The sequence below is a fragment of the Brevundimonas sp. KH_025 genome, assembly GCF_057839885.1.
This window is the reverse complement of sequence record NZ_CM174501.1, coordinates 1,160,570-1,215,360: the sequence shown is the minus strand read 5'-3', so window position 1 is coordinate 1,215,360 and position 54,791 is coordinate 1,160,570. Positions and strand designations below refer to the sequence as shown.

The following is a 54,791-nucleotide window of genomic DNA, read 5'->3' as shown; positions in this document are numbered from 1 at the left end:
GAGGTCCTGGGCGGCATCGCGCCGGGCACGACCTACGTCGTCGACGGCGCCTTCCTCATTCGCGCGGACATCGAGAAGTCCGGCGCGAGCCATGACCACTAGGGGGATGGGGCATCATGCTTGAACGCATCATCAGCCTGTCGATCCGGCATCGCTGGGTCGTGCTGGCCCTGGTCCTGGTGTCAGCGGTCATCGGCGTCTGGAGCTTCCAGAAGCTGCCGATCGACGCCACGCCCGACATCACCAACATCCAGATCCAGATCAATACGGAAGCGCCGGGCTATTCGCCGCTCGAAGCCGAGCAGCGCGTCACCTTCCCGGTCGAAACGGCCGTGGCCGGCGTGCCGGGTCTGGCCTACACCCGCTCGGTCTCGCGCTATGGCCTGAGCCAGGTCACGGTCGTGTTCGAGGACGGAACCGACATCTACCGGGCGCGCCAACTGGTCAACGAGCGGCTGCAGACCGCGCGCGACCAGATGCCGGCCGGGCTGTCGCCGGAACTGGGGCCGATCGCCACGGGCCTGGGCGAAATCTTCATGTACACGATCGAGGCCAGGCCGGGCGCCCGCAAGGCGGACGGCACGCCCTACACGCCTGAAGACCTTCGCACCCTGCAGGACTGGGTGATCCGCCCGCAGATGCGCAACACGCCCGGCGTCACCGAGGTCAACACCATCGGCGGCTTCGAGCGTCAGTATCACGTCACGCCCCGCCCCGAGCGTCTCGCCGCCTATAGCGTGACGATGGACGAGGTCGTGTCGGCGCTGGAGCGCAACAACGCCAATGTCGGCGCCGGCTATGTCGAACGCTACGGCGAGCAGTGGCTGATCCGCGTGCCGGGTCAGGCCGCCACGGCGCAGGACCTGTCCAACATCGTCATCACCACGCGCGGCGGCGTTCCCGTCCGTATCGCGGAGGTGGCCGAGGTCGGCCTGGGCGAAGAACTTCGCACCGGCGCCGCAACCGAGAACGGCAAGGAGACGGTGCTGGCGACCGTCCTGATGCTGGCCGGCGAGAACAGCCGCGTCGTCGCAAAAGCGGCGTCGGCCCGTCTTCAGGAAGCGGCGAAAGCCCTGCCCGCCGGCGTGATCGCCTCGCCCGTCTATGACCGCACCGACCTCGTCGAGCGCGCCATCAAGACGGTCGAGAAGAACCTGATCGAGGGCGCCCTGCTCGTGGTCGTGGTTCTGTTCCTGCTGCTGGGGAATTTCCGGGCGGCCCTGATCACGGCGGCGGTCATCCCCATCACCATGCTGATGACCATCACCGGCATGGTGCGCACGGGCGTCTCGGGCAATCTGATGAGCCTGGGCGCGCTGGACTTCGGCCTGATCGTCGACGGCGCGGTCATCATCGTCGAAAACTGCCTGCGTCGTTTCGCCGAGGCCCAGCATCAACAGGGCCGTCTGCTGACCCGCGAGGAGCGCTTCTCCCTGGCGGGGCAAGCCTCCAGCGAAGTGATCCGGCCGTCGCTGTTCGGCGTCCTGATCATCACCCTGGTCTATGTCCCGATCTTCGCCCTGGACGGCGTGGAGGGCAAAACCTTCCACCCCATGGCCATCACCGTGGTGATCGCCCTGACCGGCGCCCTGATCCTGTCGCTGACCTTCGTGCCGGCGGCCGTGGCGATGTTCGTCACGGGCAAGGTTCAGGAAAAGGACAGCTTCCTGATGCGCTGGGCGCGCACCGGCTATCAGCCGGCGCTCGACTTCGCCCTGAGGACCCGCGTGGCGATGGTGGCGATCGCCATCGCCCTGGTCGCGGGCGCCGCCCTGGTCGCTTCGCGCATGGGGTCGGAGTTCGTGCCGAACCTGGACGAAGGCGACATCGCCATGCACGCCCTGCGCATTCCGGGCACCAGCCTTAGCCAGGCCATCGAGATGCAGACCGTTCTCGAAGCCCGTCTGGCCAAGTTCCCGGAGGTCGAACGGGTCGTCGCCAAGATCGGCACGGCGGAGGTCGCCACCGACCCGATGCCGCCCTCGGTCTCGGACACCTTCATCCTGCTGAAGGACCGCAAGGCATGGCCCGATCCCCGCAAACCGAAACTCCAGCTCGTTCGCGAGATGGAAGAGGCGGTGAACGAGGTGCCCGGCAGCAAGTACGAGTTCACCCAGCCTATCCAGATGCGGTTCAACGAACTGCTGTCCGGGGTTCGCTCTGACGTAGCCGTCAAGGTCCACGGGGACGACCTGGACCAGTTGGTCGCGCTCGGCTCCCAGATCGAGGAGATCGTCGGCTCCGTTCGCGGCGCCGCCGACCCTCAGTCCGAGCAGGTCACCGGCCTGCCCATGTTGCAGATCACGCCCAACCGGGACGCCATCGCGCGCCTGGGCCTGAGCATCGATGACGTCCAGTCGGTGATCTCCACCTCCATGGGCGGGGCCACCGCGGGGCAGATTTTCGAAGGCGACCGACGTTTCGACATCGTCGTCCGCCTGCCCGAAGACCTGCGCCGCAACACCGACGCCATCGGCCGCATCCAGGTGCCGCTGCCTGGCGCCAATGGTCAGCCGCGCGGCTTCGTGCCGCTCAGCGAGATCGCCGTGATCGCGCTGGAGACCGGCCCGAACCAGATCAGTCGCGAAGACGGCAAGCGCCGGATCGTGGTCACCGCCAACGTCCGCAATCGCGACCTCGGCTCCTTCGTCGGCGAGGTCCGTGAGCGGGTGGACCAGGAGGTCGATCTGCCCGCCGGCTACTGGGTCTCCTACGGCGGCACGTTCGAACAACTGATCTCGGCCGCCAAGCGGTTGCAGCTGGTCGTGCCGGCGGTCCTGCTGCTGATCTTCGGTCTGCTGTTCGCCCTGTTCCGCTCCTGGCGGGACAGCGCCATCGTCTTCTCCGGCGTGCCCCTGGCCCTGACCGGCGGGGTGGCGGCGCTGGCGCTGCGGGGCCTGCCCCTGTCGATCTCGGCCGGCGTCGGCTTCATCGCCCTGTCGGGCGTGGCCGTGCTGAACGGGGTGGTGATGGTCAGCTTCATTCGAGGTCTGATCGAAGAGGGCAAGCCCGTCGGACAGGCCATTCGGGAGGGAGCGCTGACGCGTCTGCGCCCGGTGCTCATGACGGCCCTGGTCGCCAGCCTCGGCTTCGTGCCGATGGCGGTCAACGTCGGCGCGGGTGCAGAGGTCCAGCGTCCGCTGGCCACCGTGGTCATCGGCGGGATCGTCTCCTCGACGATCCTGACCCTGCTCGTGCTCCCGGCCCTCTACAGCCTGGTGCACGGGCGTGACGCCCCGAGCGACCGGCCCAAGCCTGCCTGGCTGGACCACCTGCCCTTCCGCCGTCGTCGCGCGCTCTGAGGCGACCGGCCGCCCCGCTCAGGGGCGGCCGGTCATCAGCGCCCCTCCCTCTTCGTCGACGGCCGCCGATGACGGCGACCGTCGTTTCTCCCCTTCAATCGCAAGGATGCACATGACTTCCGCACCCTGCCGCGACCGACTGTCGTGGCTTCGATCACCCTGGACCCTGGCGGTCCTTGTGGTCGGCCTTCTCTTCCTTGAAGGCCTGCTCAGCCAGGTCCTCGCCCACGGCGTCGCCGCGGGCGACAAGGGCTACATCCAGGAGACCTCCGGCTTCCTGTTCTGGCCCTTCGTCTATCTGGGGGCCAAGCACATGGTCACCGGCTACGACCACCTGCTGTTCCTCTTCGGCGTGATCTTCTTCCTCTACCGGATGAAGGACATCGGCATCTATGTGACGCTGTTCGCCATAGGCCACTCGTCGACCCTGCTGCTCGGGGTGCTGATGAACATCAACGTCTCCAGCTATCTGGTCGACGCCATCATCGGCCTGTCGGTCGTCTACAAGGCCCTGGACAATATGGGCGCCTATCAGAGGTGGTTCGGCTTCCAGCCCTCCACCAAGGCGGCCACGATGATCTTCGGCCTGTTCCACGGCTTCGGTCTCGCCACCAAGCTGCAGGACTTCCAGCTGTCGCCCGACGGCCTGCTGTGGAACCTCGTCGCCTTCAACATCGGCGTCGAGATCGGACAACTGCTCGCCCTGGGCGGCATCCTCATCCTGATGGGTTTCTGGCGCCGCACGGACGGCTTCTGGAAGCACGCCTACCTCACCAACGTCGTGCTGATGACGCTCGGCTTCATTCTGACGGGCTACCAGCTCGTCGGCTTCTTCGTCATGTGATCGGAGACACCTCATGTACAACGCAAACCGTCCCGCCAAAGCCGACCTGCCGTCCACGGCCCAACTGCTGAAGTCCACCGGCATCGCCGCCGTCGTCGCCTCCGTCCTTCTGGTCACCGTCGTCCTTCCCGCCGAATACGGCGTCGATCCCACCCGCATCGGTTCGGTGTTCGGCCTGACCGAAATGGGCCGCATCAAGCGCCAACTCGCCGGGGAAGCGGCGGCCGACGCCGCTGCCGACGCGGCCGCGGCGAAGGCCGCGGCTGTTTCTCAGGCCTCGTCTCCCGCAGCCGCAGCCCCGACCGCCCCGCCGGCCGAAGCGGCCCCTGTGCCGCAGACTCCGTCGGCGGTGTCCCCCAACGCCGCTTCAACGACGCCCTCGGCGTCATCCCCCGCAGCCCAACCCGCCGCAAAATCCGACCGCACCTCGATCACGCTTGAGCCGGACGAAGGCGCGGAGGTGAAGCTGGTCATGAAGAGCGGCGCACGGGCCAACTTCACCTGGGCGTCCGACGGCGGGGCCGTGAACTATGACACGCACGGCGACGGCGCCGGCATATCCTACCATGGCTACGGCAAGGGCACGGAGCAGCGCCTCAGCGGCGTGCTGACCGCCGCTTTCGACGGCAAGCACGGTTGGTTCTGGCGCAATCGCACGGATGAAGCGGTCACGATCACCCTGACCACCTCGGGCGATTATGAGAAGGTCGAGTTCATAGACTGAGGCTCGTCGCGCCGCCTTTCGCCTCAGCGTGCGGAAGGCGGCCACCTCCGGTGATCGTCGTCGATCACGACAGGGTGGGCGTGGGCGGTGGCCGCCGCGTCGGGGCGCATCCCTTCGTCAAGGTGTTCATGATCCGGCTCCAGATCGGCGTGATCATGCAGCAGATTCAGCGGATCATGCGCAGGCCAGATGACAAGCGCCAGGATCGCGCCGAGGCCGCTCAGCGCCGCCAGCACGATGAAGGCCGCCTGAGGATCCGCCTCGGCCGACACCAGGCCCGCAACGGGATAGGCGATCAGCCAGCAGGCGTGCGACAGGGCGAACTGGGCGGCGAACAGCGCAGGCCGTTCACCGGCCGTCGATGACCGCCGCAGGGCGCGGCCCGCCGGGGTGATGGTCAGGGAGTAGCCGAACCCCATGACGATCCAGAGTGCAATCAGCACCGGGTAGCTTCGGGCGAACAGCGCGCCGGCGATCAGCACCGCCGTCATCAGCAGGGCGCCTGACACCATGGCGCTGCGATCCGTCACGCGCTCCAGCACCTTCGGCAGGAATACGGCCGCCGTCATCGACCCGCCGCCGAACGCCGCCAAGGCCCATGCCGTCGCCTGCTGCGACAGGCCGAAGTTCGACTGCACCAGGACGACGCTATTGACGAAGACCATGGCGCCCCCCGCCGCCGTCGCCAGACTGACCGCCAGCAGTCCGCGCAGTCGGGGCGTCAGGACGAACAGCTTCACGCCGCCGGTGAGACGGCGCAGGAAAGGCAGGGTCTGAGCCGTCGACAGCCGAGGCAGAACCGCCGTCACCACGAACCCGGCGGAGAGGATGAAGCCGAGCGCCGTGCCGACGAACAGGTTGTGATAGCTGATGACGGACAGCAGCACGGCCGCGAGCACCGGGCTGGCGACGCTCTCCAGATCGGCGGCCAGTCGGGAAAGAGACAAAGCCTTGGTGTACTCGCCCTCATCCTCCAGCAGGTCAGGAATCATGGCCTGGAAGGCCGGCGTGAAGGCGGCGGAGGCGACATAGAGCACCGTCATCAGGCCATAGACCTGCCAGGCTTCGTTGACGAAGGGCAAGGAGGCCGCCACGGCGGCGCGCACCACATCCAGTGAAACCAGCAGGGTCTTGCGCGGCAGCCTGGAGGCCAGGGCGCTGGCGAAGGGCGCCACGCCGACATAGGCGATCATCTTGATCGCCAGGGCGATCCCCAGGACTTCGCCCGCTCCGGCGCCCGCCAGATCATGGGCCAACAGGCCCAGCGCCACGGTCGCCATGCCGGTCCCCAGCAGGGCCGCGACTTGGGCGATGAACAGGTGACGATAGGCGGCGTGCTTGAGCGGCGAGAACATCATGGGTCTTTCCAAGGCGGCGGCTTCACACGCCTCCTGCGGTCCTTCGTCATTTGACCTATCCCTACCGGGGGGATAGGTCAAACCCATGGCACACATCTCTCATGCGTCGCACCCCGACGTCATCAAGCGCCTCAAGCGGGCGGAAGGTCACATTCGGACCGTCATCCAGATGATGGAGGACAAGCGCGCCTGCCTTGATCTCGCCCAGCAGCTTCACGCTATTGAAAAGGCGGTTGCGGCCGCAAAGAAGACCCTGATCCACGACCACATCGATCATTGCCTGGCGCACGCCGCTGACGGCGATCCTGTCGAAGCGCGACAGGCGATGGCGGAATTCCGCGAGATCACGAAGTATCTTTGATCATGTCTGGACAGCCTGTCTGTTAGAGCGCTCGCCTCACCCTGCCCATGGTCCCGTTGTCATTCGATATGTAGGCATGCTTGAGATTCTCAGCCCTGCCGTCACCGACAAAAGTTTCATGGTCTCGCGAGGTTGGGCGAAGGTTCAGTGTCCTAGGGTTCCGGTGCGTCCATCAGGGACGCTGTGGAGAATGACGATGAAACGCAAGATCGTGACAGGCCTCTCGGCTGTGGCGCTGATCTCGTCTCTAGCCGTCGGCGGCGTCGCCCTCGCTGGAGCGAAGGGGAGTGACGACCAAGACGAACGTCGGGAAATCTCGGCGGTGAGCGCCGCTCGCGTATCCTTAGTGGACGCCGTGTCGATCGCGGAGCGACAAGGCGGCGGCAAGGCGCTCGAAGCGACCTTCGACGACGAAACCGGCAATCGGTGGGAGATCGAGATCGCCCGCGGCGGCCAAATCTTCGCCTATACCGTGGACATGACCACGGGCGCCGCTTCGCCTGCAGCCGCAGAAACTGAGGACGACGAAGGCCAGGAAGACCAAGATTAAGCCGAAGAGACCTCGTCCGGCTTGCCGGGCGAGGTCATTACGGAGATTGGACAGATGAAGATCCTTCTGATCGAAGATGACGCCGAAGCCGCCCATTTTGCGGCGCGCGGCCTGAAGGAAGCTGGCCACGTCGTCGACATCGTCGGCAGGGCAGACGACGGCGAACATCTTGCGATACAGGGGCACTACGACGTCTTCATCGTAGATCGCATGCTGCCAGGGGGAGACGGCCTTGAAGTCGTCCAGCGCGCCCGAGCGGCCGGGGTCGTCACACCGGTTCTCTTTCTCACAGCCATGAGCGGCGTGGGTGATCGAGTGGATGGACTGGAAGCGGGCGGCGACGACTATCTGGTCAAGCCCTATGCGTTCAGCGAATTGCTGGCGAGGGTCAACGCGCTCGGGCGTCGCAGGCCCGTCCTAGACCTGCGCGAGAAGCTGCAGGCCGGCGACATCGAATTGGACCTGGGGTCGCGCACCGCGCGCCGCGGCGATGTCGATCTCGACCTCACGCCGCAGGAGTTCCGCCTGCTGGAGTTCCTCGTGCGACACGCCGGCCTCGTGGTCACGCGGGAAATGCTGTTGCAGAGGGTTTGGGGTTTTGATTTCGAGCCCCGCGCCAATCTGATTGACGCCCACATGAGCCGATTGCGAGCCAAGGTGGACAAGCCCTTCGGCCAAGAGCGGATCCAGACCGCCAGAGGGACCGGTTACCGGCTGAGCGACCTTGACTAGGGCGTTCTGCTCGGTCGCCTTCCGGCTGGCAATTATCTATGCGTTCGTATTCGCGCTCGGCGGCGGCGCGCTCTGGGCGACATTTGACCTTGCCATTAGGCGCTATGCGGCCGACGCCCTCACAAGCGATCTGAGAACTGAGACCCAGGTCCTGCTCGCCGACAACGGCGGGGCCGATCAAGCGGCGCTGATCCGCAAGGTTGAGGCCCGAAGCCGTCTCGCCGGCCCCTTCGTCTACAGCTTGGCGGACAGGCAGGGCCGCCGCTTGGCCGGTCAACTGCCGGACGGCCTGGAGCCCCGGCTTGGTCTTGACGAAATTCAGCTCCCTCACCCCGAGGAAGGCGGCGGCGATGTCGAGGAAATCCCTGTACGGACCCTCACGACGGACTTTCCCGGCGGCGTACTCGTGGTCGGAAAATCGACCTATGCGCTCCACGAACTGGAAGAGCTGATCCACAGGCTCGGCCTCTGGGCTGTAGCTGGGCTCACCCTGGTCGCGGGCCTCGCCGGCGCCGCCGCCGGCGGCCTTCTCGCCTCGCGCCTCAATCGCATCAACCGGGCCGCAGCGCGCATAATGGACGGACGGCGCGGCGAACGGGTGCCCTCGGTCGGCCTGGGTCTCGAGTTGGAAACCATGCGCAACAATCTCAATGCCCTGCTGGAGTGGCAGGAAAAGGCGCTGGACGCCCTTCGGCACGTGTCGACGGATATCGCCCACGATCTGCGCACGCCTCTGAACCGGCTCCGCCAGCGCCTCGATCGCGCCGAGGCTGAGGCGACGGACGGTCGCGTAGCCCGATCTACCGTGTCGGCCGCTATCGCCGACCTGGACCAGGTTCTCGAGACCTTTTCCGCGCTGCTTCGGATCGGCCAACTCGAGGGCGGCGCCGGCCGCAGTCATTTTCGTCGGCTGAAGCTCGGCCCCGTCATCGACCGTGTCTTCGACGCCTATCTGCCGGTCAGCGAGGAAAGAGGGCATCTACTGATGCGCCTGGTGGACAGCGACACAGAGGTCATGGGCGACCCCGAGCTGCTCGTGCAACTGCTGACCAATCTCGTCGATAACTCCCTGTCGCACTCCGGTCCCTCCAGCCGGATCCAGATAGAGGTGTTTGACGACGCCGACAGGGTAGTCCTGGCGGTTCGCGACAACGGCTCTGGCGTGCCGGAAGCCGAAATGAGCCGCCTGACGCGCCGCTTTCATCGGCTGGACAGCAGCAGACAGACTCCCGGACAAGGCCTGGGCCTCTCGCTCGCGGCTGCGATCACGGCGCTACATGAAGGCGAACTCGTGATAGGGTCCAACCATCCGGGGCTGGTCGTCCGCGTGGCGCTGCCGCCAGCATGAGGGAACCTATGAGACTGGGGGGATCGTCTGCCTTCATCTTCGTTCTTTGCGGGCTTATCCCCTTGGCGGGATGCGCGACCTATGCGCCGGCGCCCCTGCCCACGGCTATCCCCGTGGACACGCCTCAGGCATCACTGAGCCATCAGACCCGCGACCGTCAGGCCGCTGCTGTCGATCTCACAGCCCCCCTCTCCGCCGACGCCCTCGCTGCACTCGCGGTCTTGCTTAATCCTGATCTCAGGACCCAGCGGGCGCGCGTCGGCGTGGCCAGGGCGCAGGTGTTCGACGCAGGCCTTCTCCCGGACCCTCAGTTCAGCGCCAGCCTAGATCGTCCGCAGTCGGCCCCGGGCCTGGTTGACGCCTTGGCCGCCTCACTCGGCCTCGACACCTCCGCCTTCTATCTGCGCCCGCAAAGACTGCGCGGCGCACGCGCGAATGAACGCCAGACGCGCCTGGATCTCGCCTGGCAGGAGTGGCGGACGGGCAATCAGGCGTCATTGCTTGCGGCGCGGATCCAGGGCCTGGATACGGCCCTCAACTTCGCTCGCGAGGCCGAGGCCCTTTCCGCCTCGGTACTGAAAAGGTCACTGGGGGCGCTCGCCCGCGGCGACCTGTCGGCGGGCGACGTCGAGGCCCGGCGATTGGCCGAAGCCGATGCGGCTGATCGCCTCCGCACGACCGAGCGCGATCTCGGCGCGGCTCGGCTTGAGTTGAACGCCCTTCTGGGCCTCAGCCCGGAAACGCGCATCCGCCTTTCGCCGCTCTCAACGCCCTCCTGCCTGCCCTCGTCAGAAACCCTCGTCGCAGGCGCCCTGGCCGAGCGCCTGGACCTAGCCGCCCTTCGTGCGGGGTACGAAGCCCAGGAAACAGCGCTGCATGTCGCCGTCCTGCAGCAGTATCCGCGGCTCAATCTGTCGCTCAACGCCGCACGGGACACCGGCGCCGTTCGTACCAATGGCGTGGCGATCGGCTTCGATTTGCCGCTGTGGAACCGCAATCGCGGTCAGATCGCCCTCCAGGAAGCGACCCGCGAACAACTCCGAGCCGAATACGAAGCTCGGCTTTTCGCAGCCCGCGCCGATCTCGCCGCTCTTCGATCTGCGCTGGAAATCGGCAGTCGGCAAAGAGCCGATCTTGAGGCACAGGTCGCCCCCTTGCGGACCACGGTTGCAGCTTTCGAGCGCGCCGCCGCGCGGGGCGACATCGCGGTCGTCACCGCAGAAACCACCCGCCTCTCCCTGCTGGATAAGGAAATCGCCCTGACGGGCCTCGACCAGGCCATGGCCGAACAATGGCGAGCCCTCCAGACGGCCGCCGGACGCTCTCTGGAGACCGATACATGCGGCGTCTGATCATCTTGCTGACCCTTGCCGCCACGCCCATGGCCTGTTCCAGGCCTGCGGAAAAAGCGGTCGACCCTGTCGCACAGGTTCGCACCGCGCCCATCCAGCGCACCGACCTCGCCGAGATACTCACCGCCTACGGCCAGATCGAGTTCGATGCGGCAGGTCTTCGCGCCCTCACCGCACCTTTCGAAGCCCAGGTGGCCCAGATCCATGTCCGCGTGGGCCAGACGGTCGTCGCGGGACAGGCCGTCGTCACGCTCGGGGCCAGTCCCCAGACGCGCCTCGACCTGGACCGGCTCGCCCGTGAGGCCAGCGTGATGGAGACCGAGGCTGCCCGCCTGCATCGACTAAGGGCGGACGGATTGGCGTCAGACGCCGAAGTGCAGACAGCCGTCGCCGCTGCGCAGACGGCGCGCCAGGCCAGCGCCAATCTGCTCAGGCTGACCCGAGGCGGACAACTAACGCTCACTGCGCCTTCGGCGGGCGTCATCGACGCCTTGCCAAGCAGTCCGGGAAGCCTTGCGCCCGCCGGCACGATTGTCGCGAGCCTTGGCGCCGCCGGCCGCCTGAACGCTAGGCTCGGCGTGGAGGTCGAGGACGCCCGCCGTCTCCGGACCGGAGCGTCGTTAACGTTGACAGGACTGCACGACCAGGGCGGGTCCGCCGCGACCCGCATCGCTTCTGTTGATCGGCGAGTCGATCCCACCACCCGCCTTGCCGCCCTCTTGGCGCCGGTGCCGCCCGGTGCGCCCCTGCTGCCCGGAGAGGCTATCAAGGCGGATGTGGTCGTCGGTGTCCGCAGCGGGGTTCTGGCGGCCCCCAGAGTCGCCGTCCTATATGACGGAGAAACCCCTTACGTCTTCGTCGTCAGCGCGGGCAAGGCGTTCCGCCGTCCTATCCGCATCGGTCTAGAGTTGCCGGAAAGGGTCGAAATCGCCTCAGGCGTCCAGAACGGCGATCGCGTAGTGGTCGAGGGCGGCCCGTCTCTTACGCACGGCATGGCGGTGCGGGAAGCGGCCGTAGTCACGGCGGCGCGGCCATGACCCGATGGCTCTCGGTCCAGGCCCGCTTCATCCTCCTCGCCTTCGTACTGCTGGCCCTCGCCGGATCCGCGTCAGCCCTCCGGCTGCCGGTCAGCCTTTTTCCACGCATCGACTTCCCGCGCGTGGTCGTAGCCGTCGACGCCGGCGACCGGCCGGTAGAACAGATGGTCAGCGAGGTTACCCGCCCCGTGGAGCGTGCGCTCCGAACGGTCCCGGGCGTCGCGTCGGTCCGGTCAACCAGTAGCCGGGGTTCCGCTGAGCTCTCGGTCAACTTCGCCTGGGGAGCGGACATGACGGCCGCGACCCTGCAGGCCGAGTCAGCGGTCAACGCCGTCATACCTGATCTGCCCGCTGGCACTCGTTTCGAGGTCCGCAGAATGGACCCGACGGTGTTCCCGGTACTCGGGCTTGCCCTTGTTTCCTCGACGCGCGACCCGGTAGCGCTGAGAGATTTCGCTCAGCTCCAGTTGGCGCCGCTTCTGTCCTCAACCCCAGGGGTGGCGAGCGTCGACGTCCTCGGCGGCCAGGAGAAGGAATATCAGGTGCTGGCCGACCCTGCCCGTCTTCAAGCCCTTGGCCTGTCGGTCGAAGACCTTGCCCGCCTCCTCTCTTCTAACAACGTCGTGGTGGCTGCCGGTCGTGTCGAGGACCGCTACCGCCTGTATCTGGTGCTGGCGGACAACCAGTTGAAGAGCATCGACGATATTCGCAGGACCGTGATCCAGACCGGCGCCCGTGGTGTCGTTGAGCTCGACGACATCGCCGAAGTCGTGGTTCGGCAGACCCCGCAATGGACGCGCGTGACATCTCAGGGACAGGACGCGGTTCTTCTCAACATTCGACAGACGCCAGACGCCAACAGCGTGGGGCTGGTCAAGGAGGTTCGCCGTCGGATCGAGGCCTTTAAGGCCGAGACGCCGCAAGACGTTCGCATCGTAACCTTCTACGACCAATCCCAATTGGTCACGGCTGCAGCCGGAAGCGTGAGAGACGCTATCCTGCTCGGAGCCCTGCTGGCGGGCGTCGTGCTTTTCGTCTTCCTGCGCAGCCTGCGCTTCATGCTGATCGTCGCCCTGATGCTCCCGGCGGTGCTGGCGACCACCTGCATCGCCCTCGCCCTGTTCGGAATGAGTTTCAACATGATGACCCTGGGCGGGATGGCGGCCGCCGTCGGCCTGGTCGTTGATGATGCAGTGGTGATGCTCGAGCATCTGATGCGCCGTCTTCAGGAGGGGCGGGGGGGCCAAGCCCAGAACCGAAGCGTCCTGGGTTCAGCCGCCGAAATGGCGCGTCCGCTGATCGGTTCCACCCTTGCCACGCTCCTGGTCTTTCTGCCGCTTGCCTTCCTGGGCGGCGTGACCGGCGGCTTCTTCAAGGCCCTGGCCCTCACCATGTCGGCCTCCCTGGCCGTGTCCCTGGTGTTCGCACTCTTCGTCGCACCGCTCCTCGCCGACAAATGGGTGCGAGACCGCGACGTGGAACAGGCCGAACGGGCGGGCAATCTTCTGGAACGGTTCGGGGGTCTCTACGAGACCTTGATGGCGAGGCTTCTGAAACATCCCGGCCGTTTTGTCCTGATCATCGGGGCGACCCTTCTCCTGGTCGGAGGGCTGGCCTACACCCGCCTAGGGTCGGGCTTCATGCCGAAGATGGACGAAGGCGGTTTCATTCTGGACTACCGAGCCACGCCAGGGGCCTCCCTCACCGAAACCGACAGGCTGCTTCGCCAGGTCGAGGCGATCCTTCAGGCCACGCCCGATGTCGAGAGTTATTCACGTCGCACCGGCCTTCAGCTTGGCGGCGGGCTTTCCGAGGCCAACGAGGGCGATTTCTTCGTCCGACTGAAAGCCAGCGGACGCCGCCCCATCGAGGCGGTTACTGCGGAGGTACGCGGCAAGATCGAGGCGACGGTGCCCGGATTGACCGTAGAAACAGCCCAGTTGATGGAAGACCTGATCGGAGATCTTACGGCAGTCCCCCAGCCCATCGAGGTCAAGCTTCTGGGCGCCGATGAAACCGCCCTCAAATCCGCCTCGCCTCTGGTGGCGGAGGCCATCAGCAAGATCAGGGGCGTGGTGGAGGTCGATGGCGGCCTGAGGGTCGCCGGCGACGCCGTGGTCATCACCGTCGACCGACCTGCGGCCGCGCTGGAAGGCCTCGATCCCGAAGCGGTCACCCGCCAGTTACAGCTTCTCGTCGGTGGCGCGGTAATCGGCCGGATCCAGGAGGGCGAGAAGCTGGTCGGCGTCCGCGTCTGGACCGACGGCACGCTTCATGATCGCGTAAGGGCGATGGAAAGTCTGCCTCTGCGGGCGCCGGACGGCCACCCTCTGCCGCTTTCGCGCGTGGCTACCCTGACGATCGCGCCCGGCCAGCCGCAGATCACGCGCGAGAATCTCCAACCCCTCGTCGCCGTTACGGCGCGTCTGGAGAAGCGCGATCTCGGCTCGGCCATGCGGGAAGTGCAGCGCACTGTCGGCTCGCTCGCCCTGCCTTCGGGCGTGCGTGTCGAGTACGGCGGGCTCTACGCCGAACAGCAGAAGTCCTTCCGCGACCTGGCCATTGTCTTCGCCAGCGCCCTGCTGTTGGTCGGACTGCTGTTCCTCTACCTCTTCCGGGGTTGGCCGGCGGCGGCGAGCATCGTCGTCACTCTTCTGTTGGCGGCGTCCAGCGTCTTCCTCGGACTCTGGGCGACAGGCACGGAGCTCGATATCTCGGCCATGATGGGGCTGACTATGGTCATCGGCATCGTCGCCGAACTCGGTGTCTTCTATCTGGCCGAACTGCCGCCCGACCGACGGCCGGACGCGCAGACACTCATCGCCGCAGGCCGCGCGCGTCTGAGGCCGATCCTGATGTCGGCCCTGATCGCCATCCTCGCCCTTTCGCCCCTTGCCCTGGGCCTTGGGGAAGGGTCGGCTATGCAGAAGCCTCTGGCGATCGCCATCATCACGGGCCTGATCGCTGGGGTGCCACTGGTCCTGATCTTCTGCCCCGCACTTCTAGCTCGACTATCCACGCCCCTCAGGGAGAGGCGGCCATGAGCCCCAGTCCAGCCAGACCCCTTCTCTCAAAGCCCTCGTCTCTACTGGCTCGCATCGCGATGTGGGCAGGCGTCCTGGCGACGCTCCCGACCATCGCCCTGATCGCCTATGCCGGCATGACCGTGATGACCGGGAATTTCCATACGGTCGTCGAAGGGGAGGTCTACAGATCGGCGCAGCCTACGCCTGCGGCGCTGGAACGCTATGTTCGCGAACACGGCATCAAGACTGTGATCAACCTGCGTGGAGAGAACCCTAGGGACGACTGGTACAGAAGGGAGACGGCGACCTCGCGCCGACTTGGTCTTCGTCATATCGACTTTCGCATGTCGGCCAAGCGCGGCATCTCCAAGCGGGAAGCCTGGCGTCTAATCCAGATCATGCAGCAGGCGCCCAGACCGATCCTCATACATTGCGAGTCAGGCGCTGATCGAACCGGTTTAGCCTCGGCGCTCTACGTGGCGGGCATCCAGCTCAGGGGCGAAGAAGCGGCAGAAGAGCAGTTGTCGCTCCGGTACGGGCATGTCGCGGCTCCATTCGGCAAAGGGTGGGGCATGACAGTCACCTTCGAGGACATGGAGCCTTCCCTCGGTTTTCCCGGCAGCTGACGCGCTCCCCCCACTCTCCCTCCAGAAGGAATTCTCATGATCGCGCCGACATCCACGCCCGACCTTCGCCGCGTACAGCGCATTCGCAAGGGCGTGCTCCTCGTCGCCATCCTCGCGGTCATCACATTTGCGACCGTCACACGGTCGATCGGCGGCGAAACCCTCCTGCATGAAGGACTGGAGTTGGCGGGCCTCGGCCTTATCGCCGTCTGCATCGTAGGGCGCGCCTGGTGCTCCCTGTACATAGGAGGCAGGAAGAAAGCCGAGATCGTCGATCGCGGTCCCTACTCCGTCACCCGAAATCCCCTGTATGTTTTCAGCTTCTTGGGCGCCTTCGGGATGGGGGCGTTCACGGGCAGCATGACAATTGCGATCCTCTTCCTCGCGATCGCTGTGGTGGTGTTCGCAGCGACGGTCGGGCGCGAGGAAGCCTGGCTCAGTTCAACCTTCGGCGGGGCTTTCGACGCCTATGTGGCCCGAACGCCGCGCTTCTGGCCAAACTTCGCCCTCTGGCGCGATAGTGAAACACTGGAGGTCAGACCCGCCTTCTTCATCCGCACGCTTCTGGACGGTGCCGTCATGGTCGTCGCCTACCCCCTGTTCGAGTCGATCGAATACATGCAGGATATCGGCTGGATTCAGGTTCTGCTGTCCTTGCCCTGACATCTAACGGCTTTCTAAGCGAGGCATCCATGTCGATTTCCCTCCCCGCAGTAGAATTCGCGGTCATCAGGCGTGGAGGCGAATGGCAGGTGCTGCGCGACGGCAGCGACGCCGGCCACTTTGACTTCAGCGTCGACGCCGTCGAAGCGGCGATGAGCAAGGCCGCCAAACTGATTGAGAGGGGCGAAGCGGCGACTGTCCTGGTCCAGGACGAAAAGGGTGAGTACCGTCCGGTCGATCCGATTGGGGGATGAAGCTTGACCTGAGGGTCGTTAGGTCCTGCGCAGCGACATGCCGAGCCTGCCAGCCGATCAGCGCGCAACGCCCATAGAACCAAGCGCACCCTGTGCAAACGCATGCAACTGCGACTGCAGCTGCGGCTGCGCGGTATCTGCATCTTCCGGTCGCCGCCACAGCAGGTCGGCCGACGCCTGGGACAGCAACTCGCCTACGATCCGCTTGATGTCGCGAAAACCCAGCATGACCTCCGAGCCCCTCTGGCGGCGTAAGTACCTGACGAGGAGTTCATATTCGCCATGTCAGCCCCTGCTCCTATCATTGCCGCCACAGGTTCATGCCGAATCCTGGCCAGATCGTTCACCTAGGACCCCACCCCGGCTGACGAGCCGCAACCCATATCGCCACGCGGCGGATTGGAAACGGCCCGGTCAGCCCGCAGGAGGGCGATAGACGGGAAACCGGGCCGTCGCCTCGATCCGGAGGGCGGAAGAGGGTTCTCCGCAACGCCGCGGCCTATCCGAGGTTCCTCCTCCCGATTTGGCGCCCCTCCGTCGAGCGCGTGAGTGGATCGATTGAAGGACCAGGTCGGCGTCTTCCTTCCCCTGCCCCGGCCCGACCACCAGCGGCTTCACGCGCCTCATCGGGCAGATCGCCCAGCAAGTCGTTCGACATCCCAAAGTCGAAATGAAGCGACCGTCGCCGGTCGTCGCGTGACTGGGAAAGCCACACCAAACCCCACGCCCCACAGCCTCGGAAGGCTGCGAACCTTTGCCCGCCGAACAGCGTTAACGAGCTATTAACGTCGCCGGCAAGGGTGGCCAGGATGGACTTGAGCGTCTCAACGGCGCCGGGCGTTGCCGGACACCTCCCTTCGGCGAAGATCGCGCATCTCCGCCTCCCCTTGATCAGTGACGGGCAGCGGGTGCGCGCCCTCGACATCCTCCTCTCCCTGGCGGCCCTCTGGCTGATCGCCCCCCTGCTTCTGGTGGTCGCGGCGCTGATCTATCTGAGCGACGGCGGCGCGCCGATTTTTCGACACGCGCGGGTCGGCAAGGATGGTCGGATCTTCGGCTGCCTGAAGTTCCGATCCATGATCTGCAATGCCGATGCGGCGCTGGAGGACCTGCTGAGGTCCAATCCCAACGCCCGGGAATCCTGGGAGCGGGACCACAAGCTGCATCGCGACCCGCGCGTCACCCGACTGGGCAAGTTCCTGCGCAAATCCAGCCTCGACGAACTGCCGCAATTGCTGAACGTGCTGCAGGGCGACATGAGCATCGTCGGTCCGCGCCCCATCGTGGCGGGCGAGATCGAACGGTACGGCGGCTATTTCCAACACTATTGCGCGGTGCGTCCCGGCATCACCGGTCTATGGCAGGTCAGCGGGCGCAACGACATGAGCTATCGTCGGCGTGTGGCCTGCGATGTCCTCTATGCGCGAAACAAGTCGCTTCGGACCGATCTCAAGATCATCGTGGCGACCCTGCCCGCCGTCACCTCTGGCCGCGGCTCCTACTGATCACCTGCTAGCCGGCGGCCAGCCGCCTGGAGACACCAGAATGAATGTCGGCGGTCTTGTACGGACAATCTCTGACCACGCTCGCAGGCGAGCGACACGCTGGATCCTGGGGCTCCGCATACGCCTGCGGCATCCGACCCTTTCGAGCGATCCAACCGCCATCTGGGACTACGGCTATGGCGACATCGACGCCATCGAACTCGGCGAACGCGTCTGGGTCGGCGCCTTCACGGAAGTGATCGTTCAGCGCCACGCCAAGTATAGCCGGGTCGAGGGCCGGTTGAGGCTGGCCGACGGCGTCGTCATCTCGACGGGGGTCAATCTCAGGGCGGCAGGCGGCGCGATCCAGGTCGGAGCCGGCTCGGTCCTGAGCCAGCACTGCGTCGTCGTGGCCGCCAATCACCGGCTCGAACCCGGCGTCGCGCGCATCCACACCCCCTGGGACGAGACCCGCTGCGGCGTCGAGATCGGAACCAATGTCTGGGTCGGCGCCCAGTGCGTGGTGCTGCCCGGCGCCCGCATCGGCGACAACGCGGTGATCGCCGCCGGCAGCGTGGTCCGAGGCGAAGTGCCGGCCGGAGAACTCTGGGGCGGCGTTCCGGCCAGCTACATCAAGACGATCGAGTAAGGTCGGTCGGGTCCGCCCGGTGTTGGACGACGACGTCCCGTGACTGAAGGATGGCCTCCGCGGCGCCCCTCGCTGTGCTCCATGCTGCGGTCTGCGAGGCGGAACACCCCGAGCTCAAGGTCAGCCCCTCCGCATCGACAACCGCCCATAGCCAGTCGTCGTCCGGGTCAAAACGAAGTTCAATCGCGAATTCAGAAAAGTCCTTGGGCAGCATGGTCCGCTCCCGTTCCTGGATTTCTCGGTTCCATGAAACAAGACGCGCGCCGGGAACCGAGGTTCCCGCTCCCCTCACGCCGCCAGGGCCACACCCTTCATCGACACGGCGGAATCGGCGAGCAGGGTCGCGTCTACCGGCGTCGCCTTGCCGATCAGCAGGCGCCCGCCCATAAAGTCAGCCGGAGCGTTGACGGATTCGACGCAGACGACCCGGTCGCCCTGCAGGTGGAAGACGGCGAAGCCGCCCGACGCCGGATCACCGCGCACCACCTGACGGTCGGCGTCGAACGGCAGGCCGGCGATCTGAAGTTTCACATCATACTGGTCCGACCAGAACCAGGGGACTTCGGCCGCCGGGGCCGCGCGGCCGACGATGGCGGCGGCGGCCTGCCTGGCCTGCTCCAGGGCGTTGGGCACGCTTTCCAGGCGGTGCATCCGCCCGCCGTGGACCGGGATGGGGCGGTGGCTCACGTCGCCGATGGCGTAGATGGCGGGGTCGCTGGTGCGGGCCGCCTCATCGACGACCACGCCGTTCTCGCAGGCCAGACCCGCCGTCCGCGCCAGGGCTTCGCACGCCAGGGCGCCGACGCCGACAAGGATAGCGTCCGCCGTGATCAGCGATCCGTCGGAAAGCCGGACGCCGCCGTCCTCGAATCCCGAGACTTCGGCTCCGGTCAGGATCTCGACGCCGTGGCGGCGATGCAGGTCGGTGAAGAAGGTCGACAGGGTCTCCGACGCCACGCGGGCCAGCACGCGGTCCATGCGCTCGATCACCACGGCTTCCGCGCCCAGAGCGCGGGCCGAAGCCGCCGCCTCCAGCCCGACATAGCCGCCGCCGACCACGGCCAGACGCTTGCCGGGGGCCAGCGCGCCTTTCAGCCGTTCGGCGTCTTCCAGGGTGCGCAATTCCATCAGGTCGGGCCGGTCCGCGCCCGGAATACCCAGCTTGCGCGCCATTGATCCCGTGGCCAGGATCAACACGTCGTAGGGTTCCACCGTCCCGTCGGCGAAGCTCACGGTCTTGCCCGCAGCGTCGATCTCCGTCGCCGTGACGCCGGTGCGCAGGTCGATCTTCTGCTCGACGTAGAAGCTCTCGGGGCGCAGCAGCAGGTCCTCCAGACCCGCCTCCCCCTTCAGCCAGGCCTTGGACAGGGGCGGCCGCTGATAGGGCGCCGCCTTCTCCTCGCCCGCCAGGACGATCTCGCCCTCAAAGCCATACTGCCTCAGCAGCGCCGCCGCCGAGCCCCCCGCGTGTCCCGCGCCGATAATCAGAACCTTGGTCATGACGGCTGAAACTGAAACGCCCGTACCGACATTTCCCATCCTTGTTCAAAAATACGGCGTCGCTCAGAACGCCTGTTGCACGTACGCGACGAGGTCTCCGTCGCGCAAAAATCGATAGCCCTGCCCCCTCGCCATCAAGTCCATGTCAGCGATCCGGCGCCGCGGGCTCAACGCCAGGGTCTGAAGCCTCTGCCGGATCAGACTGCGCGAACCGGGCGCCCAGGTCATAGGCCTCTCCCGGGAAGGTCATGCGGACGAAGGTGATGCGTTCAGCGCGCCGCCAGGTCCGGCGCTCAAGGGACAGGCAGGCCGCTGCAGGGTCCACGCCCAGGATCAGAGCGGTTGCACGAGATAGGTTCACGGCCCGGATCCTGTGCTCGGCTTCCGTCCATGGAACCCGCTCCAGCAGCCAGGTGCCGGGCGGAACCTCGGTGAAATCGGCGTCCCGGGCCTGGGGCACGGAGGCGAGACTGATCAACCGCTCCTCCAGCGCGAAGGGCCGACCGCTGCTGCGGTGGAGGCAGCGCAGTTCTATGACCTCTCCGGACGCGGCAAGGGCGAGCTCCTCCGCATCGCGCTTGTGCGCCGCCCGAACCTTTCGGGACAGGAGCTCGAAGTCATAAGGTTCGCCGCGATTGAGGATTTCAGCCTGGATGTCGGGAATATCCAGCACGACGGAGTGAATCCGCGGCCGGGCCACAAAGGAGCCGAACCGTCGACGTCGTATGATCATGCCCCGCTCCGCCAGAGGCGCGAGGGCCTTGTTCACGGTCATGCGCGAACAACCGTACTCCAGCATCAGTTCATGCTCGAAGGGGATGCGGAACCCCGGCGACCATTCGCCCGACAGGATGCGGTCGGCGATGTCGGAGCGGATGCGTCGGTGGAGTGTGAGATCCATGGTGTCGGTCCTCCGCTTCATGTCCGATGGGCGAATAGCGCTCTCAGCCTGGGCGCGTTTCGCGCTTCAATCCAACCGGGAAGCGCCGGGGCGCAGAACGCCCCGGCGCAGTCTCAACGGCGGCGCTGCAGCCATTCGACGCCATCATGGATATAGGCGAAATCCTGGCGTCGGAAGGCCGTGAACAACATGATGAAGCCGCTCAGGGCCAACCACAGACAGCCGGTGGCGATGATGATGATCAGCGGATGGTTGAAGCTCTGGCGATCCGTGTAGTCCATGATGTGGATCATCCAGAAGAAGTCCCAGAGCCGCCAGGTGTTGGTCTTGGCGCCGGCGACCTCGCCGGTGACGGCGTTGAGGATCAGGGTCGTCTTCTCCTTGTCCGCGAACTCGACCCGCCAGGCCGGAAGCGCAAAGTCGCGCGTCTCAAGCGTGGGCTTTTCGACCAGAGACACGGAGGTCACAGGCGCAGAGCCGTTGAAGGACGCCACAGCCAGATCCTTGGCGCGGGCGTCATCGATGAGGATGCGGCGACCGTTCACAGGGTCGATCAGCTGGACGCCGGCCGGCGTCGTGGCGGCGTAGACCCAGGCGTCATGAAGAGGACGCAGCTCGATCCTGGAGATCGGCTGACCCACCGACTGGGCGATTTGAGCCAACGGCAGCAAGCCGTCGGGCGTGGGGGAAGGCGGCGCATGGACGATGGACTCATCACCGGCCACCTTGCGGTGATCGATCAGCGCCATGGCGGCGCCGCTGATGGCCCAGAGCAGGAATTGAAGACCCAGGACCAGGCCGAACCATTTGTGCAGTCTGCGGATTAGAAACATCTGATGATCCTCACGCTGCGGCTTTGCGCACGCGGCGCTTGCGGCGGAAGCTGTAGAGCAGGAGCCAGGCCCCGGTGAGGGACGTCACCACCATCATCCAGGTCGCGACCTTGAGCAGGATGTTGTTGACGTTGTCGCGGGTCTCATAGTCCATGATGTGGAACATCCAGACAAAGTCGAACGTGCGCCACAGGTCATGGCGCTTGGCCACGAGTTCACCGGTCTGGGGCGAGATATAGAGGGTGGGCCGCCACAGGCCTTCGAACTGCACCCGCCAGATCGGCGCCGGACGCCCCCTGATCTCGCCGGGGATTTCGTACAGCAGCTCCATTTCGCGGACCCCGCCGTCGCCGGCGTAGATCTGTTCGGCGCGCTGCCGTGCGCCGGCTTCGTCGACCAGGGGCAGCTTCTCACCGGACCGGGCGTCGAACAGGGAGCGGCCGCTCGTCTGGCTGACGATATAGACCGGCTGTCCCAGCTGCTGGTCGAGACGCAGGCTTTGAGCGCCGCCGGCATTCTTGAGAATGACCGCAGGATCGACCAGGCCGCCCATGGAAATCGGTTCGGCGACGGGTGTCCGCACGAGATGATCGCCATGGATGATGTCGATATGGACGGCGGTCATGTAGAGGCCGCTCACGACCCAGAAAAGGGCCTGAACGCCGATGATGAGCGCAAGCCACTTGTGGGCTTTTCGCGCTACGGAAGGCCAGCGCACCATTTGATACTCACTGTTTGGGGGACGTTGAAACACCAGGCGGGAGCCATGGGGGGCCGCCCGGTGTTTCTCGAGGCGGCAGGTTAGTTGAACTGATAGGTCAGGCGGACGTAACCGCGACGGCCGAGCAGGTCGTAGGTCATGGTGTCGGTATTGCCGTCGGTCCAGCTCTGGATGAAGGGCGCCTTCTTGTCGAAGAGGTTGTCGATGCCGAAGGCGATGTCGGCCTTCTCGCCCAGGCGATAGGCGAACTGGGCGTTGTGGTAAAAGAGGTTCGGCGTCTCATAGCCGATGTCGCCCGGCGCGGCGTTGAAGTCCGTGGCCTTGCCGATCAGCTGCACCGAATAGGTCGCCGTCCAGCGATCGTCGACAACCGAGGCGCTGACGTTCGACCGCCAGTGGGGATAGCCGCCGTTGCCGCCGCCGATATGGCCGTCGAAGATGATCGGATCGGCGCCCAGGAAGGGCGTCACGACATATTCGCCGAGATAGGTGGTGTTCCAGTCGAGGCTGGCGCGGCGGTCGCCGAGATCAAAGGCGTAGCGCGCCCCGATGTCGACGCCCTTCATGGTTTCCAGGCCGGCGTTGGTCGGCTGGGCCGAGAGGAAGTTCACTTCGCCGGTCAGGGGACTGCGGGTGAAGTTGTTCGGGCCGCAGAAGGGGTGGTTCATGCCCGGCGAGGCGTAGCAGATGGCCAGCTTGGTGGACCCGGGGATGGAGCGGATCGCGTCCTCGATCTTGATGTCGAAATAGTCGACGGTCAGGGACAGGCCTTTGACCTGCTCAGGTTGCCAGACCAGACCCAGGGTGAGGGTCTCGGCCGTTTCGGGCGAGAGCTTCTGATTGCCGCCGACCGTGGTCAGGACCGTGTTGCCGAGCTGCACATAGTTGGCCGGCACGCCCGAAGCCTGGCAGTTGGCGATCAGGGTCGCGTTTCCGCTGGTGCTGTAGCGGCTGCACGGATCAGTCGTCGTCAGATTGCCCTCTGCAACGCCGCCGAACAGCTCAGGCACGCTCGGAATCCGGAAGCCGGTGCCGAAGGTGGCCCGCAGGCGCAGGCTGTCGATGACGCTCCAGTTCAGGCCCAGCTTGTAGGTGGTGTTGCCGCCGAACAGGTCATAGTCCGAGTAGCGGACGGCCGCGTCGAGCTCGAGCCTCTGGATGAACGGCAGGTCGGACAGGAGCGGCGCCGACAGTTCGACATAGGCTTCCTTGGCCTTGGTCTCGCCGGAAATGGGGTCCTGCTGGTTGGTGTTGGCGATGCCCAGAACGGTCAGGGCGTCAGGATCGCGCCAGCCCTTTTCCTCGCGGTAGACGAGACCCGCCGCGGCGGCGAGCGGGCCGGCCGGGAGCTGGAGCACGGTGCCGGTGACATCGAGCGTCAAGCTGCGCTGCTCGTTGCCGCCGGTGTCGCGCGAGGTGAAGAGGATGTAGTCCAGGACCTCCTGGCTGAGATCGCCGGCGCCCAGATAGTCGCCACAGGGGATGGCCGCGCCCGCCGCGTTGCTGCAGACGGCGGTGTTCAGGGTTTCGCCGACCCGCTGCAGGTTGGCGATATTGGTCATCCCGTCGACGCCGGTGTTGCGTCCCCAGTTGACGGCGGCTTCCCAGGTCCAGTCGCCGGCGATGGCGCCCCGGGCGCCGCCGACGAACCGGTAGGTGTCGGTTTCCTGGAAGAATTGACGCGGTCCCGGTTCGGCGAGACGCCGCGCGATGAGGGTGATGTCCTCGCCCGTCGGGTTGGTCGGATGGGACGCCGCGATCTTCAGGTTCCGCAAGGCCCCTGGCGCTGCGAGCTGGTTGCTTTCCCTGTGGGTGAAGAAGACCTCGCCGAACAGGCTGACAGTGTCCGTCAGCTGGTAGTCGGCCAGGATGGCCGTGCTGAGACGCTCGATCGGCGACACGGCGTTGAGGAAGGGGTTGCCGTTATAGTTATGCTTGGCGGCGTTGTAGGGCTCGAAGAAGTCCCCGTCGCCGCCTGGGATCTGGTTGAAGTTGATCTGCTGGCCGTTGGGAAGCACGGCCCGGCCCCCGAGCGTCGTGGCGCTCGCGACGCAGGCCAGCTTTCCGCCGATCTCGCCCAGGCCGCAGGGGGCGCGGCTCGCCAGGTTGACGGCTTCCGTCTTCTGATAGGTCAGGGCGGCGGTGACCCCGCCGCGGTCGCCGCGCATGCCCCACAACAGGTCGAAGGAGAGGTCCTGGCCGTCGCCTTCGTCCGTGACGCCATACTTGCTTGAGAGCTTGAGGCCCTCGAAATCGTTGATGGTGACGATGTTGACCACGCCGGCGACAGCATCGGCGCCGTAGATGGCGGATGCGCCGTCCTTCAGCACGTCCATTCGGCCGATAATGGCGGTCGGGATCATGTTCAGATCCGGAGCGCTGTTGGCGCCCGTGCCGCCGTTGACGATCCGCCGACCGTTGATCAGCGTCAGGGTCCGGTTGATGCCGAGGCCTCGCAGATTGACCTGCGCCGTGCCGTAGCCGTTGCCGGTCCAGTAGGAGTTCGTCTGATTGCCGGCGGCCCCTGCGGACGAGGGCAGCCGCTGCAGCAGCGCCTCCACGTTCGTGATCCCCGTGCGCTCGATATCCTCGCCGGTGACGACCGTGGCGGGACCGACCCCGCTGATGTCCTGGCGCTTGATCCGGCTGCCCGTGACGACGATTTCGCCGACACTGGTCGTCTCCGCTTCCTGGGCCGATGCGGGCATTCCGCACATGGCGGCGGTGATTACCGCACCTGCGAACAAGAGCCTCTTTTTCGTACGGTTCATGGTCATTCCCCTCGCGTTTCGGCCCAGACGAACCGGTCCTGCACCGCCACGTTCCGGTCGGGTACTGAGGGAGTCAACTCATGTATATACATATGAAGACAGCCAAACCCTCATGCTTCATGCCCGCATTTGCCAGAATTGTGCAAATAACTGATGCATTCTGCACAAAATAAACACAAATTCGTCACCTCGCTCCTTAGCACGGGTTGGACATAACTATTTTACGGCGCACCAAATGATGACGGCTAAACTCATTGTGCGATGCAATATTTCTTACTCGCTCCCGTACTGGTCAATACGCATTCACGAGCCCCCTCCCCTCGAACTAATTGGATCGAAGCGAGAATATTTTTCGGAAGCCCGCGACTCGGTCCTGGACGGCGGAGCCCGACCAGGCTGAGACGGCGCACGCCCGGAGTGAAGTGCGCTCCCCACGGCGGATCCCATGCGGATCACGGGCAGTCTTATCTGGATCGGCAGGCCATAGCCCGACTTGCGCGCATCAATAATTCTATTATCTTGGAACTATGGAATCAGAATCCGCCATCCTTGCTCTGGCCGCCCTGGCGCAGCCGACGCGCCTTGAGACCTTCCGCCTGTTGGTCCGGCACGAACCCGACGGCTTGCCTTCCGGAGAGATCGCGGACGCGCTAGCCGTGCCGGCCAACACCATGTCGGCGCACCTCGGGGTTCTGTCCCGCGCCGGCCTGATCAGTTCGGAGCGTCGCAGCCGATCGATCATCTACCGGGCGAACCTCGACCGCCTCCAGGCGCTGGTCCTGTTCCTGCTGAAGGACTGCTGCCAGGGCCGCGCCGAACTTTGCGAGCCGCTGCTGGCCGAACTCAACCCCTGCCGCACCTGAGGCCCCATGGACGTCGTCATCTATCACAACCCCGCCTGCGGGACGTCGCGCAACACCCTGGCCCTGATCCGCCACGTCGGGATCGAACCCCACGTCGTCGAGTATCTGAAGACGCCGCCCAGCCGCGCCATGATCATGGGACTGGTCGAGCGCATGGGCGTCCCGTTGCGTAGCCTGCTGCGCGAGAAGGGCACGCCCTTCGCCGAACTGGGTCTCGACGACCCAGCCCTGACCGACGATCAACTGCTGGACGCCATCGAAGCCCATCCGGTTCTGCTGAACCGACCGATCGTCGTCTCGCCGCTGGGGGTGAAACTGTGCCGGCCGTCCGAGGCGGTTCTCGATCTCTTGCCGTCCGAAGGCCTGAAGCCCTTCACCAAGGAGGACGGCGAGGTCGTCATCGACGCCGAGGGCCGGAGGGTCCGCTGATGGTCGACGCCGTCATCACTGAACAACCGCGCCGCCTGTCCTTCCTCGACCGTTGGCTGACACTTTGGATTTTCGCCGCCATGGCCGTGGGCGTGCTGTTGGGGACAGTCGTGCCGGGCCTTCCCGCCTGGATCAACGGCCTGTCGGTCGGCACGACCAACATCCCCATCGCCATCGGCCTGATCCTGATGATGTATCCGCCGCTGGCGCGGGTGAAGTACGAGGAACTGCCGCGCGTCTTCGCCGACCGGCGCGTGCTGCTGCTGTCCCTGTTCCAGAACTGGGTGCTGGGGCCGGTGCTGATGTTCGCCCTGGCGGTCATCTTCCTGCGCGATCAACCGGAATACATGACCGGCGTCATCCTGATCGGCCTGGCGCGCTGCATCGCCATGGTGCTGGTCTGGAACCAGTTGGCGCGGGGCGACAACCAGTATGTGGCGGGTCTGGTCGCCTTCAACTCGATCTTCCAGATCGCCTTCTTCAGCCTCTACGCCTGGCTATTCCTGACCGTGCTGCCGCCCCTGTTCGGGCTGGAGAGCAGCGTGGTCGACGTCAGCGTCTGGACCATCGCCGGCGCCGTCCTGGTCTATCTGGGCCTGCCCTTCCTCGGCGGCTTCCTGACCCGGCGGACGCTGGTCGCGAGGAAGGGGAACGACTGGTACGAGACGCGCTTCCTGCCGCGCATCGCGCCGATCACCCTGATCGCCCTGCTATTCACCATCGTCGCCATGTTCAGCCTGAAGGGCGGCGACGTGGTCGCCCTGCCGCTGGACGCCCTGCGCATCGCCGTCCCGCTGACGATCTACTTCTTCGTCATGTTTGTGGTCAGCTTCCTGATGGGACGCCTGATCGAGGCGGACTATCCGCGCACCACGGCCCTGGCCTTCACCGCCGCCTCCAATAATTTCGAACTGGCGATCGCCGTCGCCATCGCCGCCTTCGGGCTGGCCTCTCCGGTCGCCTTCGCCGCCGCCATCGGCCCTCTGGTTGAGGTGCCGGTGCTGATCCTGCTGGTGTCGGTCGCCCTGTGGCTGGGCCGCCGCTACTTCCCCGCCACCGCGCCGAAGAAGGACGCCTGCTGATGGCCTTCCACGCTGTGGCGTTGCCCGAACCCACCTCCGGCCTGGTCGCCGCGCTGGAGGCCGAGGGCCTTCCGACGGACGACCTCCATGAGCCCGGTCGACGCTTCTACCGCTTCGAGGATGACGCCGGGCTGATCGGCTACGGCGGGCTGGAGCAGATCGGCCCCGACGTCCTGATCCGCTCCATGGTCGTCGTCGACAACCGTCGCGGCGGAGGCCACGGCTCAACGATCCTGTCCTGGCTGGAAGCCAGGGCGGCAGAACAGCAAGCCTCCGGCCTCTACCTGCTCACGACCACGGCGACCGCCTTCTTCGAGCGGCACGGCTACACCGCCTTGCCTCGATCAGCCGCGCCGACCGCCATCGCCGCCTCCAGGCAGTTCAGCGCCCTGTGCCCGGCCTCGGCGGCTTTCATGTTCAAGGAGTTGCGTCCCCAATGACCCGCCTTCGCGCCCTGCCCGATCCCGACCACATGCCCGCGCTGGACCCTACCTACCTGTCCAGCCGCCCCGCCCTGGGCCTCGGCCCGAACGATCATCCGCCGCGTATCCTGCTGCTCTACGGCTCGCTGAGGGATCGGTCCTTTTCCCGCCTGTGCGTCGAGGAAGCCGCGCGCCTTCTGCGCTTCATGGGTTGTGAGACGCGCATCTTCGATCCCTCCGACCTGCCTCTGACGGATCAGGTCGACTACGACGACCATCCCGCCGTCCACGAACTGCGCGAACACGCCCTGTGGTCGGAAGGCATGGTCTGGAGCAGCCCCGAGCGCCACGGCCAGATTTCCGGGATCATGAAGCTTCAGATCGACCACCTGCCGCTGAACATGGGCGGCATGCGCCCGACCCAGGGCCGCACCCTGGCGGTCATGCAGGTCTCCGGCGGCTCGCAGAGTTTCAACGCGGTCAACACCCTGCGCCTGCTGGGCCGCTGGATGCGGATGATCACCATCCCCAACCAGTCCAGCGTGGCCAAGGCCTTCATGGAATTCGACGACAACGGCCGCATGAAGCCGTCCAGCTACTACGACCGCATCGTCGACGTGATGGAGGAGCTGGTGCGCTTCACCGTCCTGACCCGCGCCCACGCCGGCCAGTTGGTGGACCGCTATTCCGAGCGGAAGGCGTCAGGCACGCCCATCGATGCGGCCAACGATCTGTCCGCCATCGCGATCAGGTCGGCTTAGCGCCATGAGCCGTCCTTCGGTGTAATCCGCATGTCGAACGGTATGACGAGACGAGTTGTGAAAGGGTGCTGCCCTGCGAAAGAAGCCAAAATGCCGCCGCTGTGGTTGAAGGCGCCCAGGAGATTGGCCGTGTCCAGATGACGTCCGACGACCCTGGCGAGCTTCGCCCTCCGCATCTGAGTTACGCAGCCCTCTTCCTGCAGTTCCTGCGTTTCGGCGCCCTCGCGTTTGGCGGACCGGTCGCCCAGATTGCCATGATCCGGCACAGGCTGATCGACGAAGGCCGGTGGATGTCGAGCGAGCGCTTCAACCGGCTGCTCGCCGTCCTTCAGGTCCTGCCTGGCCCCGAGGCCCACGAGCTCTGCGTCCACCTGGGCATGAGGGCGAGAGGCCGGATCGGCGGCGTCCTGGCCGGGCTCGGCTTCATGCTGCCCGGTCTGGTGCTGATGCTGGGACTGGCCTGGCTCTATTTCTCGATCGGCGTGAAATCGGGCTGGATGACCAGCGCCTTCATCGGGGTCCAGATCGCCGTCCTGGCCGTGATCGTACGGGCCGCCCACCGGATCGGCCGGCACGTCATGGCCGACCGCAGCCTCTGGCTCATCGGCGCCGCCAGTTGCGCGGCCTCGCTGCTGGGCGTGAGCTTCTGGCTGATCCTGCCGGCGGCGGGCCTGGCCTATGCCCTCGCCCAAAGCGGCCGCCGCCTGGCAGCGGCCGCGCTCTTCATCCTGACGCTCTCGATCGGGCTGGCGGTGCGCTACTGGCTCAACGACCACAGCGCCCCACTTGTCACGGCGGCGGGCGTCACGCCGATGAGCGCGTCCGTCGCCGCCCTTTTCTTCACAGGTCTGAAGGCGGGACTGCTGACCTTCGGCGGCGCCTACACCGCCATCCCGGTCATGCGCGCCGACGCCGCGAGAGGCGGCTGGATCAGCGACGGCCAGTTCCTCGACGGCGTCGCCCTGGCCCAGGTGATCCCGGCGCCCCTCATCATCTTCGGCGCCTTCGTCGGCTATGCCGGCGGCGGTTTTCCGGGCGCGCTGGCGCTGACGGCCGGCATCTTCCTTCCAGCCTTCAGCTTTTCTCTCATCTTCTATGATCGCCTCGAACTGGTTCTCGAGAACAGGTCGCTGCACGCCCTGCTGGACGGCGTCGCCGCCGCCGTCGTCGGCCTGATCGTCGCCACCGTCCTTCAGCTGGGGGCCTCTCTGGTCGACACGGTTCCCTACTGGCCGCTGGCCCTGGCGATCTTCGGCGCCGCCCTGGTCGCCGCCTACCGCTGGCGGGCGCAGCTGGCGATCCCCGTCACCCTGGTCCTGGCCGGTCTGGCCGGCGCCCTCGCCTTCTGAGGGTGGTCGCCGTGGGATTGCCCCTGTCGCTGACCGATCCCTAGCCGCAACAGCCCTTGCCATCCTCCTGGATCGGCGGACAGGGCACGTCGGCGTAGGAACAGAAGACGCAGCAGTCGCCGGGCAAGGGCTTCAGCTTCTCGCCGCAACCGAGGCAGTCGTAGAACCAGATGCAGGCGTCAGTGGGCATGGTCTCGGTCGCGACATGACCGCAATGCGGACAGGTCAGCGTGGATTGGAGCAGGATGGTCGCGCTCATTTGACGGGCGCCTCAGGGCTTTCTTTACAACCGCAAGAGCCGTCGATCCGGCATGCGGGCTCGGCCCGACGGGGGCGGTACAGGGCGACGGCCGCCCCGAGAAGAATGACGACCAGTCCCCCGCAGACGACGGCGTCCCAGTTCCTGCCCAGCGCCAGACCGAGACCGCCCAGGGTCGCTCCGCCGATCAGAAGTACGGCTGCCGGCACGGCGCAGCAGACCGCACAGGCGCCGGCCAGACCGAGAACCGCCCATCGCGGCCTGAAGCGGACGCTCATCGCAGAGCCTGCAGCAGGGCCGGTTCAATACGCGGCCACAGCAGGGCGAGCGCCAGCAGACCCGTCGCAATCATCATCATGATGAGGGTGGACCTTGCCGGTCGCAGGCGGCGGCTGAAGGTGCGCCACGCCAGCCAGGCCCAGGCGGCGACCACGATCATCACGGCGACGGCGGTGATCCAGACATGGGCGCCGGACAGCCAGGCCAGGACGCCGCCGAAACCCGCCAGGGCGATGATAGGCAGGGCCAGCGGCACGACGCAGCAGGCCGCACAGGCGACGACCGCCCCTGAGGTCGCCACGATGGAGCCGACGCCGACCGCCTTCTGGTCCACGCCTCCCTTGGCCTGATCGGCCTTGAGCGGCGAACTGGGATTGAGAGACGTCATGATCAACAGCATCCACAGGTTTGGGCCAGGGTCGAGCGACCCACAGAGTTCGAACTGGGCGCAGCGCGCCGATCCGTTGGACGGTTTGTAGGACTTAAAGTAACTTGAGGTTCAAGCCCTATTCGTTGAGGACCCAAATGGACCGCGAGCTTTCGATCGGCGCCCTCGCCAAGCGCAGCGGCGCGACCCCGCCGACGATCCGCTACTACGAACAAATCGGGCTGGTACGCCGGGCCGAGCGCCGTGACGGAGGTCATCGCACCTATGGCGACGCCGATCTCCAGCGACTGACCTTCATCCGTCGATGCCGGGAACTCGGGTTCCCGATCGAGCAGGTCCGCAGTCTGATCGATCTGCTCGAGAACGGCGGCGACCATTCCTGCCTCGATGCGCGCGACCTCGCCCGCCAGAATCTGAACGTCGTCCAGACAAAACTGGCTGAACTCCAGGCGCTCGAAGCTGATTTGTCGAAACTCGTGAGCGACTGCGACGCCGCCTGCGTCAGCGGCCCCAGTCCGAATTGTGCGATCCTGGAAGACCTGGCGCAGACGCGACAGAAGTCGTGCTGCGGACCGAAGGCCGCCTGAGGGACGAGAGAAACGGCCTGGCCAAGCGTCGCCTTCTGGCGCGCGCCCCCTCCCCGCCCGTCTCAGTCTGGCGAAGCTCCGCCCGCTCCAACATCTTGGACAGGCCGCGCTCTTGGGCGTCGCCGCTTCGGAAGCCCGCTCGGATTGGACCAGAAGGTCATGACGGCCAGAGAGCCCAGAAGGGTCAGCGCCACACCCGCGATCGCGACGACGAGCCTGTAGGCCAGGCCCCCGACCTTGGCCGCGTGGAGGGGATACTGGGCGTTGACCACCCGAAGTCCAAGCGGCAGCGCCAGGGCGTCGCGCGTCCCGACGATCCGCCCGTCGGCGGGATCAAACCAGACCTGGGTCCGGCCGTTGGGCAGCCATTCCGCCGCCCGCCGCATCCGCAGGCCGATGAGACCGCCGGGCTTGGTCGGCAGGGAGACGATGCGCGGCTCGGCGTCCGGGAAACGGCCTTGCGCCGCTGTCATCATGGCCGACCAGTCCAGTTCGGCGGACAGCAGCCCTCCCTCATGCTTCGGCTGGGCCATGGCCGCTTCCAGATCCACGCGCGGCGACAGGGCCTTGGCCAGGCCGTCATACAGGGGCGACAGCGCCACGATCGCTCCCGTCGCCAGCACGACGGCCAGCACCGGCGCGCTCCATACCCCCATGTCGCGATGGTGTTTGACGATCCCCGGCCGCTTCCAGGTTCTGGGCAGGACCGCGAGGACGAAGGTCCGCCGCGTCGGCCACCACAGGATCACCCCCGTAATGACGAACCCTAGACCGGCCAGGCCCGCGATGCCGGCGATGGTCTTTCCCGTATCGCCGATCAGCAGATAGTGGTGCAGGTCGAACAGCCAAAGCTCTGGCCGCGCCCACAGGCTATCCCAGCGCGCCACCACCTGACCCGACTGGGCCGCATAGGCCCCGCGCGTCTTGTCCTCATAGTTCAGGCGATGAACGCCCAGCCGATCGTCCGCCAGGATGACCGAACGCGGCCGGTCGGGCGCCGAGAAGGCCCGATCCAGCGCCGCGCCGATGAGTTGGGGGTCCGAAACCCGCGCCTCGGTCGCGTGGGGCACGACGGCGCGCAACCAGTCGTCCTTGAACACCAGAACGGTTCCGGTCAGCCCCAGGACGAACAGCAGCAGGCCGATCAGCCCCCCGGTCCAGCGATGCGCCAGTCGGACCAGACGCATCAGAAGCGACGATCCCACCCGAGGGTGAAGGAACGGCCCCGGCCGGCGAAGTAGCGCAGGTTGTCGGTCGGATTGCTGGTGTCGGAGCTATAGGTCACATAGTCCTCGTTGAAGAGGTTCTGCACCGCCAGTGACACCCCGCCGAAGGCGAAGTCATAGCGCAGATAGGCGTCGGCCACGGTGTAGCCTTCGAAGTTGTTGCGCACGTCGCCGCCTTCGAAGTCCCGCGCCAGATAGGCCTGGACCTGCAGACGGGCCGACAGCGGCCCATTGGCGTAGATCGCCGCCGCATTGATCCGGTCCGGCGAGATATTGGCCCCGTCCAGATCCTGGTCCACCCGGCCGTCGTCATTGGTGTCGGTCTGGCCGCGCAGGCGGGCATAGCCGGTCGAAACCGTCAGCCCCTCGATCGGAGTGCGAGCGCGCAGGTTCAGTTCCAGCCCCTCGATCTCGACCGCCTGACGCTGGACGTCATAGACGCCGTCAGGGTTGCGAACGAGGAATTGCCCCAGGTCCGACGAAGACCAGAAATAGGTTGCCCCGGCCTCGAACGGCCCGCGCTTCACCTCCAGACCGATCTCCTGATTGTCCGAGACCACCGGACTGATGTCGAGGAAGCTGTCGACCTTGACCCCGTCCACGTTGATCGAGCGCAGGATGCGGCCGACGTCCGGCACCGTGTAGCCCTCGGCGTAGCTGGCGTAGGCGCGCACCCCGTCCAGGGGCTCATAGACCACGCCGCCGTTGACCAGGGTGGCCTCGAACTTGGGCTTGCCGCCCGTCACCCGGCGCGAGCCGTAGGAGGCCAAGGTGGTGAAGTCATTGACCGACAGCTCGACGTTTTCCTGACGCACGCCCCCGGCCAGGCGCACCTTGCCGTCGAACAGGCGCATGTTGGCCTGAACGAAAGGCGCGACGCTCTGGAACTCGGTCGGCGGCACCCAGGCGCGGTTGGTGGCGATCAGAAGCTGTTCGGTGCGATCCTTCAGGGTATCCAGACCCAGGGTCGCGGTCAGGCCCGGCACACCCGGCACGGCCCGCTCATAACTGGCGCGCGCGCCCAGCTTGCGCGAGCGGTTCGACGACTGGTCGAACAGGGTGCCGATCGGCGCGATGCTGGCGTCCTGCATGGTGGCGGAACGGTCGCCGCCGAAGGTGTCGCGCGTGCGGTTGAAAAAGACCTGGGCGCTAAAGTCGCCGCCCCACAGGTCGCTGTCGGTCAGAGAAGCCGAAACCGTCTCGACCCGGTTTCCGGCGGGCTCGCCCTCGATCTGGCCGCGCTCGCTGCTGGCCGGACGGCCGATGTTGCGATCGCCAGGGACACGGACATAGTCGCCGTCGCCCTTCAGCTCGAACCGGTTGGCCAGCAGGTCCAGCCTCACCGTGTCCGTCAGATCCCAGCCGAAGCGCCCGAAGAAGGACAGGGCCTTGGAATCCTGCACCTCGCCCTGGGTGTTGTCGACGCCGACCCGGCGGCCGTTGGCGTCATAGAAGGCGCCACGCTGATCATAGGCGACGCCGAAAACGCCGTCGAAATCACCGTGGCGATAGGCCGCCAGACCGCCCAGCTTGGCCCCGACGCCATCACCTTCCGGCCCGCCCGAGCTGGACACCTGGGCCAGCATCCGCCCGGTCAGGCCGTCCTCGGTCGGCGCACCGACCGTCACCTGATTGACCACGCCGCCGGTCGCGCCGATGCCCTGCAGGGCGTTGGAGCCGTAGATCAGCTCGACCCGGTCCACGAAGAAGGGGTCGATCGTGTAGCCGTCGCGCGAGCCGTCCCGGATCGGCGTCGATTGCGGAATGCCGTTGATGGCGAACAGCGGCGAACGACCGCGCAGGCTCTCGCCCGAGCCGGTCAGCTTCTGCCGCGTCGGCGAGAAGGACGGCGACAGGGTCGCGACCGCGTCGATCACCGAGCCGCTGATGGCCACCTGTTCCGACAGGGCCTTGCGGTCGATGACCTCCACCGTCATCGGCAGCGCGCTGGCTGGCAGGATGGTCCGCGCCGCCGTCACCACCACCTCGTCGACCGTGCTGACCGCCGGCTCCTGCCGCACCGTCTGGGCGGCGGCGGTCGATGCGAGGGCCGTCCCTGCCAGCAAGGCAGCGGCAAGGCTATAGGATCGGCGCGGCAACGGGGCGGTCGAGGGGAAGGACATCGGAGGCTCCTGAAGAAGCCCCGCGCTTAAATGCAATTGCGAGCGATTTGCAACACCAAACTACCCGAACTGCGGATTGCGCAATGTGGGTATGGCGACCCAGCCTCATAAAGTCCTGCCTAGAGCGGCGCGCCAGGTCACCGAAGCGCACGCATGCGAGAACTTGATCAAACTCGGATGATCGCCTCGGCTCAGAACACCTCCTAGGGCTCCAAACCGGTTCAGGACATTTCAGCGAAATCCGCAGAAACTGCCCCCCTATTGCCCCCCTTGACCCAAATTACTCCGAACCCGGAACAATCTGACTCAACAAAATCGGCATAATATACTGATTTTGCTAGGAAAATTTGGTAGGCGGCGACGGGTTCGAACCGCCGACCCTCTCGGTGTAAACGAGATGCTCTGACCAGCTGAGCTAGCCGCCCACAAGGTGACACGTGACGTTGCGCGTCAGGCGCGCTTATTGCCCGTCTCCGCTCAGCCGTTCAAGGCGCTTTTCAATCCTTCCCCAACCCGGAAGCGCGCGGTGCGCGAGGCTGGACGCGCGATGGTCTCGCCCGTTTGCGGATTGCGGGCCGTCCCTGCCTTGCGCTCCACCGCGATGAAGCTGCCGAAACCGACCAGACGCACGTCGCGGCCGCGCGTCAGCGAACTCGTCACATTGTCGGTGAAGGCCTCCAGCGCCAGCTTGGCCTGGTCGCGGCTGATGCCCGCCGCCTCGGCCATGACGCCGATCAACTCCGCCTTGGTCATAATTTCGCTCCCCAGCATTTTCCCGGGCGCACTTAAAGCCTTCCTGACGCTGACGTCAAAAAGCAACGCGGCCCGGGTTCCCCCGGGCCGCGCGCTGGTCTGTTCTTGCATGGCCGCCTAGTGGCTGACGGCGGATCCGTCCTGGGTCGGCGGCGCCTGCGGCGTGGGCAGCAGCGGCTCGGCCGCCTCGTCCCATTCGACCGGCGTCAGGGCGCCCGTCAGCGCCCATCGCAAGGCTTCGTCCGCGGTCGAGATCGGCACGATCTCCAGCGCCGACTTCACGTTCTCCGGCACGTCCTCCAGATCCTTTTCGTTCTCCTGAGGGATCAGCACCGTCTTCACGCCCGACCGCAGCGCGGCCAACAGCTTCTCCTTCAGCCCGCCGATGGCGGTGACCCGGCCGCGCAGGGTGATCTCGCCGGTCATGGCGATGTCCTTGCGGATCGGGATGCCGGTCAGGACCGAGACCATGGCCACCGTCATGGCTACGCCGGCCGAGGGGCCGTCCTTGGGCGTCGCGCCGTCCGGAACGTGCACGTGGATGTCGGTCTTCTCGAACACCGGCGGCTTGACGCCGAAGCTGAGGGCGCGGCTGCGGACGTAGGAGGCGGCGGCGGAGATCGACTCCTTCATCACCTCCTTCAGGTTGCCGGTCACGGTCATGCGGCCGCGGCCCGGCATCTTGATCGCCTCGATGGTCAGGATGTCGCCGCCGAACTCGGTCCAGGCCAGGCCGGTGACGATGCCCACCTGATCCTCGGCGTCCGTCTCGCCATAGCGGAACTTCTTCACGCCCGCGTATTCGGCCAGCTTGGCCCCATCGACGGTGATGGAGACGGCCTTGGTCTTGGCCATCTCGCGCACGGCCTTGCGGGCCAGACCGCCCAGGGCGCGTTCCAGCGAACGCACGCCGGCTTCACGCGTGTAGTAACGGATCAGGTCGTGGATCGTCTCTTCCGGGACGATCAGCTCGCCTTCCTTCAGCCCGTGGTCCTTGAGCTGTTTCGGCAGGACGTGGCGCTTGGCGATCTCGACCTTTTCGTCCTCGGTGTAGCCGCTGACCCGGATGATCTCCATCCGGTCCATCAGAGGCTGAGGCATGTTCAGGCTGTTGGCCGTCGTCACGAACATGACCTGCGACAGGTCGTACTCGACCTCCAGATAGTGGTCGCCGAAGGTCGAGTTCTGCGCCGGGTCCAGCACTTCCAGCAGGGCCGAGGACGGGTCGCCGCGCCAGTCGGCGCCCAGCTTGTCGATCTCGTCCAGCAGAACGAAGGCGTTGGTCGTCTTCGCCTTCTTCATCGACTGGATGATCTTGCCGGGCATGGAGCCGATGTAGGTGCGGCGGTGGCCGCGGATTTCGGCTTCGTCGCGTACGCCGCCCAGCGACATGCGGACGTACTCACGCCCCGTCGCCTTGGCGATGGACTGGGCCAGCGAAGTCTTACCGACGCCGGGAGGGCCGACCAGGCACAGGATCGGACCCTTCAGGCTGCCGGTGCGCGCCTGGACCGCCAGATACTCGATGATCCGTTCCTTGACCTTCTCGAGGCCGTAGTGGTCCTCCTCGAGGATGTCCTCGGCCTTTTGCAGGTCGATGGGCTTGGTCTTGGCCTTGCCCCAAGGGATCGACAGCAGCCAGTCGAGGTAGTTCCGCACCACGGTCGATTCCGCCGACATCGGCGACATGTTGCGCAGCTTCTTCAGCTCCGCATCGGCCTTGGCGCGCGCTTCCTTGGACAGCTTGGTCTTGCGGATGCGCTTTTCGAGTTCCAGCAGTTCGTCGCGCGTGTCGTCGGTCTCGCCCAGCTCGCGCTGGATCGCCTTCATCTGCTCGTTCAGATAATATTCGCGCTGGGTCTTCTCCATCTGGCGCTTCACGCGCGAGCGGATCTTCTTCTCGACCTGAAGGACGCTGATCTCGCCCTCCATCAGGCCATAGACCTTCTCCAGGCGCGCCGGCACGGCGATGGTTTCCAGCAACCCCTGCTTGTCGGCGATCTTCACTGACAGGTGGGCGGCCACGCTGTCCGCCAGCTTGGACGGGTCGCTGATCTGGGGAATGGAGCTGAGGGCCTCGGGCGGGACCTTCTTGTTCAGCTTCACATAGTTTTCGAACTGCTCGATCACCGCGCGCAGCAGGGCTTCGCTCTGCGAGGCGTCGCCTTCCTCGTCGGCGATCTCGACGGCCTCGGCCTCGTAATAGTCCTCGCGATCGGTGAAGCGCGTCAGGCGGGCGCGGCCCTTGCCCTCGACCAGCACCTTCACGGTGCCGTCGGGCAGCTTCAGCAGTTGCAGGACGGTGGCCAGGACGCCGGTCTGATAGATGGCGTCAGCCGCCGGATCGTCGTCGACGGAGTTCTTCTGGGTGGCGAGCAGGATCTGCTTGTCGCCCTTCATGATCTCGTCGAGCGCCCGCACGGACTTCTCGCGGCCGACAAACAGCGGCACGACCATGTGCGGAAAGACGACGATGTCTCTCAGCGGCAGGACGGGGAGGATTTTGCTCTCGGTCATGATGCGTACTTTCCAGGGCCTTCGGAGATCTCCGGCCCGCCGCCCTGAAACGCCTCGGCGCGAATGCCCAGACTTCTCAGAACGACCCGCCGATTCCGGCGGCCTTCGTGTGAGTATGTGGTTCGTGGGACGCCCGGTTCAAGCGTGGCGGTCGGATGGCCCACAGAAGCGTGGTTCAACGGCCACGGTGGACGACCCGTTCGGCTCTGACCAGCCTTGAGGCCGGTTCATGCCTTGTGGACGGATAACGACGCGATCCTGTCCCGGACGGTCTGTGGCGCCGAGGCCGCACATCGGCCCCTCAGAATGGAAAAGGGGGCGGGCCGTCGCCGGCGCCGCCCCCTTCCGACTGCGCGTCGCCCGATCAGGCGGCGCCTTCGGCCTTCTTCTTGGAGCTTTCCGAGTAGATCAGCAGCGGCTGGGCGCGGCCCTCGATCACCTCGGCGTTGACCACGACTTCCTCGACGCCTTCGAAGGTCGGCAGTTCGAACATGGTCTCCAGCAGGATGCCTTCCAGGATGGAACGCAGGCCGCGGGCGCCGGTCTTGCGGGTGATCGCCTTCTTGGCCACCGCCGACAGGGCGTCGTCGGTGAAGGTCAGCGTCACGTTCTCCATCTCGAACAGGCGCTTGTACTGCTTGACCAGGGCGTTCTTCGGCTCGGTCAGGATGGTGACCAGCGCCGCTTCGTCCAGGTCTTCCAGCGTCGCCAGAACCGGCAGACGGCCGATGAACTCGGGGATCAGGCCGAAACGCATCAGGTCGTCCGGCTCGACGCCCTTGAGGATGTCGCCCGTGCGGCGCTCGTCGATTTCCTTGACCTTGGCGCCGAAGCCGATCGAGGCCCCTGCCCCGCGCGCCGAGATCACCTTTTCAAGGCCGGCGAAGGCGCCGCCGACGATGAACAGGATGTTGGCGGTGTCGACCTGCAGGAACTCCTGCTGCGGATGCTTGCGGCCGCCTTGCGGAGGCACGGAGGCGACGGTGCCTTCCATGATCTTCAGCAGGGCCTGCTGCACGCCTTCGCCCGACACGTCGCGGGTGATCGACGGGTTGTCCGACTTGCGCGAAATCTTGTCGATTTCGTCGATGTAGACGATGCCGCGTTGAGCCCGCTCGACGTTGTAGTCCGACGCCTGAAGCAGCTTCAGGATGATGTTCTCGACATCCTCGCCCACGTAACCGGCTTCGGTCAGGGTCGTGGCGTCGGCCATGGTGAACGGCACGTCGATGATGCGCGCCAGCGTCTGGGCCAGCAGCGTCTTGCCCGAGCCGGTCGGCCCGATCAGCATGATGTTCGACTTGGCCAGTTCGACGTCGTTGTTCTTCGTCGCGTGGTTCAGGCGCTTGTAGTGGTTGTGGACGGCGACGCTCAGCACCTTCTTGGCGTGGCTCTGGCCGATCACATAGTCGTCCAGGACGTCGCGAATCTCCTTCGGAGTCGGAACGCCGTCCTTGGTCGTCTTGAAGGCGATCTTGTGCTCTTCGCGGATGATATCCATGCACAGCTCGACGCATTCATCACAGATGAACACCGTCGGTCCGGCGATGAGCTTGCGCACCTCGTGCTGGCTCTTTCCACAGAAAGAGCAGTAGAGCGTGCTTTTGGCGTCTGTGCCGGCGGCTTTGGTCATAGACCCTTCTCACTCCCGCGATCCGGCCCGACATGGGACGGAAGGCGCTTACCTCGTGGTCGATCCGTGAATCTATGCACGAAGGTCTTCAAAAAAAGACAATCACCCATCACACGTTCCGCCACAACCCTGTTGCGACACGACAATGCGCGAACAGGGACGGACAGGACAGTTTCTATGGGGATCACGGCTAATGTCTGACATGGGCGCCGCACAATCGTTTCGCCAGTCCCCTGCCGGGGACCGCCCCATCGTCGCCTTCGACTTCGACGGCACCCTGACGATTCGCGACAGCTTCACCGCCTTCCTGCGCTGGCGGGCCGGCGCGGGCGGCTGGGCGATCGGTCTGGCGAAGATGGCGCCGGCGCTGGCGGCCTATGTCGGCGACCGCGACCGGGGCCGGATCAAGGCCGCCTCGGTGCGCGAGTTCCTGCTGGGCGTGGAGCGCCAGACGCTGGAGGCCGAGGCCGAACGCTATGCCGCCGAAGTCTGGGACCGCTTCATGCGCGCTGACGCCCTCGCCTGCTGGAACGCCTGGGGCGAGAAGGGCGCGCACCGCGTCATCGTCACCGCCTCGCCGGAAACGACCGTGGCCCCCTTCGCCCGCCGCCTGGGCGCCGAGGGCCTACTGGGCACCCAGTTGGCGTTTGACGCGCAAGACCGCGTCACGGGCGCCTTCACGGGCGAGAACTGCCGGGGCGAGGAAAAGGTGCGCCGTCTGCGCGCCGCCTATGGAGCGGACATGACGCTGGCCGCCGCCTATGGCGACACCTCGGGCGACACGGAAATGATCGCCATCGCCGAGGAAAAGGGCTTCCGCGTCTTCCACGGCCGCCCCTGAAGGCCGGCCCCAAGGACTACCCTGAGGACTAGCCCTGGCGATCAGCGGCCATCGGCGTCCACGTCGAAGACCACGGCCTTGCCGCGCGAGGTGGGGTTCCACCCCGCCTCCATGGCCGAGGTCACAGCGTTGCGTACGGCGTCGACGTTGACGCGCTGCTTCTCCAGGTCGGGCCGGCCGTTGGCGCGCATGGGCATGGGGAACTGGATGATGGCCTCGCGCTGGAAGTCCACCAGGCGCAGACTGACGGCCATCCCCTCCCATTGTCCCCCGGACTTGGGCTGGGGCTGGCGGCGGACCTCCCACTCATAGATGTCGCCGTCGACTTCGACCGTGCCTTTGGAATCGCGCGTGTATTGCATGGGCGCCTGATAGCACGAAAGCCGCGCACCTTGATCGTCAGCGGCTCAAAACGATTCGAGGCGGAGCCCGTCGCCGGACCCCGCCTCGCTGATCGTCGCAGGCTAAGCCTTTGCGGGCTTAGGGCGCCTTCACGCCGTCGTCGTTGGCCTGAGCGCGCTTGTCATAGACGTGATCGACGATGCCCCAGGCCTTGGCTTCCTCGGCGGTCATGAAGTGGTCGCGGTCCAGGGTGCGCTCGACTTCCTCATAGGTCCGGCCGGTGTGGTGGACATAGATCTCGTTCAGGCGACGCTTGGTGGCGATGATGTCCTCGGCGTGGCGCTCGATGTCCGAGGCCGTGCCGCGGAAGCCGCCCGAGGGCTGGTGCACCATGACGCGCGCATTCGGCAGGGCGATGCGCTGGCCGGCTTCACCGGCCGTCAGGATCAGCGAACCGGCCGATGCGGCCATGCCCATGACCACGGTCGAGACCGGCGACTTGATGTATTGCATGGTGTCGTAGATCGCGAGCGCCGACGTCACCTGACCGCCGGGGCTGTTGATGTACATGCTGATTTCCTTTTTCGGGTTTTCCGATTCCAGGAACAGCAGCTGGGCACAGATCAGCGAGGCCATGCCGTCCTCGAACGGGCCGGTCAGGAAGATGATCCGCTCGCGCAGCAGGCGCGAAAAGATGTCGAACGACCGTTCGCCGCGGCTGGATTGCTCCACCACCATCGGCACCAGGTTGTTGGAGATGTAGTCGATCGGATCGCGCATGAAGGCCTTTTTCGAATTCTGTCGGCGCGACTCGCTGCCGCGACCTCAGTCGCCAAGATATCACCACCCGACCCGCGACGCGCAAGGCCGGGTCGGGCGGACTTCTGCGAGAACGTCAGTCCTGCGGCTCGTTGACGGCCGCGGCGCCCTTCCGGTCACGCGCCATCAAGCCGCGAACTTCGCCGGTTTGATGGACGGCTGCGCCCTGATTCAGCTCCGCAGCATACAGGGCCTTGAGATAGGCCATGTCCCAATCGGTTAGCCCCTCGGTCGCCGCAGGATGCGAGAACAGGCCCAGCACCGAATCATAGCCGCTGATGTCCGCGTCGGGATCGACCTGGGAGAAGGCCACCATGGCGGCGTAATCCGCAATCTGCCGGAAATTCAGCCCATCCGTCTTGGTCAGATCCAGGATGATGATCACCCGATTGAGATCGTTCCGGATCGCGGTCCGCAGGCGGCCCGAGGTGGTCCTTTCGATCCTGATCGGCTCCTCGTCCTCCGGAAGCCGGACAGCTCGCGTTCCCGTCTGGGCATCCACCGGCACGCTGATGTGCCACCAACGCACGGGCGCCTCGCTGTTCTGGAACGCATCCAGCGCGGCCCGGCTGCGGTTCATGCCCGAGCCGCCGGGCCAGAACACGCGGGGACGGGCATCCACCAGACCCCGTGCCATGCCCGCCCCGTCAGGCGAGCCGATGATCAGAATATTCGGTCGGCACCCCGGTTCGCCTATCTCAAGCCCCACCTCAAGGGCGACCTGGGAAACCCGATCGACGACATACTGTGCGGCCTCGCCCCGGATATTGGCCACGCCAACGCAGATGCTGTCCCGCCAACGCGCCGGCCCCCGGCCGCTGGGCGCCGCGATGACCTCGTCAATGAACCCGCTGACCTGTTCGTCGATACGTCGCCCCTGCACGACGATATCGCCAAGCTCGGTAGCCTCCTGATCAGCGCTCGCGCCCGATCGGGGCCGCTCCTGATCGACGGGCGCCGAGAACAACGCCAGTCCCATCATCCCTGCCGCAAGCCACGCCATCCGACCACCTCCGCATCTCAACGTTCTTCAAGGAAGCAGCCAAAAGAATAGGACCGCAATGTGGCCAGGGTAGCGGCCGGGGATTAAGCCTCTGTCACACATACGAAAAAGCCCTCGCGTCGAAACGCGAGGGCCTGTTCATCGACTGCGGTCGATCGAAGAGAGCTTAGCCCTCGTCTTCTTCCTTGAGCAGCTCTTCCTTCGAGATCGGCGTGTCGGTGACGTCGGCGACGCCGACGATCAGGTCGACGACCTTCTCTTCATAGATGGGCGCGCGCAGTTGGGCGGCGGCGTTCGGGTTCTGGCGGTAGAAGTCCAGAACCATCTTTTCCTGGCCCGGGTAGTTGCGGGCTTCGGCCATGATGGCGCCCGACAGTTCCTGGTCCGTCACGCCGACGTTGTTGGCGCGGCCGATTTCGGCCAGCACCAGACCCAGGCGCACGCGGCGCTCGGCGATCTTCTTGTACTCGGCCTTCAGCTCGTCTTCCGACTTCTTGGCGTCCTCTTCCGGCAGGCGGCCGGCGTCCTTGTCAGCCGACACCTGAGCCCAGATGCCTTCGAACTCGGCGTCCACCATCTTCGGCGGCAGAGCGAAGTCGTGAGCTTCGTCCAACTGGTCCAGCAGGGCGCGCTTCAGCTTGAAGCGGGCGGCGCCGGCGTACTGCTGGTCCAGGTTGGCCTTCAGCAGCTCTTTCAGCTTGTCCAGCGACTCCAGACCGATGCGGGTGGCGAACTCGTCGTCGATCTTGGCTTCGGCTTCGGCCTTGATGGCCTTCACGGTCACGTCGAAGGTCGCAGCCTTACCGGCCAGGTTCTTGGCCTGGTATTCTTCCGGGAAAGTCACTTCGATGGTCTTCTCTTCGCCGACCTTGGCGCCCTTCAGCTGCTCTTCGAAGCCCGGGATGAAGCGGTTGGAGCCGATCACCAGGTCGGCGTCTTCGGCCGAGCCGCCTTCGAACACTTCGCCGTCCAGCTTGCCGACGAAGTCGATGGTCAGTTGGTCGCCTTCGGCGGCCTTCACGGTCTTGCCCTTCTTGTCCTCATAGGACTTGGCCTGCGAGGCCAGTTCCTTGAGGGCTTCGTCCAGATCGGCGTCCGAGGCCGTGTAGGTCGGGCGGTCCAGCTTCAGGGTCTTGGGGTCGACCGGGGTGAAGTCGGGCATGACTTCCAGGGCCATTTCGTAGGCCAGGTCTTCCTGACCGGCGATGACCTTGTCCATGTCCGAGATCAGCTTCATCTCGGCCGGAGCGGCCGGACGGATCTTGGCGTCGTCCAGGGCCTTCTGGCTGGTTTCGTTCAGCGAGGCGTTGATGATTTCGCCCATGAAGTCACGGCCGAAGGTCTTCTTGACGTGCGCGGCCGGCACCTTGCCCGGACGGAAGCCCTTGAGCTTCATCTGCGGCGCGACTTCCTTGATGCGCGCTTCGAGCTTTTCGTTCAGCTCGGCGACGGGGATGGTCACCGCGATCACGCGGCTGAGGCCTTCGTTCGACTTTTCGACGACTTGCATGGTCGGGATTCTGACGCTCTGTGGCGACGCCGAACGGCGCGCGCGGTGGATAAAGCAATAGGGCCGCCCCTTTAGGAGCGGCACCTCGAAGCCCGCCCTTATGTCGAGAAGGGGCCGAAAGGTCAACGCGCGCGGGTTCCTTTGGCGTCATCGCCTCGTTATCTGAACCTTATGAGCCAGAGCCCCGCCCCTATCGGCGTCTTCATAACGCCCGTTACGCCGCTGCAGCAGAACTGCACCACCGTCTGGTGCACGAAGACGAACAAGGCCGCCGTGATTGATCCGGGCGGTTCGGCGGATGCGATTCTGGGCGAGATCGCCCGGCGCGGCCTGACGCTGGACGCCATCTGGATCACCCACGGCCATCTCGACCATGCCGGCGGCGCCGCCGATATGCAGGAAAAGACCGGCGTCGACATCATCGGCCCCCACGCCGAGGACCAGTTCTGGATCGACCTGATTCCCACCCAGGGTCAGAAATACGGCCTGCCCGACGCCCGCACCTTCACCCCGACGCGCTTTCTGGCCGACGGCGAGACCCTGACCCTGGGTGAAACGATGTGGGAGGTCGTGCACTGCCCCGGCCACACGCCCGGCCATGTGGTCTTCTTCAACCGCGAGGCCCGCTTCGCCCAGGTCGGCGACGTCCTGTTCCAGGGTTCGATCGGCCGCACCGACTTTCCGCGCAGCGACCACGCCGCCCTGCTGCACGCCATCACGCAAAAGCTGTGGCCCCTGGGCGACGACGTGACCTTCGTGCCGGGCCACGGCCCGCACTCGACCTTCGGGGCCGAGCGGCGGACCAACCCTTACGTCTCGGATCAGGCGATGTCGCGCGCACCGATCGCGCGCCCGGCTTCCGGTCCGTCCTGATCTAACGCGCGGCCAGCAGGCCGATCAGAATCCCCAGGCTCAGGGCATAGAGGGTCGCGCGGATCGGCTCCTCGCGAATGGCGTCGCGTGCGCGTTTGACGCGGCGATCCGTCCAGGCGCGCGCCTCCGCCGCATCCTCGCGCACGGCCTGACGAAGCCGGCGCGGTGGAATGTTGCGGGCGATGATGGCGTCCGCCTCCTGCTCCGGACGCCGGCTTTCCGTCGCCGTTCCATTGATGATGTCGTCCGACGAGACGCCGGGGGCATGGGGCTCGGCCATGAGTCGATCTCCTTTGTTTCGAGGGGTCGCTTCTCAACCCGTCTCGCCGCCGCCGGTTCCTGACCGAACCGGGCCTGGCCTCTCGCACGTCCCCCTCTCTCAGACTGACCGCCTACAGAACAAGGAAATGGCGCTTGTTCGGAACCACGTCGGCGGCGCCGGGTTCTTTCCGGCAAGCGCCACCGTCTTTGAAAGGAACAGCCGAATGGCCGAAGGTCAGCCCACCCGCGGGTCCGGTGTTTCCAAGCGAGGTTTCGCCTCGATGGACCCCGAACGCCAGCGCGAGATCGCCCGCAAGGGCGGCGCCAGCGTCCCCAGCGAGAAACGCAGTTTCTCCCAGGATCGCAGCCTTGCGGCGCAGGCCGGCCGCAAGGGCGGAGAGGCCTCGCACGGCGCACGCAACAAGGCCGATACGGACGACACGACCCCCAAGCGCTAGGGCCTTGAACCGCCCTGCATAGGCGGCGCGGCCTGGAGGCGGCGCCGCCGTTTCCATACCCGAGAGCGTCAGGCGGCCAGCAAGGCCAAGGCCACGGCCGGGTCATCGCTGACCTCGAACGCCTCCAGCCGCCACCCCGACGCCTCGGCCAGTTCGCGCACGGACGCCTGATCAAACTTGCGCGAGCTTTCCGTATGGATGGTTTCGCCCTCGGCGAACCGGAACGCCAGCTTGCCCAGACGGACCGTCATCGGGCGCAGGGCCCCTAGGTGCATCTCCATCTGCGAGCGCGCATCGTTCCAACGCGCGCGGTGGGCGAAGGCGGAGACGTCGAAATCCGTCCCCAGTTCTCGATTGGCGCGAACCAGAACATTGCGGTTGAAGGCGGCGGTGACGCCCTGGGCGTCGTCATAGGCTGCGACCAGCGTCGCAGGCGATTTCACTAGGTCGACGCCCAGGACGAAGAAGGCCCCTGGCCCTAGAACCTCGCGCGCCGATCGCAGCAGACGCTTCGCCGCTTCCGGCGTCAGGTTGCCGATGGTGGAGCCTGGAAAGAACCCGACCCGTCGGCCCGATCCGGCCTCTGGCGGCGGCGGCGACAGATGCTCGAAGTCGCCGACGATCGGCAGAACCTTCAGGGCGGGATAGTCGGCGCGGATGCGCTCCGCCGCCTCGCTCAGCGCCGCCGGACTGATGTCGATCGGCACATAGGCCGCCAGGTCCGGCGCGGCGTCCAGCACGATCCGCGTCTTCTCGCTGGCCCCTGAGCCCAGTTCGACCAGGACCGCGCCCGAGCCGAATCGATCCGCCCATTGGGGCGCCACACGCCGCAGCAGCGCCGCTTCCTGGCGCGTCGGATAATATTCCGGCAGGCGCGTGATGTCCTCGAACAGGCGCGACCCTTCGGCGTCGTAGAACCATTTTGGCGGCAGAGCTTTCTGTCGTTCAGACAGGCCGGCGATCAGATCCTGGCGAAAGGCGTCCGTCGCTTCATCGCCCATGCGTGCCTCCTCTGGCGCGGTGTCCGAAGCCAGCCGCACCCCCGAAAACGCCCAGCGTTGGTGCGGGTAGAAGAAGTTGCGATAGCTGACCCGGCGATGATCCGGCGGCGTCGCGAACGATCCTCCGCGCAGCACCATCTGGTTGGCCATGAACTTGCCGTTGTACTCGGCGGCCGCACCCTCGTTCGGCTGGAATCCGGGATAGGGCGCATAGGCGCTGGCCGTCCACTGCCACGCCTCGCCGTCCAGATTGGAAAAGGCCGCCGACCGGCTGCGCGCGGCCTGTTCCCACTCCGCCTCGGTCGGCAGGCGCCGCCCCGACCACCGCGCAAAGGCGTCGGCCTCGTAAAAGCTGACATGACGGACCGGCGTCATGGGATCGACCGGCCGCCTTCCGGCCAGCGTCATGACGCTCCAGCCCGACGCCTCCTTTCGCCAGTAGAGCGGCGCCGACCAGCGCTCCGCCTGGACGACCGCCCATCCGTCGCTCAGCCACAGCTCGGGGCGGCTATACCCTCCATCCTCGATGAAGCGGATCCAGTCGCGGTTGCTCACCAGGTCCGCCGCCAGGGCGTAAGGCTCCAGCCAGACCCTATGGATGGGTCGCTCGTTGTCGAAGGCGAAGCCCTCGGCGTTCGTCCCGATCTGCGCCAGCCCGCCCTCGAACGAAACCCAGCCGCCCCGCGCCGCTTCGCATCGCCCAAGGCGCGGCTCGACGTCGTAGGCCGCAGGATCCAGCGGCGAACAGGACATCAGATGCAGCAGGTCCATCAGGAACAACTCCTGATGCTGCTGTTCATGGTTCAAGCCTAGTTCGAACAGGCGACGTTCAAGCTCCCCCCTCAACCCGCCGGCCAGCAATGCCTCCATCCGAGCATCAATTTCCGCGCGATAGGCCGTCACCTCGGCCAGGGAGGGCCGAGTCATCAGGCCGCGCATCGCTCGCTCAATCCGGTCGCCCAACGCGTCGTAATAGGAGTTGAACAGAGGCAGCCAGCGCGGATCGACCGGTCGGTAGCCGGGCCTGGCGCCCAGCACCATGACTTCGAAAAACCAGCTGACATGCGCCAGATGCCACTTGCCCGGGCTGGCGTCGGGCATCGACTGGGCCGCCAGATCCTCGGCCGAAAGCCCTTCGGCCAGATCCGGCAGAACCGCCCGGACACGACGGTAGCGCTCAAGATCGCTTTCGATGCTCATCGCCGCCCGGATATGCTGTGTCATTCGCACCCGGAGCCTTCCCGCCTACCACGCCGATGCGGCGCCGACGATATTCAATGCCGGTTGATCGACCCCGGTTCCGCGCGATCAGATGCGTGCTCGGCGGGAACGCTCGCTTGGACGCGACGTTCCTCAGGCGCCCTCGACCCGCCGCCGGGTCGTCCGCCAGAGTCCAGGACCCCCGTTGCATGCCCTATGTTCGCGTGCCTGAAGGGCCGCAGACAGCAGGCCCCCGCCGTCCAGTCGGCATCATCGACCCAGCCGATTGGCGCGAGACGATCATGGGGTTCATCCCCTCCCTGCGCGCCTTCGCCTTTTCCCTGTCGCGCAACGGGGCGGACGCGGACGATCTGGTTCAGGAAACCCTGGCCAAAGCCTGGGCGCACCGGGCGCGGTTCGAGCCGGGAAGCAATCTTCGCGCCTGGCTTTTCACCATTCTGCGCAACAGCTGGTACACGGGCGCCGCCAAGCGCCGGCGGGAAGTCCCCGACGAAGAGGGACGCTACGCCGCCGGACTGACCGCCGAGGCCAGCCAGGAATGGACCGCCGAGCTGACGGCCCTGCAGGCGGCCCTGAACGCCCTTCCGCCCGAACACCGCGAGGCCATCGTCATGGTGGGCGCAGCGGGACTGTCCTATCAGGAAGCGGCCGACATATCGGGCTGCGCCGTCGGCACGATCAAGAGTCGCGTCAACCGCGCGCGCCATCGCCTGGCTTTGTTGCTCGACATGGAAGCCCCTGTCGAAACTGACCAAAATGTAATCAACGACGCGAGCTAGGCAGAAGGAACGCCACTTCGTCTACCCAGTTTTAGGGACAGACCCGGGAGAGTCGATCATGATGGACCCACTTCACACCAAGTCTCGCACCCCTACCGATCGCGGCCCGTCCGTAAACGTTTCCGAAGAGAAGCCAGTCAAAGCCACCGGGCTCAAAGGTTGGTTTCGCCGCCATTTCGGCGCCGAACATCCGCAACGGCATAGCCCCAATTTCTTCGTCAGCGACGTGACGGAGGGCGGCATCGGTTCGCACCACCATCACCAAGTCTACCGCCAGGACAAGCGGCACTGACAGTCGAATAGTCGCAGGGCGGCGTAAGCAACGGGGCCATGGCAAACCGCCAAGGCCCCTGCTTTTTTCAGCGCCGCCCGCCGTGCTTTGCATACTCCAGCCGCGCGATGGTGCGATTGTGCACCTCGTCCGGGCCGTCGGCGATCCGCAAGGTGCGCACCATGGCGTAAAGTTCAGCCAACGGCGTGTCGCCCGAGACGCCGGCCCCGCCAAAGGCCTGAATCGCATCGTCAATGACCTTCAGCGCCATGCGCGGCGCGGCGACTTTGATCTGGGCGATTTCGGACTTGGCGCCCTTCGCGCCGACCTCGTCCATCATCCAGGCGGCCTTCAGCACCAGCAGGCGACACATCTCGATATTGGTGCGGGCCTCAGCCACGCGCTGCTCCCACACCGAATGTTCGGCGATAGCCTTGCGGAAGGCGGTGCGGGTCAGCAGCCGCTCGCACATCAGCTCCAGCGCCTTCTCCGCCGCGCCGATCACCCGCATACAGTGGTGGATACGGCCCGGCCCCAGCCGCCCCTGAGCGATCTCGAAGCCCCGCCCCTCGCCCGCGATCAGGTTCGAGGCGGGAACGCGAACGTTCTCCAGCACCACCTCGGCGTGGCCGATCGGCGCCTCGTCATAGCCGAACACCGACAGCATCCGCTCGACGCGGAAGCCGGGCGTGTCGACCGGGACGATGACCTGGCTCTGCTGCTGATGGGTAGCGGCGTCCGGGTCCGTCTTGCCCATGACGATGGTCATGGCGACGTTGGGGTGGGCCATGTTGGTCGACCACCACTTGCGGCCGTTGATGACGTAATGGTCGCCGTCGCGAACGATGCTGGTCTGGATGTTGGTCGCGTCCGACGAGGCCACTTCCGGCTCGGTCATCAGGAACGCCGAGCGGATTTCGCCCGCCATCAGGGGCGCCAGCCACCGCTCCTGCTGCGTGGCGTCGCCATACATGTGCAGGACTTCCATATTGCCGGTGTCGGGGGCGTTGCAGTTGAACACCTCGGCCGACCACAGGGCGCGGCCCATCAGTTCGGCGATGGGGGCGTATTCCAGATTGCTCAGGCCCGCGCCGTGATCGCCCGGCAGGAACATGTTCCACAGGCCCTCGGCCTTCGCCTTGGCCTTCAGTTCTTCCATGATCGGCGACTGTTGCTTGGGATCGGCATGGACCTGGGCGCGGTATTCCGCCTCTCGCGGGAGCACCTGCTCGTCCATGAAGCGGCGCACCCGCTCGCGCCAATGCAGGCCCCGCTCGCTGGGTTGGAAATTCATGCTCGTCCCTCCGACAGCAAAACGGCGCGGCCCCGAGGAGCCGCGCCGTCATTGTTCTGGTTGCTCAGAAACGCATCAGCGCTTCAGCAGCGGCGCCAGCTTCTGGGCGATCATCATGTCGCCGGCGATCTTCAGCTTGCCCTGCATGAAGGCCATCATCGGATCCAGCTTGCCTTCCGACAGGGCGATGAAGTCGTCCCACTTCATCGAGACGGTGGCGTCGGCGGGCTTGTCGTCGTTGCTCACCGAGTTCGGCACGGAAGCGCCGTCGATGAAGATCTGGCCGATATCGCCCAGGTCCAGCTTGACGGTCTTGCCCAGACCCGAGTTGTCGCCGACGGCGCCGCGGATGTGTTCGGTGACGGAAGCCAGATCGGCCATGTGCGTCTCTCCCAAGAGAAGGTTGAGGCGAAGGCGTAGCCCGCCCCGGCGACGGCGCCAAGATCACGCAAGGGAAGGCGCGACCGCCTCCCCTTGAGTTGTCCTCAGAAACCGACCCCCAGCGTCGCCACCAGACGATCATCACTGAGGTCGCCGTCCACATCCGTGTCCCAATAGCGCAGGTCCAGCGAGATCTTGTCCGTGACGGCGAACTTCACGCCCGCGTTCCAGGTGGCGTAGTCGTCGCCCACGTCGAGGTACTGTTTGCCGTAGGCGCCGGTCAGGCTGATGTTGTCGTGCAGCGCATAGCCGAGACTGCCCTCGACATAGGTCGTCTGTTCATCGGCGCCGAAGAAGTCCGGCGAATAATAGACCGACGCGCCCGCGGTCACGGGCCCGAACCCGCGAGACACCGCCGCCTTGAACTCGACGTTGTCATAGTCAGCTCCGTTTGGCGCGTCGATATAGTGGTAGGCGATGACCCCGACGTTGAAGTCGAAGCCGCCGCTGGACACGGCGACCCCGCCGTAGATGTCCAGTTCGGCGTCGGTGTCGTCGCCGAAATCGACCTGAGACGCCCAGGCCCCGGCATAAAAGACCCCAGCGGTCAGATCGACGCCGCCTTGCAGAGTCGGACTGGCGTCGGTCTGGCTGAAGCCCCGGAACACATAGTCGCTGGTGACGGCCGCGTTGAACGCGACCTCGGGCTGGGCTTGAGCCTGGGCCGTACCGGCGCCTAGCGACAGCGCCAGCAGTGAAATGCAAGCAAGAGCAACTCTCATGACATATCCCCTCAAAGTCTGATTGTTATTGGCCAAGCCTACTCATCCGGCCGCGGGGTGGAGCGTGGCCGGGCCGTGCGTCGAGGATGGGACGCGGCAGGGAGGCGCCGCGTCCCGCCCATCTCACTTCATCGGGCCTCAGACGCCGTCCAGCACTTCGCCGTGCAGGTGGGCGTCCAGGCCGTCCGTTTCCTGCTCGCCGGTGACGCGCAGGCCCGTGGTGTACTTGCAGATCAGCAGGATGATCAGGGTGCCGACCGCGCTCCACAGGATGGTCCAGACCAGACCCAGGGCCTGGGTCCCGATGTTGGCCCCTTCCGACAGGCTGTTGATCGCCGTGGAGGCGAAGACCCCGGTCAGGAGCGCGCCGATCACGCCGCCCGCGCCGTGCAGGCCGAAGGCGTCCAGGCTGTCGTCGTATTTCAGCAGGTTCTTGAGCCAGACCGACGAGACGTAGCAGGCCGGACCGGCTATCAGGCCGATGATGACCGCCCCCTTGGGATCGACGAAGCCCGCCGCCGGGGTAATGGCGACCAGACCGGCGACGACGCCCGACAGGACCCCGATCAGCGACCATTTCTTCTTGTAGATGACCTCGACGAACTTCCACGTCAGCGAAGCCGCCGCCGCCGCCAGCAGGGTGTTGATCAGGGCCGCGCCCATCAGGCCGTTGGCCGCGCCCGCCGAACCGGCGTTGAAGCCGATCCAGCCGACCAGCAGCAGCGAGGCGCCGATCATGGTCAGGACCGGGTTGTGCGCCGTAATGGGCTCGACGCCGTAGCCCTTCCTCGGCCCCAGGAACAGGGCGCAGACCAGACCCGCCACGCCCGCATTGACGTGCACGACCGCGCCGCCAGCGAAGTCCAGCACCCCCATGCCGCCCAGGAAGCCGCCGCCCCACACCCAGTGGGCGATCGGAGCATAGACGATCAGCGACCACAGGGCCGTGAACAGCAGCATCCCCGAGTATTTCAGCCGCTCGGCGAACGCTCCGGTGATCAACGCCGGGGTGATGATGGCGAAGGTCAGTTGGAACGAGATGAAGAGGAACTCCGGTATGCCCGGCAGCAGGCTGTGAGCCGTGTCCACCGTCACCCCGTTCAGGAACAGGGCGTCCAGACTGCCGATGTACTGATTGACGCCAGCATCCCCGTTCGTGCCGAAGGCGATGGCGTAGCCGGCGATGAACCAGGTCAGCGACACCACCGCAAAAGCGGCGACCGACTGGGTGATGGTGGCGATCACGTTTTTGCGGCGCACCATGCCACCGTAGAAGAGGGCCAGACCCGGCAGGGTCATCAGCAGGACCAGGGCGGTGGAGGTCCCCAGCCAGGCCGTGCCCGCCGCATCCAGCTCCAGCGGAACCTGATGCGAAAACAGCGCCGGAGCAGGCTCCGACGCTGTTACAGCGGCACTGGCGATGTTGGCGACGGCCGCGGCGTCCGGCGCCGCAAGCGCCGCCCCGACAGCGAACAATCCGCCGGTTAGACAAAGCAGGGCCAGGAGCCCCGGTAAGCTGTTCTTGAACTGCGTCATGCGCGTATCCCCTCATGCGTTTCGCAGTTGCGAACTGTTTATCGCACTCGCGAAATCGACAAGCGAAAAAACGTCTGGCTCAGAGAATTTTTCACCCCTTGATCACAATTCCGCGGACCGACACAGCATTAGGACGCCAAGAAACGCACCCATCAAGAACAAATTGACCCGACCCGCGTCGAAATCGTCAGAAAACGATCCAGACTTGGCGGCTGACATGGTTTTGCAATCCTGCCGCTTCCCTCTGGCTATGATGCGCCTCCCCGCCACTGGGAGCGAAGAAAGATGACGACATCCCTGCCTCCTGACGAGGCCCGCCTGGACTCGCTTTGGCGCGCGCGATTTGGACAGCCCATGCCGATGGTCGGCGCGCCGGACATCGTGCGGCGAATCCTGCGCCAGAACGGCGTTTCGCCTCAGGCGTTGAAACCTGTCGACAAGACAGGCGACTGATGATCGGCAGGATCCGCGCCGGTTCTCGGCAAGGCGGTCTGGCGGAGACGGAGGGATTCGAACCCTCGGTACCCCTTACAGGGTACGACGATTTAGCAAACCGTTGCCTTCAGCCACTCGGCCACGTCTCCGGCAGGCGGCGTGGATAGCGAGTCATTTGACGCTGCGCAACGGGGGACCTGAAATCTATCGCGTTAACGGGGGATAGACAGGCTGTGTGCCACGAATATAGGCCTGTTCAACGACACGGGATCACACTGTTCGCCTCATGACGTCCGCCGACACCCTCTTTCCCGCAGCGGACGACTCCGGCGTACAGGCGCGGCGCGTCCGCGAATCCGCGCCAGCGGCGCGTGATTCGTTCTCGACGCCCGGAAAGGCGCGACGCGGCCCGTTCCGGCCCGACCTGTGGCTGAATACGCGCCAGCGCAACGCCACGCGGCTTCGAGTCTTCCATTTCCGCGCACTGGATATTCTAGGCGCCGCGGCCGCGACCGTCGTCGCCGTCGCGCGCCTCGCGGACGGCGCCCTTCTGACGGCGCGACTGATTGATGCAGCCCCGCTTATCCTTGGGGCCGTGGCCGTTCTGGCCTTGCTCCGATCTCTGGGGCTTTATCGGTTCGACAAGGGCCACGGCTTTCTGTCCCACCTGGCGTCGGTCGCCGGCGTCGTCGCCTTTGGCGCGGCGCTGACCTTCGCCCTGGGGTTCCTGCTGCATGGCGCGGCGACGCCCTGGGCGGCCTATGGCCGCTGGGCCATTGGGGTGACGGCGCTGCTTCTGGCCTCCCATGTGGTGTGGAGCCTTCTGGTCGCGGACTGGCGGCGCAAGGGCGCCCTGACCCCCAATATCGTCGTCGTCGGCGCCACCCGCCATGCCGAGCGCCTGATCCAGGAGGCGCTGCAGCGCCGCGATCTGAATGTGCTGGGGGTGTTCGACGACCGCCTCGCCCGCTCGCCCGACGCCGTGGAAGGCGTGCCCGTTCTCGGCGAGGCCGACGCCCTGCTGAATCACCGGCTGACGCCCTATGTCGACCGCATCGTCCTGGCCATCGACCCCAAGGCCGAGTCGCGCGTGCGCGACCTGACCGCGCGTCTCGGCGCCCTGCCCATTCGCCTGACCCTGCTGATCGACCCCAAGACCGCTGAGCAGCGCAACGCCGCGCTGGAAAAGCTGGCCCAGGCGCCGATGGCGCCGCTGGAAGGCCCCGTCGATCCCGATCGTCGCGCCTTCAACAAGCGCCTTCAGGACGTGGTTCTGG

General features: G+C 65.9%; 54 protein-coding genes and 2 tRNA genes (2 of these 56 running past the window's edge). 30 read left to right on the top strand and 26 right to left on the bottom strand.

What is annotated here, in order from left to right; all coding sequences use genetic code 11:
• The 4 genes from AC3IS2_RS06160 to AC3IS2_RS06145 form a co-directional block, all read left to right on the top strand.
• A protein-coding gene (locus AC3IS2_RS06160) for an efflux RND transporter periplasmic adaptor subunit (protein ID WP_489200108.1) crosses the window boundary here: on the top strand, positions 1–102 show its 3' end. The gene continues 1,152 nt to the left of window position 1, outside the view; the window shows 102 of its 1,254 coding nt (coding positions 1,153–1,254); its start codon lies off the left edge, out of view; the stop codon is at positions 100–102.
• 14 nt (positions 103–116) lie between these two features.
• Positions 117–3,302: an efflux RND transporter permease subunit gene (locus AC3IS2_RS06155; protein WP_489199772.1), complete on the top strand. Its 3,186-nt coding sequence runs from the start codon at positions 117–119 to the stop codon at positions 3,300–3,302.
• Positions 3,303–3,414: 112 nt separating this feature from the next.
• The gene (locus AC3IS2_RS06150; protein ID WP_331033292.1) at positions 3,415–4,146 is read left to right on the top strand and encodes a HupE/UreJ family protein; all 732 of its coding nucleotides are present in this window, start codon (positions 3,415–3,417) and stop codon (positions 4,144–4,146) included.
• A gap of 13 nt (positions 4,147–4,159) precedes the next feature.
• Entirely contained in the window at positions 4,160–4,870 is a 711-nt protein-coding gene (locus AC3IS2_RS06145; protein WP_489199771.1) for a transmembrane anchor protein, read from the top strand.
• A gap of 23 nt (positions 4,871–4,893) precedes the next feature.
• Here the strand turns inward: AC3IS2_RS06145 and AC3IS2_RS06140 are convergent, their stop codons facing one another.
• The gene (locus AC3IS2_RS06140) at positions 4,894–6,228 is read right to left on the bottom strand and encodes an MFS transporter (protein WP_489199769.1); all 1,335 of its coding nucleotides are present in this window, start codon (positions 6,226–6,228) and stop codon (positions 4,894–4,896) included.
• An 85-nt stretch (positions 6,229–6,313) separates the two neighbouring features.
• Between AC3IS2_RS06140 and AC3IS2_RS06135 the strand changes: the two genes are divergently transcribed.
• The 10 genes from AC3IS2_RS06135 (at position 6,314) to AC3IS2_RS06090 (ending at position 16,177) form a co-directional block, all read left to right on the top strand.
• Positions 6,314–6,589: a metal-sensing transcriptional repressor gene (locus AC3IS2_RS06135; protein WP_331033295.1), complete on the top strand. Its 276-nt coding sequence runs from the start codon at positions 6,314–6,316 to the stop codon at positions 6,587–6,589.
• A gap of 196 nt (positions 6,590–6,785) precedes the next feature.
• Positions 6,786–7,139, top strand: a complete 354-nt coding sequence (locus AC3IS2_RS06130; protein WP_489199768.1) for a PepSY domain-containing protein — start codon at positions 6,786–6,788, stop codon at positions 7,137–7,139.
• A 54-nt stretch (positions 7,140–7,193) separates the two neighbouring features.
• Positions 7,194–7,871, top strand: coding sequence for a response regulator transcription factor (locus AC3IS2_RS06125; RefSeq protein ID WP_489199767.1), 678 nt, complete (start codon positions 7,194–7,196; stop codon positions 7,869–7,871).
• Complete coding sequence (locus tag AC3IS2_RS06120) at positions 7,864–9,219, top strand: sensor histidine kinase (RefSeq protein WP_489199766.1); 1,356 nt, start codon at positions 7,864–7,866, stop codon at positions 9,217–9,219. Before AC3IS2_RS06125 ends, AC3IS2_RS06120 begins: the two co-directional genes overlap by 8 nt.
• Before the next feature lie 113 nt (positions 9,220–9,332).
• Positions 9,333–10,571: a TolC family protein gene (locus AC3IS2_RS06115; protein ID WP_489199765.1), complete on the top strand. Its 1,239-nt coding sequence runs from the start codon at positions 9,333–9,335 to the stop codon at positions 10,569–10,571.
• Complete coding sequence (locus tag AC3IS2_RS06110; protein ID WP_489199764.1) at positions 10,559–11,608, top strand: efflux RND transporter periplasmic adaptor subunit; 1,050 nt, start codon at positions 10,559–10,561, stop codon at positions 11,606–11,608. The genes AC3IS2_RS06115 and AC3IS2_RS06110 overlap by 13 nt, the downstream gene beginning before the upstream one ends.
• Positions 11,605–14,652 (top strand): efflux RND transporter permease subunit, encoded by a 3,048-nt coding sequence (locus AC3IS2_RS06105; RefSeq protein WP_489199763.1) that lies wholly within the window; start codon positions 11,605–11,607, stop codon positions 14,650–14,652. Before AC3IS2_RS06110 ends, AC3IS2_RS06105 begins: the two co-directional genes overlap by 4 nt.
• Positions 14,653–14,711: 59 nt before the next feature.
• On the top strand, positions 14,712–15,260 hold the full coding sequence (locus tag AC3IS2_RS06100; RefSeq protein ID WP_489199762.1) for a dual specificity protein phosphatase family protein: 549 nt from the start codon (positions 14,712–14,714) through the stop codon (positions 15,258–15,260).
• A 36-nt stretch (positions 15,261–15,296) separates the two neighbouring features.
• Positions 15,297–15,923, top strand: coding sequence for a methyltransferase family protein (locus AC3IS2_RS06095; RefSeq protein ID WP_489199761.1), 627 nt, complete (start codon positions 15,297–15,299; stop codon positions 15,921–15,923).
• A gap of 29 nt (positions 15,924–15,952) precedes the next feature.
• Entirely contained in the window at positions 15,953–16,177 is a 225-nt protein-coding gene (locus AC3IS2_RS06090; protein ID WP_489199760.1) for a hypothetical protein, read from the top strand.
• Between the two features lie 57 nt (positions 16,178–16,234).
• On the opposite strand, the gene AC3IS2_RS06085 is transcribed toward AC3IS2_RS06090, so the two are convergent.
• On the bottom strand, positions 16,235–16,405 hold the full coding sequence (locus AC3IS2_RS06085) for a hypothetical protein (protein WP_489199759.1): 171 nt from the start codon (positions 16,403–16,405) through the stop codon (positions 16,235–16,237).
• 581 nt (positions 16,406–16,986) lie between these two features.
• On the opposite strand from AC3IS2_RS06085, the gene AC3IS2_RS06080 reads away from it, so the two are divergent.
• Complete coding sequence (locus AC3IS2_RS06080) at positions 16,987–17,682, top strand: sugar transferase (RefSeq protein ID WP_489199758.1); 696 nt, start codon at positions 16,987–16,989, stop codon at positions 17,680–17,682.
• Positions 17,683–17,722: 40 nt separating this feature from the next.
• A complete protein-coding gene (locus AC3IS2_RS06075) occupies positions 17,723–18,310 on the top strand; it encodes an acyltransferase (protein WP_489199757.1) in 588 nt (195 codons plus the stop codon).
• A gap of 288 nt (positions 18,311–18,598) precedes the next feature.
• On the opposite strand, the gene AC3IS2_RS06070 is transcribed toward AC3IS2_RS06075, so the two are convergent.
• The 5 genes from AC3IS2_RS06070 to AC3IS2_RS06050 form a co-directional block, all read right to left on the bottom strand.
• A complete protein-coding gene (locus AC3IS2_RS06070) occupies positions 18,599–19,810 on the bottom strand; it encodes an NAD(P)/FAD-dependent oxidoreductase (protein ID WP_489199756.1) in 1,212 nt (403 codons plus the stop codon).
• Positions 19,811–19,955: 145 nt separating this feature from the next.
• On the bottom strand, positions 19,956–20,732 hold the full coding sequence (hutC, locus tag AC3IS2_RS06065) for a histidine utilization transcriptional repressor HutC (RefSeq protein ID WP_489199754.1): 777 nt from the start codon (positions 20,730–20,732) through the stop codon (positions 19,956–19,958).
• Positions 20,733–20,824: 92 nt separating this feature from the next.
• Complete coding sequence (locus AC3IS2_RS06060; protein ID WP_331033301.1) at positions 20,825–21,544, bottom strand: PepSY domain-containing protein; 720 nt, start codon at positions 21,542–21,544, stop codon at positions 20,825–20,827.
• 10 nt (positions 21,545–21,554) lie between these two features.
• Entirely contained in the window at positions 21,555–22,265 is a 711-nt protein-coding gene (locus AC3IS2_RS06055; RefSeq protein ID WP_331033302.1) for a hypothetical protein, read from the bottom strand.
• 80 nt (positions 22,266–22,345) lie between these two features.
• A complete protein-coding gene (locus AC3IS2_RS06050) occupies positions 22,346–25,036 on the bottom strand; it encodes a TonB-dependent receptor (RefSeq protein ID WP_489199753.1) in 2,691 nt (896 codons plus the stop codon).
• 527 nt (positions 25,037–25,563) lie between these two features.
• On the opposite strand from AC3IS2_RS06050, the gene AC3IS2_RS06045 reads away from it, so the two are divergent.
• The 6 genes from AC3IS2_RS06045 to chrA all read left to right on the top strand — a co-directional run bounded on the left by AC3IS2_RS06045 (position 25,564) and on the right by chrA (position 29,942).
• Positions 25,564–25,899, top strand: a complete 336-nt coding sequence (locus tag AC3IS2_RS06045) for an ArsR/SmtB family transcription factor (RefSeq protein ID WP_489199752.1) — start codon at positions 25,564–25,566, stop codon at positions 25,897–25,899.
• Positions 25,900–25,905: 6 nt separating this feature from the next.
• Positions 25,906–26,328 carry an arsenate reductase (glutaredoxin) gene (arsC, locus tag AC3IS2_RS06040; RefSeq protein WP_489199751.1) on the top strand — a complete coding sequence of 141 codons (423 nt, stop codon included), beginning with the start codon at positions 25,906–25,908 and terminating at the stop codon, positions 26,326–26,328.
• Positions 26,328–27,410, top strand: a complete 1,083-nt coding sequence (arsB, locus tag AC3IS2_RS06035; protein WP_489199750.1) for an ACR3 family arsenite efflux transporter — start codon at positions 26,328–26,330, stop codon at positions 27,408–27,410. The genes arsC and arsB overlap by 1 nt, the downstream gene beginning before the upstream one ends.
• A complete protein-coding gene (arsN2, locus tag AC3IS2_RS06030) occupies positions 27,410–27,850 on the top strand; it encodes an arsenic resistance N-acetyltransferase ArsN2 (protein WP_489199749.1) in 441 nt (146 codons plus the stop codon). The genes arsB and arsN2 overlap by 1 nt, the downstream gene beginning before the upstream one ends.
• On the top strand, positions 27,847–28,593 hold the full coding sequence (arsH, locus tag AC3IS2_RS06025) for an arsenical resistance protein ArsH (RefSeq protein ID WP_331032564.1): 747 nt from the start codon (positions 27,847–27,849) through the stop codon (positions 28,591–28,593). Before arsN2 ends, arsH begins: the two co-directional genes overlap by 4 nt.
• A 137-nt stretch (positions 28,594–28,730) precedes the next feature.
• The gene (chrA, locus tag AC3IS2_RS06020; RefSeq protein ID WP_489199748.1) at positions 28,731–29,942 is read left to right on the top strand and encodes a chromate efflux transporter; all 1,212 of its coding nucleotides are present in this window, start codon (positions 28,731–28,733) and stop codon (positions 29,940–29,942) included.
• Between the two features lie 40 nt (positions 29,943–29,982).
• Here chrA and AC3IS2_RS06015 read toward each other — a convergent pair whose 3' ends face one another.
• Positions 29,983–30,201 (bottom strand): GDCCVxC domain-containing (seleno)protein, encoded by a 219-nt coding sequence (locus tag AC3IS2_RS06015; protein ID WP_331032562.1) that lies wholly within the window; start codon positions 30,199–30,201, stop codon positions 29,983–29,985.
• A gap of 274 nt (positions 30,202–30,475) precedes the next feature.
• Positions 30,476–30,868, bottom strand: coding sequence for a hypothetical protein (locus AC3IS2_RS06010; RefSeq protein ID WP_489199747.1), 393 nt, complete (start codon positions 30,866–30,868; stop codon positions 30,476–30,478).
• A gap of 137 nt (positions 30,869–31,005) precedes the next feature.
• Here AC3IS2_RS06010 and AC3IS2_RS06005 point away from each other — a divergent pair, with 137 nt between their 5' ends.
• Complete coding sequence (locus tag AC3IS2_RS06005) at positions 31,006–31,455, top strand: MerR family transcriptional regulator (protein WP_489199746.1); 450 nt, start codon at positions 31,006–31,008, stop codon at positions 31,453–31,455.
• A 62-nt stretch (positions 31,456–31,517) separates the two neighbouring features.
• On the opposite strand, the gene AC3IS2_RS06000 is transcribed toward AC3IS2_RS06005, so the two are convergent.
• The 6 genes from AC3IS2_RS06000 to clpX form a co-directional block, all read right to left on the bottom strand.
• The gene (locus tag AC3IS2_RS06000; protein ID WP_489199745.1) at positions 31,518–32,642 is read right to left on the bottom strand and encodes a PepSY-associated TM helix domain-containing protein; all 1,125 of its coding nucleotides are present in this window, start codon (positions 32,640–32,642) and stop codon (positions 31,518–31,520) included.
• The gene (locus AC3IS2_RS05995) at positions 32,642–34,804 is read right to left on the bottom strand and encodes a TonB-dependent receptor (protein ID WP_489199744.1); all 2,163 of its coding nucleotides are present in this window, start codon (positions 34,802–34,804) and stop codon (positions 32,642–32,644) included. Before AC3IS2_RS05995 ends, AC3IS2_RS06000 begins: the two co-directional genes overlap by 1 nt.
• 348 nt (positions 34,805–35,152) lie before the next feature.
• A tRNA-Val gene (locus tag AC3IS2_RS05990) sits at positions 35,153–35,229 on the bottom strand.
• 52 nt (positions 35,230–35,281) lie between these two features.
• Positions 35,282–35,560 carry an HU family DNA-binding protein gene (locus AC3IS2_RS05985; RefSeq protein WP_489200107.1) on the bottom strand — a complete coding sequence of 93 codons (279 nt, stop codon included), beginning with the start codon at positions 35,558–35,560 and terminating at the stop codon, positions 35,282–35,284.
• Positions 35,561–35,674: 114 nt separating this feature from the next.
• Positions 35,675–38,074 (bottom strand): endopeptidase La, encoded by a 2,400-nt coding sequence (gene lon, locus AC3IS2_RS05980; RefSeq protein WP_489199743.1) that lies wholly within the window; start codon positions 38,072–38,074, stop codon positions 35,675–35,677.
• Positions 38,075–38,438: 364 nt separating this feature from the next.
• The gene (gene clpX, locus AC3IS2_RS05975) at positions 38,439–39,707 is read right to left on the bottom strand and encodes an ATP-dependent Clp protease ATP-binding subunit ClpX (RefSeq protein WP_292037519.1); all 1,269 of its coding nucleotides are present in this window, start codon (positions 39,705–39,707) and stop codon (positions 38,439–38,441) included.
• A gap of 193 nt (positions 39,708–39,900) precedes the next feature.
• Here clpX and AC3IS2_RS05970 point away from each other — a divergent pair, with 193 nt between their 5' ends.
• The gene (locus AC3IS2_RS05970) at positions 39,901–40,548 is read left to right on the top strand and encodes an HAD-IB family hydrolase (protein WP_489199742.1); all 648 of its coding nucleotides are present in this window, start codon (positions 39,901–39,903) and stop codon (positions 40,546–40,548) included.
• A gap of 41 nt (positions 40,549–40,589) precedes the next feature.
• Here AC3IS2_RS05970 and AC3IS2_RS05965 read toward each other — a convergent pair whose 3' ends face one another.
• From AC3IS2_RS05965 to tig, 4 genes are all read right to left on the bottom strand, one after another.
• Positions 40,590–40,910: a hypothetical protein gene (locus AC3IS2_RS05965; RefSeq protein WP_489199741.1), complete on the bottom strand. Its 321-nt coding sequence runs from the start codon at positions 40,908–40,910 to the stop codon at positions 40,590–40,592.
• A gap of 118 nt (positions 40,911–41,028) precedes the next feature.
• Positions 41,029–41,670 (bottom strand): ATP-dependent Clp protease proteolytic subunit, encoded by a 642-nt coding sequence (locus AC3IS2_RS05960; protein ID WP_489199740.1) that lies wholly within the window; start codon positions 41,668–41,670, stop codon positions 41,029–41,031.
• Positions 41,671–41,785: 115 nt separating this feature from the next.
• On the bottom strand, positions 41,786–42,712 hold the full coding sequence (locus AC3IS2_RS05955; protein WP_489199739.1) for a hypothetical protein: 927 nt from the start codon (positions 42,710–42,712) through the stop codon (positions 41,786–41,788).
• Positions 42,713–42,878: 166 nt separating this feature from the next.
• The gene (gene tig, locus AC3IS2_RS05950) at positions 42,879–44,222 is read right to left on the bottom strand and encodes a trigger factor (RefSeq protein WP_489199738.1); all 1,344 of its coding nucleotides are present in this window, start codon (positions 44,220–44,222) and stop codon (positions 42,879–42,881) included.
• A gap of 171 nt (positions 44,223–44,393) precedes the next feature.
• Between tig and AC3IS2_RS05945 the strand changes: the two genes are divergently transcribed.
• Positions 44,394–45,095: an MBL fold metallo-hydrolase gene (locus tag AC3IS2_RS05945; protein WP_489199737.1), complete on the top strand. Its 702-nt coding sequence runs from the start codon at positions 44,394–44,396 to the stop codon at positions 45,093–45,095.
• 1 nt (position 45,096) lies between these two features.
• Here AC3IS2_RS05945 and AC3IS2_RS05940 read toward each other — a convergent pair whose 3' ends face one another.
• The gene (locus tag AC3IS2_RS05940; RefSeq protein WP_489199736.1) at positions 45,097–45,375 is read right to left on the bottom strand and encodes a hypothetical protein; all 279 of its coding nucleotides are present in this window, start codon (positions 45,373–45,375) and stop codon (positions 45,097–45,099) included.
• Positions 45,376–45,580: 205 nt separating this feature from the next.
• On the opposite strand from AC3IS2_RS05940, the gene AC3IS2_RS05935 reads away from it, so the two are divergent.
• Positions 45,581–45,814, top strand: coding sequence for a con-10 family general stress protein (locus AC3IS2_RS05935; RefSeq protein ID WP_331033587.1), 234 nt, complete (start codon positions 45,581–45,583; stop codon positions 45,812–45,814).
• A 68-nt stretch (positions 45,815–45,882) separates the two neighbouring features.
• Here AC3IS2_RS05935 and egtB read toward each other — a convergent pair whose 3' ends face one another.
• On the bottom strand, positions 45,883–48,039 hold the full coding sequence (egtB, locus tag AC3IS2_RS05930) for an ergothioneine biosynthesis protein EgtB (protein WP_489199735.1): 2,157 nt from the start codon (positions 48,037–48,039) through the stop codon (positions 45,883–45,885).
• A 185-nt stretch (positions 48,040–48,224) separates the two neighbouring features.
• On the opposite strand from egtB, the gene AC3IS2_RS05925 reads away from it, so the two are divergent.
• Together AC3IS2_RS05925 and AC3IS2_RS05920 are read left to right on the top strand one after the other, a co-directional pair.
• The gene (locus AC3IS2_RS05925) at positions 48,225–48,815 is read left to right on the top strand and encodes a sigma-70 family RNA polymerase sigma factor (RefSeq protein WP_489199734.1); all 591 of its coding nucleotides are present in this window, start codon (positions 48,225–48,227) and stop codon (positions 48,813–48,815) included.
• A gap of 58 nt (positions 48,816–48,873) precedes the next feature.
• Complete coding sequence (locus AC3IS2_RS05920) at positions 48,874–49,107, top strand: hypothetical protein (protein WP_489199733.1); 234 nt, start codon at positions 48,874–48,876, stop codon at positions 49,105–49,107.
• Between the two features lie 67 nt (positions 49,108–49,174).
• Here AC3IS2_RS05920 and AC3IS2_RS05915 read toward each other — a convergent pair whose 3' ends face one another.
• The 4 genes from AC3IS2_RS05915 to AC3IS2_RS05900 all read right to left on the bottom strand — a co-directional run bounded on the left by AC3IS2_RS05915 (position 49,175) and on the right by AC3IS2_RS05900 (position 53,079).
• Positions 49,175–50,380: an acyl-CoA dehydrogenase family protein gene (locus AC3IS2_RS05915; protein WP_489199732.1), complete on the bottom strand. Its 1,206-nt coding sequence runs from the start codon at positions 50,378–50,380 to the stop codon at positions 49,175–49,177.
• Positions 50,381–50,455: 75 nt separating this feature from the next.
• Positions 50,456–50,761, bottom strand: coding sequence for an SCP2 sterol-binding domain-containing protein (locus tag AC3IS2_RS05910; protein WP_489199731.1), 306 nt, complete (start codon positions 50,759–50,761; stop codon positions 50,456–50,458).
• A gap of 104 nt (positions 50,762–50,865) precedes the next feature.
• Positions 50,866–51,543: a TorF family putative porin gene (locus AC3IS2_RS05905; RefSeq protein WP_489199730.1), complete on the bottom strand. Its 678-nt coding sequence runs from the start codon at positions 51,541–51,543 to the stop codon at positions 50,866–50,868.
• Positions 51,544–51,681: 138 nt separating this feature from the next.
• Complete coding sequence (locus AC3IS2_RS05900) at positions 51,682–53,079, bottom strand: ammonium transporter (RefSeq protein ID WP_489199729.1); 1,398 nt, start codon at positions 53,077–53,079, stop codon at positions 51,682–51,684.
• Positions 53,080–53,364: 285 nt separating this feature from the next.
• Here AC3IS2_RS05900 and AC3IS2_RS05895 point away from each other — a divergent pair, with 285 nt between their 5' ends.
• Positions 53,365–53,532: a hypothetical protein gene (locus AC3IS2_RS05895; RefSeq protein ID WP_489199728.1), complete on the top strand. Its 168-nt coding sequence runs from the start codon at positions 53,365–53,367 to the stop codon at positions 53,530–53,532.
• Positions 53,533–53,571: 39 nt separating this feature from the next.
• Here AC3IS2_RS05895 and AC3IS2_RS05890 read toward each other — a convergent pair.
• Positions 53,572–53,663, bottom strand: a tRNA-Ser gene (locus AC3IS2_RS05890).
• A 137-nt stretch (positions 53,664–53,800) separates the two neighbouring features.
• Here AC3IS2_RS05890 and AC3IS2_RS05885 point away from each other — a divergent pair.
• Positions 53,801–54,791 carry the 5' portion of an exopolysaccharide biosynthesis polyprenyl glycosylphosphotransferase gene (locus AC3IS2_RS05885; RefSeq protein ID WP_489199727.1) on the top strand. It continues 566 nt past the right edge of the window, so the window shows 991 of its 1,557 coding nt (coding positions 1–991); the start codon lies at positions 53,801–53,803; its stop codon lies beyond the right edge, outside the window.

What these genes read in the sequence shown, in the direction of transcription:
- AC3IS2_RS06125 (WP_489199767.1), top strand. Translation starts at nt 7,194, where the DNA reads ATGAAGATCCTTCTGATCGAAGATGACGCCGAAGCCGCCCATTTTGCG.
- arsC (WP_489199751.1), top strand. Translation starts at nt 25,906, where the DNA reads ATGGACGTCGTCATCTATCACAACCCCGCCTGCGGGACGTCGCGCAAC.
- AC3IS2_RS05920 (WP_489199733.1), top strand. Translation starts at nt 48,874, where the DNA reads ATGATGGACCCACTTCACACCAAGTCTCGCACCCCTACCGATCGCGGC.
- AC3IS2_RS05995 (WP_489199744.1), bottom strand. Translation starts at nt 34,804, where the DNA reads ATGTCCTTCCCCTCGACCGCCCCGTTGCCGCGCCGATCCTATAGCCTT.
- AC3IS2_RS05910 (WP_489199731.1), bottom strand. Translation starts at nt 50,761, where the DNA reads ATGGCCGATCTGGCTTCCGTCACCGAACACATCCGCGGCGCCGTCGGC.
- AC3IS2_RS05915 (WP_489199732.1), bottom strand. Translation starts at nt 50,380, where the DNA reads ATGAATTTCCAACCCAGCGAGCGGGGCCTGCATTGGCGCGAGCGGGTG.
- AC3IS2_RS05970 (WP_489199742.1), top strand. Translation starts at nt 39,901, where the DNA reads ATGTCTGACATGGGCGCCGCACAATCGTTTCGCCAGTCCCCTGCCGGG.
- AC3IS2_RS06095 (WP_489199761.1), top strand. Translation starts at nt 15,297, where the DNA reads ATGATCGCGCCGACATCCACGCCCGACCTTCGCCGCGTACAGCGCATT.
- clpX (WP_292037519.1), bottom strand. Translation starts at nt 39,707, where the DNA reads ATGACCAAAGCCGCCGGCACAGACGCCAAAAGCACGCTCTACTGCTCT.
- AC3IS2_RS06080 (WP_489199758.1), top strand. Translation starts at nt 16,987, where the DNA reads ATGGACTTGAGCGTCTCAACGGCGCCGGGCGTTGCCGGACACCTCCCT.
- AC3IS2_RS05905 (WP_489199730.1), bottom strand. Translation starts at nt 51,543, where the DNA reads ATGAGAGTTGCTCTTGCTTGCATTTCACTGCTGGCGCTGTCGCTAGGC.
- AC3IS2_RS06155 (WP_489199772.1), top strand. Translation starts at nt 117, where the DNA reads ATGCTTGAACGCATCATCAGCCTGTCGATCCGGCATCGCTGGGTCGTG.
- tig (WP_489199738.1), bottom strand. Translation starts at nt 44,222, where the DNA reads ATGCAAGTCGTCGAAAAGTCGAACGAAGGCCTCAGCCGCGTGATCGCG.
- AC3IS2_RS05925 (WP_489199734.1), top strand. Translation starts at nt 48,225, where the DNA reads ATGCCCTATGTTCGCGTGCCTGAAGGGCCGCAGACAGCAGGCCCCCGC.
- AC3IS2_RS05955 (WP_489199739.1), bottom strand. Translation starts at nt 42,712, where the DNA reads ATGGCGTGGCTTGCGGCAGGGATGATGGGACTGGCGTTGTTCTCGGCG.
- AC3IS2_RS06050 (WP_489199753.1), bottom strand. Translation starts at nt 25,036, where the DNA reads ATGAACCGTACGAAAAAGAGGCTCTTGTTCGCAGGTGCGGTAATCACC.
- AC3IS2_RS05935 (WP_331033587.1), top strand. Translation starts at nt 45,581, where the DNA reads ATGGCCGAAGGTCAGCCCACCCGCGGGTCCGGTGTTTCCAAGCGAGGT.
- AC3IS2_RS06150 (WP_331033292.1), top strand. Translation starts at nt 3,415, where the DNA reads ATGACTTCCGCACCCTGCCGCGACCGACTGTCGTGGCTTCGATCACCC.
- arsH (WP_331032564.1), top strand. Translation starts at nt 27,847, where the DNA reads ATGACCCGCCTTCGCGCCCTGCCCGATCCCGACCACATGCCCGCGCTG.
- AC3IS2_RS06070 (WP_489199756.1), bottom strand. Translation starts at nt 19,810, where the DNA reads ATGACCAAGGTTCTGATTATCGGCGCGGGACACGCGGGGGGCTCGGCG.
- AC3IS2_RS05960 (WP_489199740.1), bottom strand. Translation starts at nt 41,670, where the DNA reads ATGCGCGATCCGATCGACTACATCTCCAACAACCTGGTGCCGATGGTG.
- AC3IS2_RS06090 (WP_489199760.1), top strand. Translation starts at nt 15,953, where the DNA reads ATGTCGATTTCCCTCCCCGCAGTAGAATTCGCGGTCATCAGGCGTGGA.
- AC3IS2_RS06010 (WP_489199747.1), bottom strand. Translation starts at nt 30,868, where the DNA reads ATGACGTCTCTCAATCCCAGTTCGCCGCTCAAGGCCGATCAGGCCAAG.
- AC3IS2_RS06085 (WP_489199759.1), bottom strand. Translation starts at nt 16,405, where the DNA reads ATGCTGGGTTTTCGCGACATCAAGCGGATCGTAGGCGAGTTGCTGTCC.
- chrA (WP_489199748.1), top strand. Translation starts at nt 28,731, where the DNA reads ATGACGTCCGACGACCCTGGCGAGCTTCGCCCTCCGCATCTGAGTTAC.
- AC3IS2_RS06130 (WP_489199768.1), top strand. Translation starts at nt 6,786, where the DNA reads ATGAAACGCAAGATCGTGACAGGCCTCTCGGCTGTGGCGCTGATCTCG.
- AC3IS2_RS06075 (WP_489199757.1), top strand. Translation starts at nt 17,723, where the DNA reads ATGAATGTCGGCGGTCTTGTACGGACAATCTCTGACCACGCTCGCAGG.
- AC3IS2_RS06110 (WP_489199764.1), top strand. Translation starts at nt 10,559, where the DNA reads ATGCGGCGTCTGATCATCTTGCTGACCCTTGCCGCCACGCCCATGGCC.
- AC3IS2_RS06100 (WP_489199762.1), top strand. Translation starts at nt 14,712, where the DNA reads ATGTGGGCAGGCGTCCTGGCGACGCTCCCGACCATCGCCCTGATCGCC.
- AC3IS2_RS06060 (WP_331033301.1), bottom strand. Translation starts at nt 21,544, where the DNA reads ATGTTTCTAATCCGCAGACTGCACAAATGGTTCGGCCTGGTCCTGGGT.
- AC3IS2_RS06005 (WP_489199746.1), top strand. Translation starts at nt 31,006, where the DNA reads ATGGACCGCGAGCTTTCGATCGGCGCCCTCGCCAAGCGCAGCGGCGCG.
- AC3IS2_RS06145 (WP_489199771.1), top strand. Translation starts at nt 4,160, where the DNA reads ATGTACAACGCAAACCGTCCCGCCAAAGCCGACCTGCCGTCCACGGCC.
- AC3IS2_RS06015 (WP_331032562.1), bottom strand. Translation starts at nt 30,201, where the DNA reads ATGAGCGCGACCATCCTGCTCCAATCCACGCTGACCTGTCCGCATTGC.
- AC3IS2_RS05940 (WP_489199736.1), bottom strand. Translation starts at nt 45,375, where the DNA reads ATGGCCGAGCCCCATGCCCCCGGCGTCTCGTCGGACGACATCATCAAT.
- arsB (WP_489199750.1), top strand. Translation starts at nt 26,328, where the DNA reads ATGGTCGACGCCGTCATCACTGAACAACCGCGCCGCCTGTCCTTCCTC.
- AC3IS2_RS06140 (WP_489199769.1), bottom strand. Translation starts at nt 6,228, where the DNA reads ATGATGTTCTCGCCGCTCAAGCACGCCGCCTATCGTCACCTGTTCATC.
- AC3IS2_RS06000 (WP_489199745.1), bottom strand. Translation starts at nt 32,642, where the DNA reads ATGCGTCTGGTCCGACTGGCGCATCGCTGGACCGGGGGGCTGATCGGC.
- arsN2 (WP_489199749.1), top strand. Translation starts at nt 27,410, where the DNA reads ATGGCCTTCCACGCTGTGGCGTTGCCCGAACCCACCTCCGGCCTGGTC.
- AC3IS2_RS05965 (WP_489199741.1), bottom strand. Translation starts at nt 40,910, where the DNA reads ATGCAATACACGCGCGATTCCAAAGGCACGGTCGAAGTCGACGGCGAC.
- AC3IS2_RS06105 (WP_489199763.1), top strand. Translation starts at nt 11,605, where the DNA reads ATGACCCGATGGCTCTCGGTCCAGGCCCGCTTCATCCTCCTCGCCTTC.
- egtB (WP_489199735.1), bottom strand. Translation starts at nt 48,039, where the DNA reads ATGACACAGCATATCCGGGCGGCGATGAGCATCGAAAGCGATCTTGAG.
- hutC (WP_489199754.1), bottom strand. Translation starts at nt 20,732, where the DNA reads ATGAAGCGGAGGACCGACACCATGGATCTCACACTCCACCGACGCATC.
- AC3IS2_RS05945 (WP_489199737.1), top strand. Translation starts at nt 44,394, where the DNA reads ATGAGCCAGAGCCCCGCCCCTATCGGCGTCTTCATAACGCCCGTTACG.
- AC3IS2_RS06135 (WP_331033295.1), top strand. Translation starts at nt 6,314, where the DNA reads ATGGCACACATCTCTCATGCGTCGCACCCCGACGTCATCAAGCGCCTC.
- AC3IS2_RS06055 (WP_331033302.1), bottom strand. Translation starts at nt 22,265, where the DNA reads ATGGTGCGCTGGCCTTCCGTAGCGCGAAAAGCCCACAAGTGGCTTGCG.
- AC3IS2_RS05900 (WP_489199729.1), bottom strand. Translation starts at nt 53,079, where the DNA reads ATGACGCAGTTCAAGAACAGCTTACCGGGGCTCCTGGCCCTGCTTTGT.
- lon (WP_489199743.1), bottom strand. Translation starts at nt 38,074, where the DNA reads ATGACCGAGAGCAAAATCCTCCCCGTCCTGCCGCTGAGAGACATCGTC.
- AC3IS2_RS06045 (WP_489199752.1), top strand. Translation starts at nt 25,564, where the DNA reads ATGGAATCAGAATCCGCCATCCTTGCTCTGGCCGCCCTGGCGCAGCCG.
- AC3IS2_RS05895 (WP_489199728.1), top strand. Translation starts at nt 53,365, where the DNA reads ATGACGACATCCCTGCCTCCTGACGAGGCCCGCCTGGACTCGCTTTGG.